Below are 56,032 nucleotides of genomic sequence, written 5' to 3'. Positions count from 1 at the left end.
GTAGGTGACGGCCAGGGCGCTGTCGATGGCGAGCTTTTCAGCCAGGCGACTCTTGCCGGAGCGGGCGCCGCCGAGGATCAGTTGGAGCATGGTTGTTTCCTTGAAATCTTCGGTGAGGCGACTGGCCCCTTCGCGGGCAAGCCCGCTCCCACAGGGTTACGAGGTTTACTCAAATTTCCTGATCAACCCAAATCTCTGTGGGAGCGGGCTTGCCCGCGATGAGGCCATGGCAGGCGCCTTATATCCCACAGAGCTGCCGCAACAACCCGGTATCCAGATGCTTCTCCACCAGATCCGCCAGTCGCTCGATATCACGCTCGCGCAAGCCGTGATAATCCACGTCCTGCACCTCCTGCAAACCCGCCCAGCGCAGCAGCGCACTGCACGCCGCCGGCGATTCGAACAGCCCGTGCAGGTAAGTGCCGAAAATCTGCCCGTCAGCACTTTGCGCACCATCACAGCGGCCGTCATCCAGTTGCACGGCGGCGTTTTCCAGAGCGGGTCCGGTGGTTACTCCGGCATGAATTTCATAACCCGCCACCGGCGCGTCTTCCAGCGCCAGGCGACCACGCACATTGCGCAACTGCTTCTCTTGTTCGAGCTCGGTCTGGAACGCCAGCAGCCCCAAACCGGCACTGGAACCCGGCGCACCTTCGAGGCCCAGCGGGTCATGTACCTGTTCACCAAGCATCTGCAGGCCGCCACAAATCCCCAGCAGTTTCCCGCCGTAACGCAGATGCCGGGCAATGGCGGTGTCCCAGCCGTTGGCCCGCAGGTACGCGAGGTCGCTGCGCACACTTTTCGAGCCGGGAAGGATGATCAGGTCGGCGGACGGAATCGCCTGGCCGGGGCCAATGAATTGCAGGTCCACTTGCGGGTGCAGGCGCAGCGGATCGAAATCGGTGTGATTGCTGATGCGCGGCAGAACCGGCACCACCACCTTCAGCACCTGTTCGGCTTTATCGGCCTGGCGTTGATCGATGCCGTCCTCGGCCTCCAGGTGCAGGTCCATCACGTACGGCAGCACGCCGATCACCGGTTTGCCGGTGCGCTCTTCGAGCCAGTCGAGACCGGGTTGCAGCAACGCGATGTCGCCACGAAAACGATTGATGACGAAGCCTTTGACCCGCGCCTGTTCGCTCGGCGACAGCAGTTCGAGGGTGCCCACCAGATGGGCGAAAACCCCGCCGCGATTGATATCGGCGATCAGCAGCACCGGGCAATCCACCGCTTCGGCAAAGCCCATGTTGGCAATGTCACCGGCGCGCAGATTGATTTCCGCCGGCGAGCCCGCGCCCTCGACCATCACCAGCGGATACGCCGCACTCAAGCGCCCGTGGGAGACCAGCACCGCTTGCATGGCGATGGATTTGTAGTCGTGATAGGCGACGGCATTCATGGTCGTGACGGCGCGGCCATGGATGATCACCTGGGCACCGGTGTCACTGTTGGGCTTGAGCAACACCGGGTTCATGTCGGTGTGCGGCTTAAGGTTCGCGGCCTGGGCCTGTACCGCCTGGGCGCGGCCGATCTCGCCACCGTCGGCGGTCACCGCACTGTTGAGGGCCATGTTCTGCGGCTTGAACGGCACCACCCTGACGCCTTGGCGGGTGGCCCAACGGCACAGCGCGGTGACCAGCGTGCTTTTACCGGCATCCGATGTGGTGCCCTGCACCATCAGCGTGGTCATTGGTTTTCCTTGGCGAAATCTTCGAACGCCTGTGCCAGTCGTACCCAGGCGATTTCGTCACCGGGCAAGCCGAATCGCAGGCTGCTGTTGTGCGTGAACAACCGCAGGAGAATGCCGCGCCGGGCCATGAACTCATGCAGTGCTTCGGCGCGCTCGGTGATCAACCACTGGAACAGCGCACAGCCGCCCTCGGGCTCGAAGCCGTACTGCTCCAGCAACGACGCAAGGCGCTCACTGGCCTCTTCGGTGCGCACCCGTTGCCGCGTATGCCCCTCGGTATCGCGCAGGCAGGCCTGGCCCACTACCCGGGTTGCCCCGCTCACGGCCCAGGGCCCCACTTGTTCAGCCAGCAACTTGAGTAACTTGCGCTCGGCCAGTACAAACCCCAGGCGCACACCGGCCAGGCCGAAAAACTTGCCAAAGGAGCGCAAGACGATCAGCCCGACTTGATGGGCAAACGGCGCCAGGCTCAGTTGCGGCGTGTTATCCATGAACGCTTCGTCTACCACCAGCCAGCCACCGCGCTGGGCCAGCCGCGCGTGCCAGTCGAGCAGGCGACTGGGGGTGAGGCTCAGGCCTGTGGGGTTATTCGGATTGACCACCACCAGCACATCGAAACTGTCGATAAAGAAGTCGACTTCCTGCTCCAGCACTTCACGCACGATGTAGCCGTTGCGACGCCACGCCTCGGCGTGCTCGGCATAACAGGGTGACAGCACGCCGACCTTGCCCGCCCGACGCAATCGCGGCAGCAGTTGAATCGCCATTTGCGAGCCGGCCACCGGCAATACCTGCAAGGTGCCGTAGTAATCGCAGGCGGCCTGCTCCAGACCGTCGTCCGTCTCCGGCAAACGGGCCCAGGCCCGCAGCGGAATATCCGGCACCGGGAACGGCCAGGGCGCAAGGCCCGTGGACAGGTCCAGCCAGTCGGCTTCATCTATGCCGTATTCGAGCGCCGCCTTGCGCAATCGCCCACCGTGCTCAAGCATAAAATTCGGCCCCCAGGCAGAGAATCAGCAGCCACAACCATACCCCGCGCTGGACCAATTGCCAGCCCCGGTCAATGGAGTCGGCATCCGCCGGCACGCCTTCGCCCAACTGTGGACGCTGATGCAGTTCGCCGTGATAAATCGCCGCCCCGCCCAATTCGACGCCAAGGGCACCCGCCCCTGCCGCCATCACCGGACCGGCGTTCGGGCTGTCCCAGGTCGGACCCTGGGTGCGCCAGCATTTCAACGCCAACCGGGTTTTGCCCAGCAACGCGTAAGTCAGTGCCACCAGGCGCGCAGGAATGTAATTGAGCACGTCGTCGACCTTCGCCGCCGCCCAGCCGAACCGTTCGAAGCGCTCATTGCGATAGCCCCACATCGCATCCAGCGTATTGCTCAGACGATAGAGCACCACGCCCGGCGCGCCCGCCACGGCAAACCAGAACAACGCCGCAAATACTGCATCGCTACCGTTCTCCAGTACCGACTCGGTAGCGGCCCGGGCGACTTCGGTCTCATCCAGATCACTGGTTTTACGGCTGACCAGATAGCTCACGCGTTTGCGTGCTTCATCAAGATCACCGCCACGCAGGGCCTTGGCCACAGGCGTGACATGCTCACCGAGGCTGCGCATGCCGAGGGCGCAATAGAGCGCGAGGATCTCGACGATCCAGCCGACATAGGGCGCCCAGGAGAATGCCGTGGCCAACAGCGTCAGCGGCAACACGGCGATCACCCACGCGGTGACGCCATGACTGCGCCAGCCGCGACCGCCGCCGTTGAAACGTTGCTCGATGCGCTCGGCAAAACGGCCGAACGCCACCAGCGGATGCCAGCGTTTGGGTTCACCCAGCAGCGCATCCAGCGCAACCGCGGCGACACTCAACAACGCCACACTCATTGACTCACTCCCCAATAGTTTTCATACAGCAATTCATGTAGCGGACGCGCCTGTGCCCAGCCTTCGAGCACCAGCATCGGCGCCGGGTAGAACTCCCTCACCGGTCCCAGGCACAGCACCGCCAGTGGCTTGGCTCCCGGTGGCAGCCTCAACAGGTCCGCCAGTGCCTGTGGTTCGAACAGCGACACCCAGCCCATGCCCAGCCCTTCGGCGCGGGACGCCAGCCACAGGTTCTGGATCGCACAGGACAAAGAAGCCATGTCCATTTCCGGTAAGGTGCGGCGACCGAAGATATGCTGCTCGCGGTCGTCCATCAGTGCCGCGACCAGAACCTCGGCGCAATCATTGATGCCTTCGACCTTGAGCTTCATGAACTCATCGCTGCGCTCGCCGAGGGCTTCGGCGGTGCGGATGCGTTCTTCTTCCACCAGGGCCTGGATTTGCCCGCGCAAGGCGCGATCACTGATGCGGATGAAGCGCCAGGGTTGCATCAGGCCGACACTGGGAGCCTGGTGTGCGGCTTCGAGCAGGCGCCGCAGCAATTCGGGCTCGACGGTGCCGCCGCTGAAGTGGCGCATGTCGCGGCGCTCGGCGATGGCGCGATAGACCGCTGCGCGTTCGGCTTCGGAAAATGCGTTGTCGCTCATGGCCGCTTCGCGAGCAGGCTCGCTCCCACAGGGGATTCCGTTTCTTCAGGCAACTCACCATCAAATGTGGGAGCGACGGTGCGGCGATCCGACCTGCTCGCGAAAGCGGTCCCACGATCTGGCGCAAACAGCGCGGCTATCGCCGAAGGGTTCGACGGAAAATAAAAGTGCACATAGGAGGCAGTCATCCGCCCATCACGGTAGACCGCCTCCGCTCCGCGCCCGCCGTTAGGGCTCAAGCCACGGGCAATCGGCGCCAGTTCAGTGGTGGTCAACGAATGGTGATAGGTGTGCCCGCGCAGCAAACCTTCCGGCAATTCCACCGCTTGCAACGCCAGCGCTGCCAGACGCTTTTGCATCACCGCATCACCGGCCAGCAAGCCAACCAGTTCGGCGCGAGTGCCCTCGACATCAGTCAGGGAGTCGAGCAGATACAGCATGCCGCCACACTCGGCGAGCAAGGGTTTGCCTGCCCGGTGGTGGGCGCGGATCGCGTCGAGCATCGCGGTGTTTTGCGCCAGCGCGACATGGTGCAGCTCCGGGTAACCGCCCGGCAGATACAGGCTGTCCGCTTCCGGCAACGCTCGGTCGCGGATCGGCGAGAAGAACGACAACTCGGCACCCATCGCCCGCAGCAGATCCAGGCTCGCGCCGTAGGTGAACGCAAAGGCTTCATCACGGGCGACCGCAATGCGCACACCCGCCAGCAGCGGCTCGACCGCGATGACATCAGGGGCGGCGAACTCGACCGTCGGCGGCAGCGCGACCTCGCAACTGCTGGCCAGGGCATCGGCTGCCGCATCGAGGCGCAGGTCGAGATCGTTCAACTCACTGGCCTGCACCAGCCCCAGGTGCCGGCTCGGCAATTCGATCCCGGTTTCCCGGGACAGCGCGCCGTACCAGCGCAAGCCTTCTGTCAGGCTGCCTTCGAGCAGTTGCGCGTGGCGCAGCGTGCCGACACGATTGGCCAGCACGCCGGCGAATGGCAAGTCCGGCTGATAACGCGCCAGCCCCAGAGCCAATGCGCCGAAGGTCTGGGCCATGGCGGTGCCATCGATCACCCCCAGCACCGGCACACCGAAATGCCGCGCCAGATCGGCGCTCGACGGCGTACCGTCGAACAGCCCCATGACGCCTTCGATCAGGATCAGATCCGCTTCAGCAGCGGCTTCCCACAGCAACCGGCGACTCTCCTGCTCGCCGACCATCCACATGTCCAGCTGATACACCGGCGCACCACTGGCGCGTTCGAGAATCATCGGATCGAGAAAGTCGGGGCCGCACTTGAACACACGGACCTTGCGCCCCTGATTGCGATGCAATCGGGCCAGTGCCGCGGTGACGGTGGTCTTGCCCTGGCCGGAAGCCGGCGCGGCAATCAGTACCGCCGGACAGTGCCGAGGCTGACTCACAATTCGACGCCTTTCTGCGCTTTGATCCCGGCTTGAAAGGCGTGTTTGATCACGCCCATTTCGGTGACGGTGTCAGCCATCTCGATCATTTCCGGCTTGGCGGCACGACCGGTGACCACCACGTGTTGCATCGGTGGTCGGGCCTGCAAGTCGCTGAGCACTTGATCGAGATCGAGGTAGCCGTGCTTGAGGGCGATGTTCAGTTCATCCAGCACCACCAGACCGATGGATGGATCGCGCAGCAGTTCCCGGGACACCGCCCAGGCGGCTTCGGCGGCGGCGATGTCGCGCTGGCGGTCCTGGGTTTCCCAGGTAAAACCTTCACCCATCACATGAAAACGCACCTGCTCGGGAAAGCGCCGGAAGAACAACTCTTCGCCCGTGCTGTTGCGGCCCTTGATGAACTGCACTACGCCGCACTGCATGCCGTGCCCCATGGCGCGGGCAAGCATGCCGAAGGCCGAACTGCTCTTGCCCTTGCCGTTGCCGGTCAGCACCAGCAGCAGGCCACACTCGTTCGGGGAATTGGCGATGCGCTCGTCGATCACGGCTTTTTTGCGCTGCATGCGCGCCAGGTGGCGTTCGTCACGATCGGGGGTATCAGTCATGGGGGAGCTCTCCGTTGAGGCAGGAATAACGGCGGGCAGGCACAAGAATAGAAGGCAAAAAGCCTGGCATCGCCCACCGTGATGCCGCTGGATGAATCAGGCCGGTCTCCGGGCTCATGAGTGGCGCGGGGCCGGACCGTGCGCCTTCCCGCATCAAATCGACACAGTGGCATCACACACAGTTTTCACTCATTTACCGTTGCGGGGGCAGCGCCGGAATTGCGGGCCTTCGACCAACAGAAGGACTCACTCACCGGCTTCCCTGTTTCACTCTGTCGACCCAAGCCACAGAGCACCTGAAACAAGCCGCGAAGGTTAGAGGGTTGGGGGTGGAGCGTCAATTAAAGCCGGGAGGCGATCGACCGAATAGCTGCCGTCAATCAATAAACTGACGTCAATCTTGTGCCACGCTCTCAGCAGTGATATCAAAGAGCCACAACCTCACAACACAACAACAAGGGTGAGCCCATGCAAGGCATGATCATCAGCAATCCAAAGCTGGAATTCCTGCGCCCGGTGCTCGAGCGCTGGTTCGAATGCATCGACCGTTACAACGCCGTCCGCGGTGATGGCGACACACCGTACTGGCACGACGAAAAGGCCAATCTCGGACTGCTGTCTGCCGCCGCCTGGATGGCCGAGATGGTCACGCTGCAACAAACGCCCACCCGTAAGCAGACCGAAGAAGGCGAACGCAACAGCCGCGCCGACCTGCTCCTGGCCTCGCCCGAAACCCGCGCCTACATCCAGACCAGCCAGCGCTGGCCACGGGTCAACAGCCTCAACCTGTCCCAGGCCTTGCTCGACATCGCCAGCGATGCGAAGCGCCTGAGCCACGCCAGCGACCTGAAACTCGGCTGCCTGTTCGTCGCCCCGCAAAAAGCCCAGCAGGGCGCCACACCGGAAGAACTCCAGGACATGGTCGACGACCTGCAAAAGGAACACAGCTGCGCTGTCGCCTGGTATTTCCCTTATGCCTACCGCAAGTTGCGCAACGAAGCCGGCAGCTATCACCCCGGCATTGCGGTGCTGTTCAAGGAAGCCCGCGGCTGAGGGTTGAACCATCGCACGACAACCCTTCTCTATGATTAGAACAAGGCACTCATAGGGAAGACCAGCATGCGCACGCCCCCGCTCGTTCTCGTTATCGCGCTTGGCGCAGGACTCGCCGCTTGTGGCGAGACCTCCCGCCTGCAAGTCTCCGACGGTACCGGCCCGTCACCCCGACTACCAGAACCCAACAAGACACTGGTTCCGACCGTAAACATCGCCCCGGCCATCGGCTGGCCACAGGGGGCGAAACCCATCGCCGCCAGGGGCACGCAAGTGGCCGCTTTTGCCGAAGACCTGGATCACCCCCGCTGGCTTTATGTGCTGCCCAATGGCGACGTGTTGGTAGCGGAAACCAGTGCACCACCCAAACCCGAAGACGGTAAAGGCATTCGCGGCTGGGTCATGAAGAAAGTCATGGGCCGCGCCGGGGCCGGTGTGCCCAGCGCCAACCGCATCACCTTGCTGCGCGACAAGGACCACGACGGCGTCGCGGAAACCCGCACGGTGTTTCTGCAAAACCTCAACTCGCCCTTTGGCATGACCCTGGTCGGCAATGACCTGTATGTGGCCGACACTGATCGCCTGCTGCGCTTTCACTATGAAAGTGGCGATACGCAGATCAAGTCGCCGCCGGTTAAAGTGGTCGACTTGCCGGGTGGCCCGCTGAACCATCACTGGACCAAAAACGTCATCGCCAGCAAGGACGGCAGCAAGCTGTACGTCACCGTAGGTTCCAACAGCAACGTCGCCGAAAACGGCATGGACAAGGAAGAAGGTCGCGCGGCGATCTGGGAAGTGGATCGCGCTACGGGCCAGCAGCGGATATTTGCCTCAGGCCTGCGCAACCCCAACGGCATGGCCTGGGAACCGCACAGTGGCGCGTTGTGGACCGCGGTCAACGAACGGGATGAAATCGGCAGTGACCTGGTACCGGACTACATCACCTCGGTGAAAGACGGCGCTTTTTATGGCTGGCCGTACAGTTACTACGGCCAGCATGTCGATATTCGCGTCGAGCCGCAAAACCCGGACCTGGTGGCCAAGGCTATCACCCCGGACTACGCTGTCGGCCCGCACACGGCATCACTGGGCCTGACCTTCGCCGAAAACAGCAAGCTGCCGCCGCCGTTCACCCAAGGGGCATTCATCGGGCAGCACGGCTCATGGAACCGCAACCCCCACAGTGGCTACAAAGTGATTTTCGTGCCATTCAGTGCAGGCAAACCTGTCGGAAAGCCCGTTGAAGTGCTCACAGGTTTTCTCAACGACAAGGAACAGGCCATGGGCCGCCCGGTGGGCGTGGTGATCGACCGGCAGGGCGACCTGTTGGTGGCCGATGATGTGGGGAACAAGGTGTGGCGGGTTTCGGCAGTCAAGTAAGTCACTTGACCTGTGGGAGCGGGCTTGCTCGCGAAGGCGGTGCTTCAGTCAGAATATTAGTCGACTGACAGCCAGCATTCGCGAGCAAGCCCGCTCCCACAGGGGCTCAGTTTTTGCGGCACAGAGTTAAACCATCACCCAACGGCAACAACGACAGATCCAGCCGCACATCATCCTTCAACGCCCGGTTGAGTGCCTGGATCGCCCGGGTGTCCGCGCTCTCGGGGCTGGCCTCAAGCACGCGCCCGCTCCACAGGGTGTTATCGAACACCGCCAGCCCACCGACCCGCAGCAAACGCAGGGCGTGCTCCAGATAAGCCGGGTAGTTGGCCTTGTCGGCATCGATGAACACCAGGTCGTACTGCCCGCCCTGCCCTTGTCGCTCAAGCTCGGCGAGGGTTTCCAGCGCCGGGGCCAGCCGCAGGTCAATCTGCCCGGCCAGCCCCGCTTCTTGCCAGTAGCGCCGTGCGGTGGCGTTGTAGTCGCCGGGGATGTCACAGCAAATCAGCGAACCGTCAGCGGGCAACGCCGCCGCCATGCACAGCGCGCTGTAGCCGGTAAAGGTACCGACCTCGAGCAAACGCCTGGCCCCCGTCAGTTTCACCAGCAAAGCAAGAAACTGCCCCTGCTCAGGCGCCACCTGCCAGCGTGCCATTGGCAGCGCCTGGGTCTCATCGCGCAAGCGCTTGAGCAGTGGCGTTTCGCGCAGGGAAACATCGAGCAGGTATTGGTACAGGTCGTCGTCGAGATTGAGCGTGCGAGCAGTCATGAGCACCAACTCCGGACGTTACGGATTGCGCGCCAGGTGTTCAGGCTGCAGAACACGCTTGGCGCTCAGATAAGCCTTTTGCCAATACGCCTTGGACAGGCTGTCGAGCTTCACGGTGCCGCCGGTGGCCGGCGCGTGGACGAAGCGCCCTTCTCCCACATAGATGCCGGCATGACTGACCTGGGAACCGCCATTGGTGGCGAAGAAAATCAGGTCACCGGTTTGCAGGCCTTCCTTGCCCACATTCGCCGCTTGCATGGAGATCATCTCGCGCGTGGTGCGCGGCAAGGCAATGCCGGTGACATCGCGGTACACGTAGGCGATCAGGCCACTGCAATCAAACCCGGAATCCGGCGTGTTACCACCCCAGCGATAAGGCGTGCCCACCAGACCGAGCGCGCGAAACAGCACGTCTTCCGCTTCGGGTGAAAAAGCTTGTGAGGAGCCAAATACGATGGGAGCGCGAACCACCGGCGCAGGAGGCGGTGTGCGGCTGGCGCAGGCACTGAGCAGCGCTGCGAAGAACATGATTGCGAGGCGGGCCGACGTCGTCATAAGCAGAGCATCCTGATCTGGCTGCGGCTTTTTCTGCGGGGAGCGCAGAAAAGAAAACCGCCTGCGTGGGACGCAGGCGGTTTGCCATCATTCGTAGATCAAGATTCTAGCGGCTACGGGACAAACTTCAAGTAAGACTTTAAGTTCGCCTTACAAAATGTCCGCTTATTTACGTGCAGTGACAATTGGCGACGCATTCGGTGCCATCGCCAGGGCGCGCTTGGCTTCGATGAAGGTCTTGCTCCAGTAGCTGTCACCCAGGCTATCGATCCGTACGCCACCGCTGCGGCGGCTGCTGGAGTGGATGAACTGGTTGTCACCCAGGTAGATCCCGGCATGACTGACGCGACCGCGACGACCGTTGGTCGCGAAGAACAGCAGGTCACCCGGCTCAAGCTTGCTGCGCGAGACCAGCGGAGCGTCCACGTTGATCATTTCGCGGGTGGAGCGAGGCAGGTTCATGCCCGCTTCTTCGCGGAACAGGTAACCGATGAAACCACTGCAATCGAAGCCGGCTTCAGAAGTACCGCCGAAACGGTAACGGGTACCGATCAGGGACATGCCACGTTCGAGGATGCTGTCGGCCAGGACCGGAAGCTGGTAGGACTTGCCGCCAGCGAAGTCTGCGAGTTCTTTTTCGGTAGCCAGTTCTTCCTGAAAGAGAGCGGAAGACTGGGCAGTAACGGAGTTTTGAACCTGTTGTTGCGGAGCTTGCTGAGCCACCGGAGTGTGGGCGGCGCAACCGAACAACAGGGTGACGAGTGCGAGAGGCACGAGGGGTGCGAAGCGATTTAGCATGGGCACGACCGTGGCTGAAAGTTGTAAAGAAGCCGAGACTATGCCCGCTATCAACCTCATTTGCAAATTCTATCGATCTTTTTGTGACTTATCCGTTTCTTGTTTACATCTAAGCGCTTAAGCCTATTTTAAACATACACGCGGCCTGCAACCTTGCAGGAAAGCGGGGTTTCTGGCGTCTGAAATATGCCTGACCGGCTAAAAGCCCCGGATTCAGCAGGGTTACCAGCCGAGGGTTTCTTTCAAAAACGGGATTGTCAGCTTGCGCTGAGCCTGGAGGGAGGCCTGATCGAGACGCTCGAGCAACTCGAACAGCGCACTCATGCTGCGGGTACCGCGAGTCAGAATGAAATGCCCGACTTCATCGGTCAGATGCAGGCCGCGACGGGATGCGCGCAATTGCAAGGCACGCAATTTGTCCTCATCGGACAGCGGGCGCATCTGGAAGATCAAGGCCAGGGTCAGGCGGGATTTGAGATCCGCCAGCTTCACCGGCAACTCCCGAGGGGATGTCGACGCGGCAATCAGCAAGCGCCGGCCGCTGTCGCGCAAGCGATTGAACAGATGGAACAGCGCCTCTTCCCAATCCGCTCGCCCGGCAACCACTTGCAAATCATCCAGGCAGACCAGTTCGTACTGTTCGAGGTTGTCGAGGATTTCGATACCACGATCGAGCAGCTCGGCCAGCGGCAGATACACCGCCGGCTCACCCAATTGCTCGAAGCGCAGGCAGGCGGCCTGCAACAGGTGCGTACGCCCTACCCCGTCCTTGCCCCAAAGGTAGATCAGGCTTTCGGTCCAGCCGGCGTCGGCTTCGCACAGCCGCTCGACATAGCCGAGTGCAGCGGCATTGGCGCCTGGGTAGTAGTTGATAAAGGTGGCGTCGTCACGCAGACGCACACCTAGGGGCAGCTGAATCGGTTTCATGCTGACTGAACAGTTCCAAAGGAACCGTTAGTGGCCTCTGTGTAAAGTTTGCGAAGTTTATACCCGTGAAGCGGACCGCACAATGCGACAGACCACAAGCAAAATCAAAGGTTTGCGTTAATGCACCGGTTTTGTGGCAGATTCTTTGGCGGCGCATGTGACTGTCGCATGAAGCAAGCAGGCTGACCTGGCACGAACCCGGGCAGCCTGCCAACGCCCATCGACACCCCTTACACCTGCGGCTCGTCGACTCCTCCGTAGATTTCCGAATCCTTATACAAATCATGCACATGCCGCACCAGCACCATAATCACCGCGGCGACCGGCAATGCCAGTAGTACACCGGTAAAGCCAAACAGCTCACCACCGGCCAGGATCGAGAAAATCACCGCCACCGGGTGCAGGCCAATCCGGTCACCGACCAGCAAGGGGGTCAGCACCATCCCCTCCAGCGCCTGGCCGACCATGAACACCACGACAATGCCGAGCATCGGGTAAAGATCACCACCGAACTGAAACAACCCCGCAAGCAGCGCCGCACCAATGCCGATGATAAACCCCATGTACGGCACAATCGCCGCCAGGCCGGCAATCAGGCCAATCAGCAAGCCCAATTCCAACCCGACCAGCATCAGGCCTGCCGCGTAGATCACACCCAAGGCCACCATTACCAGCAACTGTCCGCGAACGAACGCTCCGAGTACTTCATGGCATTCACCCGCCAAAGATACCGCGCGCGCTTCACGATCACGGGGCAGCATGCTGCGGACCTTGGCCATCATCAGGTCCCAATCCCGCAACAGGTAGAAGCTCACCACCGGAATCAGCACCAGGTTCGCCAGCCAGCCGATCAGCGCCAGCCCCGAGGCCGTGGCATGACTCAGCACCACGCCGACAACATCAGTGGTCTGACTCATATGCTCGCTGATGGCGGCCTTGAGCTTGTCGAACTTCCAGAAACCGTCCGACAGGCCGAACTTCGATTGCGCCCAGGGCAACGCCGTGTGCTGTAGCCAGTCGAGCATCTGCGGGGCCAGTTCATACAAACGAAACAACTGCCTGGCGAGCAACGGCACCAAGACCAACAGCAGCGCGGTGAAGATCAATGTAAACAGGGTGAACACCGCCACGACGCCCCAGGTTCGAGACAGCCCCGCTTTCTCCAGCCGATCCACCAGCGGGTCGAACAGGTAGGCCAACAGCAGCGCCACCAGGAACGGCGTCAGGATCGAATGCAACAACCAGACAAACGCACACAGCAGGACCACCCCACCGAGCCAGAACCAACGCCGCGTATCGGCCATGAACCACTCCATCGCTTCTATATAAAGAAAGAAAAACTACCAGCGATAACGCAGTTGCGGGATTGGGGCCGGCGCTGCGGCAGGCACCGAACCGCCGATGGCAGGCTGAACAGGCACTACCGGGGCCGGGGCTTGACCCGCCGGTGCTTCCTGGAGCCTCGCCAGCGACAGTTGTGCACGCAACTGATCGACGCTGCCGTTGACCCGATAGAGAATCCGGTCGCCTTCGACACTTTGCACGCGTCCGCCAAATGGTTCCAGCAGACGCCCGAGCGACGCGTAGTGCTCCAGATTCATGCCTTGCACTTCCAGCAGTTGCTCGCTCGAAGCACCGGGTTTGGCGACAAACCGTGGCGCCAGGCGCTCGTTGACCGCCAGCATCACCGCATCGGCCACGGCGGCCTGATCGGCGCCCTGCACACTGCCGGCCTCTTTTTTATCCCCCAGCCACAATTGCCACTTGGCTTGCCACTGTCCGCCCTCTTCCTTGGCGTGTACCGCGAGCAGGGCGTCGGCGTTGTAGCGTTCCGATGCCTCATGCAATGGCGCGGGATCTGCGCCCTCCAGATTCGGCGCGGTCGCGACGATCTGCTCATTCAAATCCGCCAACGGCAAGCGCAATGGCAAGCCCCGGTGCTGGGCAGCCCGACGCAGCGGCGCCGCGCTGGCCTGGCCGTCGCCCACCAGGCTTGAACCCTCGGTGGAATCATTCAACCACCAGCCGAGGATCGACGGCCGATTGGCCCCCCACATGGCCAGGCCGGCGCGGCGCAAGGCCTGCTCAGTGGTGCCCGGGTCGAAATCGACCTTCAGGACTTCCGGCGGCCCGGCCTCAAAGCCGTATTGGCTGATGATCTGTTGCGGGTCTTTGCGAATCGCTGCCAACCCCGGACTTTGAGCAGCCTTGGGGTCGCCGGTCAGGCGCAACACCAATGTGTCCAACGCACGCTGAGTCGCCTGGTCGCGCTCCCCGGGCGACTGGCCATTCACCGGCTCGCGCACCAGGTAAAGGCCTTTGACGGTTTCGGCTTGACTGACCAGGCTGACCACTGACAAACAACTCACAAGCAAGAATTTACAAAAACGCATGGAAGATTCCTGACGACAAGAGCGGCTGGAACAGACCGCATGAAGACGATCGAGCAAGACTGTGACCGTTGCCCGACGCAAAACATTCACACGCTCCGGGTAAGTTTTCGCACTGTCATAACGATAGACGGTTAATCGCGATACCTTATACAGCCATGCAGGATGCCACCGACACCGCGCATTAACGGTTTTTTTTGAACGGATATGGCCCTGCTGTCGGCCTGAGGATGGCCGCTGCGGCTCAAGCCTGATAAAATCGCGCGCCTTCGCAGACCGGCAACAGCCGGGCAGTGTCCGAATAGCGCGCATGGCTCTCGCCTACGCAGTTTCGGCGCTCCCGACGGACTCGGTCGTTACCCAGAAATCCCCCCCTAAAGGCCTGGATCATGAGCAAGCAACCCTCCCTGAGCTACAAGGACGCCGGTGTAGACATCGACGCCGGTGAAGCATTGGTCGAACGCATCAAGAGCGTCGCCAAGCGCACTGCGCGCCCGGAAGTCATGGGCGGCCTGGGCGGTTTCGGCGCCCTCTGCGAAATCCCGGCCGGCTACAAGCAGCCTGTGCTGGTTTCCGGTACTGACGGCGTCGGCACCAAGCTGCGCCTGGCACTGAACCTGAACAAGCACGACAGCATCGGCATCGACCTGGTTGCCATGTGCGTCAACGACCTGGTGGTGTGCGGCGCCGAGCCGCTGTTCTTCCTCGACTACTACGCCACCGGCAAACTGAACGTCGACACCGCTGCCCAGGTTGTGACCGGCATCGGCGCTGGCTGCGAACTGTCGGGCTGCTCGCTGGTTGGCGGCGAAACCGCTGAAATGCCGGGCATGTACGAAGGCGAAGACTACGACCTGGCCGGTTTCTGCGTCGGCGTCGTGGAAAAATCCGAAATCATCGACGGTTCCAAGGTTGCTGCAGGTGATGCCCTGCTCGCCCTGCCGTCTTCCGGCCCGCACTCCAACGGCTACTCGCTGATCCGCAAGATCATCGAAGTGTCCGGCGCCGACATCGAAAACACCCAGCTCGACGGCAAGCCGCTGACCGACCTGCTGATGGCCCCGACCCGCATCTACGTGAAGCCGCTGCTCAAGCTGATCAAGGAAACCGGCGCGGTCAAAGCCATGGCCCACATCACCGGTGGCGGCCTGCTGGACAACATCCCGCGCGTTCTGCCAAAAGGTGCACAAGCCGTGGTTGACGTAGCGAGCTGGACCCGCCCGGCGGTGTTCGACTGGCTGCAAGAGAAAGGCAACGTCGACGAGAACGAAATGCACCGCGTGCTGAACTGCGGCGTGGGCATGGTCATCTGCGTGGCTCAGGAGCACGTTGAAGCCGCCCTGAACGTTCTGCGCGAAGCGGGCGAGCAGCCTTGGGTCATCGGCCAGATCTCCACCGCTGCCGAAGGCGCGGCCCAGGTTGAACTGAAGAACCTCAAGGCTCATTGATGTCTCAGACCTGTGATGTGGTGGTGCTGTTGTCCGGCACCGGCAGTAACTTGCAGGCCCTGATCGACAGCACGCGGACCGGCGACAGCCCGGCCCGCATCGCTGCGGTGATCTCCAACCGCGCCGACGCCTACGGCCTGCAACGCGCCAGGGACGCGGGTATCGACACCCGCTCCCTGGATCACAAGGCTTTCGAAGGTCGCGAGGCCTTCGACGCCGCGCTGATCGAACTGATCGACGCCTTCAATCCCAAACTCGTGGTACTGGCCGGATTCATGCGCATTCTCAGCGCTGGTTTCGTACGCCACTATCAGGGTCGCCTGCTCAATATCCACCCCTCGCTGCTACCCAAATACAAAGGGTTACACACTCATGAGCGCGCGCTGGAGGCGGGCGACACCGAGCACGGCTGCTCCGTGCACTTCGTCACCGAGGAACTCGATGGCGGACCACTGGTCGTACAGGCTGTAATACCGGTAGAGTTACAGGATTCGCCGCAGAGTCTGGCGCAACGGATCCATGTTCAGGAACACCTGATCTACCCGATGGCCGTACGTTGGTTTGCCGAAGGTCGTCTGGCCCTCGGCGAGCAAGGTGCTTTACTGGATGGACAGTTACTCGCGGCCAGCGGCCACTTGATTCGAAACTAGGAGATTTTATGCGTCGCGCCCTGCTCTTCGCTTGCGCTCTGCTCGCCTTGCCCCTCGCCCAGGCGACAGACCTTCAACCTTTCTCCGCCAGCTACACCGCCGATTGGAAACAGCTGCCCATGAGTGGCACTGCCGAGCGCAGCCTCGAAAAAACCAGCGACGGCAAATGGAAACTGAGTTTCAAGGCATCGATGATGATCGCCAGCCTGTCCGAGGAAAGCACCCTGACGGTGGACAAGGACACGCTTCTTCCAGAGTCCTATCACTTTGAACGTGGTGGTTTGGGCAAGGCCAAGAAAGCGGATCTGGATTTCGACTGGAACACCAAGATGATCACCGGCACCGATCGCGGTGACGCCGTCAAGCTCCCCCTCAACCGCGGCATGGTCGACAAATCCACCTATCAGTTGGCGCTGCAACACGATGTCGCCGCTGGCAAAAAGACCATGAGCTATCAAGTGGTCGATGGCGGTGAAGTCGACACCTACGACTTCCGCGTGCTGGGCTCGGAAAAAGTCGACACCAAGGCCGGTCAGATCGAAGCGATCAAGGTTGAGCGCGTGCGCGACCCGACGCAAAGCAAACGCATCACCGTGATGTGGTTCGCCAAGGACTGGGATTACCTGCTGGTCCGCCTGCAACAAGTCGAAACTGACGGCAAGGAGTACAACATCATGCTCCTGAACGGCACGGTCAACGGCAAGGAAGTCAAAGGCAGCTGATCCGGATCGATACCATGAAGCCCCGCCATTGCGGGGCTTTTTTGTGGGCTCGAAAATTGGAACACCCGACAAGCGCGACAGCTCTATACCTTCAAGGTCTTTTTTGATCGAATGAGTTTTCCTGTCGCCTGCGAGGTTTGCCATGACCGTTACCGTCAACACCGTTTCAGCTGAAGGTTATCGCCACAGCGTACAAATCGATGACCATGAACTCTTCGCCGACGTGCCCGTCACGGCGGGTGGAGAAGGTTCGGCGCCAGAGCCGCACGATTATTTCGATGCCGCGCTGGGTGCCTGCAAAGCCCTGACCCTGAAGCTGTATGCCAGGAAGAAGGACATCCCGCTGACCGGTGTCGGCGTCGAGGTCAAGCGCGACAACAGCCTGGAACAGAAAGGCCAGTACGCGCTGCACGTCAAACTGACCCTCAAGGGCGTACTCACCGACGCCCAGCGCGATGAACTGCACCGCGTGGCCGATCGCTGCCCGATCCACAAGCTGATGACCACCTCTGAAGTCAGCATCGAAACGCATTTGTCCGAAGGCGCGTTCTGCCAATAGCGGCAAGGGCTGCGCAAGCGGGTTATGCTCGAACGCATCACCCGCTCAGCCTGGAACGCACCATGAACACTCCGCTCGTGATCCGCCCCCGCACCGAAGATGTCGAAGGCCAGCCGATTCTCCGCCCGCTGCCATCCGCCAAGTGCCGCAGCGTCGGGCCATTCGTGTTTTTCGACCACATGCTGGAGACCCGTTATCCACCGGGCAAAGGCATGAACATCCGCCAACATCCGCACATTGGCCTGTCCACCCTCACCTACTTGTTCCAGGGGCAGATCCAGCACAAGGACAGCCTCGGTTCCGATCAAGTGGTCGGGACTGGCGACGCCAGCTGGATGACGGCCGGCAGTGCCATTGCCCACGTCGAACGCACGCCAGAGGCCCTGAGAGAAAGCGGCTTCACCATGCACGGCTTGCAGATCTGGTTGGCCTCACCCAAGGATAAAGAACAAGGTCCAGGGCATTACAGCCACCATCCGGCGTCCACATTGCCGGTCAGCGAAAACCTGGGGGTGAAGATTCGCATGATTGCCGGGTCTGGCTTTTGCCTGGAATCACCCGTGCCGGTGCTTTCTCCTACGCTGTACGCGGAACTGCACCTGCAAACGGCGACGACATTGCTCATCCCCACCGAGTATGAAGAACGTGCGCTGTATGTGTTGAGCGGCGAAGTGCAACTGGATGGCGAGCCGATAGAGCCGTACTCGCTGGTGGTACTGCCTGCCGGGGAAGAGATGACCCTGTTTGCTGAAAGCGACAGTCACGCCGTGTTGTTCGGCGGTGCTCCGCTGGACGGGCCACGGCGAATCAACTGGAACTTTGTCGCGAGCGATCCGGCGGCGATTGATGAAGCGCGGCGGCGCTGGGCGGCCGGGGACTGGCCGACGGTGCCGGGGGAAGTTGAGAGGATCGAATTGCCTTGAATTCTTCGGTGTCCGCTATACCGCCATCGCGAGCAGGCTCGCTCCCACAGGGGAAAAGCATTCCAATGTGGGAGCGAGCCTGCTCGCGAAGAGGCCCTATCAGACACCTGATCAGTCAGTGTCTGAAACAGGATCAACCCTTGAACACTTCATCCAGCAAGTTATGCATCGACGTGAAGGCCCGAGCAGCGACCTTGGCGTCATACATCATCATGCCCGGCACCTTGGCATGCGGGTCGGTGAACGAGTGGAACGCACCGCCGTAGCTCAGCAACTGCCAATCCACACCCGCCGCGTTCATTTCATCTTCGAACGCCGGCAACTGCTCTTTCGGCACCAATGGATCGGAAGCACCGTGCAGCACCAGGACCTTACCCTTGATGTTTTTCGCATCGGCCGGATTCGGTGTGTCCAGCGTGCCGTGGAACGATACCGCCGCTTTCACTGGTGCGCCGGTACGGGCGAACTCCAGGGCGCAGCAACCGCCGAAGCAGAAACCGAAAGTGGCCAGTTTCGAAGTATCGACAGCTACTTCACCCTGGCTTTGCAGCTGTTCGAATGCCACCTGCATGCGCTTGCGCAACAGTGGGCGGTCATTCTTCAACGGCATCATTGCCGCGCCGGCCTCGTCATTGTTCGTCGGACGAACCGATTGACCATAAAGGTCTGCGATCAACACCACATAACCCTTGGAGGCCACCGACCTGGCGATCTCCTCGGCACCGGCGCTGACGCCCATCCAGTTCGGCGCCATCAACAAACCCGGGCGCGGGCCTTTATGGTCGGCATCGAAGGCCAGACGGCTTTCGTAAGCCTGGCCGTCAATCTGATAGGCAACGGAACGTACAGTGATTTGACTCATTTCTGACTCCTGATGGTTAAACCCGAGAAAGAAAAAACCCGCCGAAGCGGGTTTTCTGCAACTTAGTTAAGCCGACAACTCAACCAATAGCTTGTTCAGACGGCGCACATAGGCCGCCGGATCTTTCAAGCTGTCGCCGGCCGCCAGGGCCGCCTGATCGAAGAGGATGTGCGACAGGTCGCCGAAGCGCTCGTCGCTCTGCTCGTTGTCGAGCTTCTCGATCAGCGGGTGAGCCGGGTTGAATTCGAAAATCGGCTTCGAATCCGGAACCTTCTGGCCGCTGGCTTCCAGGATCTGGCGCATCTGCAAGCCCAGGTCCTGCTCGCCGATGGCCAGGATCGCCGGCGAATCGGTCAGGCGATGGGACACCCGAACTTCTGCAACGGATTCGCCCAGCGCGGTCTTCAGACGCTCGACCAGACCTTCTTTGGCCTTGGCGACTTCTTCCGCGGCCTTCTTGTCCTCTTCCGAGTCCAGGTTGCCCAGGTCCAGATCACCGCGCGCCACGTCGACGAAGCTTTTGCCGTCGAAGTCGCTGAGGTAGCTCATCAACCACTCGTCGATGCGGTCGGTCAGCAGCAGCACTTCGATGCCTTTCTTGCGGAAGACTTCCAGGTGCGGGCTGTTTTTGACCTGCGCGTAGGTTTCGCCGGTCAGGTAGTAAATCCTGTCCTGACCTTCCTTGGCGCGCGCCAGGTACTCGGCCAGGCCAACAACCTGCTCGCCATCGTCGCCGTGGGTCGATGCGAAACGCAGCAGGCCGGCGATTTTTTCCTTGTTGGCGAAATCCTCTGCCGGGCCTTCTTTCATGACCTGACCGAAGTTTTTCCAGAAGCCCTTGTATTGCTCAGGCTCGTTCTTCGCCAGTTTTTCCAGCATGTCCAGGACGCGCTTGGTCAACGCCGACTTCATCGAGTCGATGATCGGGTCTTTCTGCAGGATTTCCCGCGACACGTTCAGCGACAGGTCGTTGGAGTCGACCACGCCCTTGATGAAGCGCAGGTACAGCGGCAGGAACGACTCGGCCTGGTCCATGACGAACACGCGCTGCACGTACAGTTTCAGGCCTTTCGGCGCTTCACGCTGGTACAGGTCGAACGGCGCACGGGTCGGCACGTACAGCAGCGAGCTGTATTCGAGCTTGCCTTCGACCTTGTTGTGGCTCCAGCTCAGCGGGTTTTCGAAATCGTGAGCGATGTGCTTGTAGAACTCCTGGTATTCCTCGTCCTTGATCTCGGTACGCGGACGGGTCCACAGGGCGCTGGCGCGGTTGACGGTTTCCCACTCAACGGCCGGCTGCTCTTCGCCTTCGGTAGCGACCACTTCTTTCGGCAGCTCGATCGGCAAGGCGATGTGGTCGGAGTACTTCTTGATGATGTTGCGCAGGCGCCAGCCATCGGCGAACTCGTCTTCACCGGATTTGAGGTGCAGGACGATGCGAGTGCCGCGCTCGGCCTTGTCGATGGTCGCCACTTCGAAGTCACCTTCGCCCTTGGACGACCAGTGCACGCCTTCGCTGGCAGCGCTGCCGGCACGACGACTGAACACATCGACTTTGTCAGCGACGATGAATGCGGAGTAGAAACCGACACCGAACTGACCGATCAGGTGCGAGTCTTTCTTCTGGTCGCCGCTCAGGTGCTTCATGAAATCGGCGGTGCCGGACTTGGCGATGGTACCCAGGTGGGTGATCGCGTCTTCGCGGCTCATGCCGATACCGTTGTCTTCGAGGGTGACGGTTTTAGCGTCCTTGTCGAAGCTCACGCGGATTTTCAGTTCGGCGCCACCTTCCAGCAACTCTGGCTTGGCCAGGGCTTCGAAACGTAATTTGTCGACAGCGTCAGAGGCGTTCGAGATCAATTCGCGAAGGAAAATTTCCTTGTTGGAATACAGCGAATGGATCATGAGATGCAGCAGCTGCTTCACCTCGGTCTGGAAGCCCAGGGTTTCCTTTTGAGTTTCCACACTCATGGTCATCAAACTCCAATCAGATGGCATAAGCCGCGACCTTGAGGGTCGACGGCGGGTTGTCCTCAGAGTTTGGGGCACCGTTCAGGATTTCAAGGGCTCTTCGAGTTTGAAATGTGCACGAGCCGTGGCAATGGGTTCGGATTCAGTACTTTGCCAGGCGGTAATCGCCACATTGGCGACCCGGCGACCCTGGCGCCAGACCTGGCATCGGGCCCAGGTATCGCGAAACTGCCCGGCTCGCAGGTAATCCAGGGAGAAGTCGATGATCTTCGGCACCCCGGGCGATCCGGTAAACACCAACAGGTGCAGCGCCGCGGCCAATTCCATGAAACCGGCGATCACACCGCCATGAATCGCTGGCAACAAAGGGTTACCAATGTTGTCCTTGTTCGCTGGCAGCTTGAACAGCAACTCATCTCCCACCCGTGAACATTCGACGCCGATCAGCCGGGCATAGGGAATCAAATCCAGCAGTGAGGCGTAATCGCCCTGCTCGTGGGCCTTTTGCAATTGATCCTTCAGCGACTCGCTCATTGCGCACCTCCGGCAACCGCGCCACCAAAGCCCTTGGTGCCTTTGATGCCCTTGCCCATGCGCATGAAAGTACCCATCACATGGGCAATGGGTTGCCCGGGGTCATCCTGATAGGCGAAGCCACGGGCAAAAATCACGTCGGTGGTGACCCGATAGCACTGGGCAAAGCCGTAGACATCCTTATGTGGCTCGGCGGCGTGCATGTAGTCGATGCGCAGGTCGAGGGTCGGGCAGACTTCGAATTCCGGGAGCACACAGAGGGTCGCCATGCCACAGGCGGTGTCCATCAGCGAGGTCAGCGCCCCGCCATGAATCACGCCGGTTTCGGGATTGCCGACAATCTGCGGGCTATACGGCAGCACAATCGTCAGTCCTTCGTTGCTGGCGCTGTGAACGCTTAGTCCAAGTACCTGACAATGTCGCAGCGCCGACAGAAAACGCATCGCACGCTCAAAAACGGGGTTTTCAGCCATTTGATAAAAGCTCTTGTTTATGTCCGAACAGTGCAGTGGCGGTACAGGTAAAAGTTCCGCACTAGAACAAACTTATATATCTGAAAGAATTAAGGAACTTAACCCTGATGCCTGGGCTCTTAATGCCAGTAGATGCTTTTCATCAGGAGAAACACCCCATGCGTAAGACTTTAGCTATTGCCTTGATGTTGACCGCTTCCCTCGGTCTCGCTGCCTGCGATAAAAAATCCGAGGACAAAGCTCAAGATGCTAACCAAAATGCTGAGCAAGCCCAGCAAAAAATGAACGAAGCTCAGGATAAAGTGAACGACGCAGCGAAAGAAAACGCCGAAGCCGCCAAAGATCAGGCCGCTCCGGCCGCTCCGGCTGCTCCAGCTGCTCCGGCTGCTCCGGCTGCTCCGGCGGCTCCGGAAGCACCTAAGAACTAAGATTTTTAGAGTGGCAAAAGAAAACCCGCCAAGTGCGGGTTTTCTTTTGCCTTGAAAAAAGCGGTTAGAGCAAAAACGTTCGAAAAGTCGGACTAATCATCAACAACAGCGAACAGATTAATCCCACCAGCCAAACCAGACTGCGCTACCGAGCCAGCCCCTTCCAGTAACACACCGGATAGCCAGCGCGCGGGCGCCCGATCAGGCTGCCTCTTTACTCGCTTCGGGCAATGGCGCCTCTGTTGGGGTATAGACCATCACGTCGAGAACGTCGGAGTGAAACTCGCGGCGATACAATACGAACACCACACCGGCACTCATCAACATGAACAGCCATGGGCTGACGAACCAGGCCAGCATGGTCATGCCGAAGTAATAAGAGCGCAGGCCAAAGTTGAACTGGTTGGCGGCCATGGAGATGACACGGGCTGCACGGGCGGCAAAGGCCTTGCGCTCCTGCTCGGACACATGGCGTTCACCAACCATCGGCGCCGAGCCGACCAGAATGGCGGCGAAGTTGTACTGGCGCATGCACCAACTGAACGTGAAGAACGCATAGACAAACACCAGCGCCAGGCACAGCAACTTGATTTCCGACATGCCCTGGGACGCCTGTTGCACCATCGGGATATCCGCCAGCAACGATACCGCCCGTTCCGAAGCCCCCAATACCGTGAGAATACCCGCCAGGATAATCAACGTACTCGAGGCGAAGAACGAAGCATTGCGCTCCAGGTTGCCGATCACGCTGGCATCGGCGATGCGGTTGTCGCGCAGCAGCATGCGGCGCATCCAGTCCTCACGATACAGGTGCAATACACTGGCCAGACACGCAGTGTCACGGCCTTTCCAGGTGGCATAGCGGGTGTACCCGCCCCAGCAGATAACGAACCAGATGGCGGCAAGAATGTGGATCAGGTTGGCTTGGATGAACGACATGCAGGTCCTTGTGAAGTAGTAACGGAACACGAAACCTTGTGGGAGCGAGCCTGCTCGCGAAAGCGGTAGATCAATCAACATTTGCGTTGAATGAAGCGACGCCTTCGCGAGCAGGCTCGCTCCCACAAGGGTGTTGCAGTGCTTCGACGTTAGCTCAACGGAAAAGACACCGCATCCCTCACAAAAAAAATGCCCCGTATCGATTGATACGGGGCATTTCTGTTTTTGCTCAAAACCCACTTGTGGCGGGTCGTGAAGCGACTTAAGCCAAGGCTTCGGCGCGCTTGCCCAGCAGGCGATCGCAAACCACCGCGACCACCAGTGTCATCACCGATGGCACCAGCCAAGCCAAGCCCTGCTCGCTCAGCGGCAGGTGTGCCATTTGCGTCGGCATCCAGTCCGCCAGGCCGGCCCCCTTGAGGGCGTCGATCAGACCGAAGATGAACGACACCAGCATGACCGGGCCGAGGATACGACCCTGCTCATGCCAGAAGTCTTTGCAGAAGCTCAACGCCACCAGGACGATGCACGGTGGGTAGATCGCGGTAAGCACCGGGATCGAGAACGCAATCAGCTTGGTCAGGCCCAGGTTGGACACCAGCAGCGAGAACGCAGCGAGGATGATCACCAGTGTCTTGTAGGACAGCGGCACCACACGGCTGAAGTACTCGGCGCAGGCACAGGTCAAGCCGACCGCGGTCACCAGGCACGCCAGGGAAATCAGCACGGCAAGGAAACCACTGCCCAGCGAACCGAAGGTGTGCTGTACGTAAGCGTGCAATACCGCCGCGCCATTGGTCGCGCCAGCGGCCACTTCATGGCTGCCCGAACCGAGACGGAACAGGCTGACATACACCAGCGCCAGGCCGACACCGGCGATCAGGCCAGCGATGATCGCGTAGCGGGTGATCAGTGCCGGCGACTCGACGCCACGGGAACGGATGGCGTTGACGATAACGATGCCGAACACCAGAGCGCCCAGGGTATCCATGGTCAGGTAACCATTGATGAAGCCTTGGGAAAACGGCGCCGCCACGTATTCAGGCGTGGCCTGGCCAATGTCACCGGCCGGCAAGGCGAATGCTGCAATGCCCAGCGCGGCCAGGGCGATGATCTTCAGCGGCGCGAGGAAGCGCCCTACGGTATCCAGCAATCGGCCCGGATACAGCGAGATGAAGAACACCAGCAGGAAGTACACCGAGCTGTACAGGAACAACGCCAGCGGGCTCTCGCCGGTCAGCGGCGCCAGGCCCACCTCGAAGGATACCGTCGCGGTACGTGGCGTCGCGAACAGCGGACCCACGGCCAGGTAGCAGGCCGCCGCCAGCAGGCCACCGGCGACTTTACCGATCGGGCTGCTCAAGGCATCCATGGCACCGCCGACCTTGGCCAGCGCCACAACGGTGATCACCGGCAGACCGACCGCGGTGACCAGGAAACCCAGCGCCGCCATCCAGACATTGGGCCCGGACTGCAAACCGACGATAGGCGGGAAGATGATGTTGCCAGCCCCGACGAACAGGGCAAACGTCATAAAACCAAGTGCCAGGATGTCCTGGCCTTTCAACACTTTCATTAAGGAAATACCACACTACTGAATCGGAATTTAGAGAGGGATTTCCCTATGGGTGAGGGAAATGCTGTCAGTCCGTATAAGACCGACCCTTTTAGCGCGTTGCTGCCTTGTGGGCCGCAGACGCAAAAATGGCGCGTAGCCTAACGAATTTAGACCAGAAACGCACTGTTAGAGGGCGAACATTCCGATCTACGACATTTTCGTGTCGCGTTTATGCATATAAATGGTTGGTGTCTGTAAGTCCGTCTTCGCGGGCAAGCCCGCTCCCACATTGGAACGCGGTCAACTGTGGGAGCGGGCTTGCCCGCGAAGGGGACAGCACAGCCAACACAAATGCCAGAAACGACAAAGGCCACCCGAAGGTGGCCTTTGTTTGGTGAAGCGTCAGCTAAGCGCGAGGCTTACTTGACAGCCCAACCGGTCAGCTCGGCCAGGGCCTTGCCGATGTCTGCCAGCGAACGCACGGTTTTAACGCCTGCGTCTTGCAGAGCAGCGAATTTCTCGTCTGCAGTGCCTTTGCCGCCAGAGATGATTGCGCCAGCATGGCCCATGCGCTTGCCCGGAGGAGCAGTCACACCAGCGATGTAGGAAACAACCGGCTTGGTCACGTGTGCCTTGATGTAGGCAGCCGCTTCTTCTTCAGCCGAACCGCCGATCTCACCGATCATCACGATCGCTTCGGTCTTCGGGTCTTCCTGGAACAGCTTCAGGATGTCGATGAAGTTCGAACCCGGGATCGGGTCACCACCGATGCCGACGCAAGTCGACTGACCGAAACCGGCGTCAGTAGTCTGCTTCACAGCTTCGTAGGTCAGGGTGCCGGAACGGGAAACGATACCGACCTTGCCTGGCAAGTGAATGTGACCTGGCATGATGCCGATCTTGCATTCGCCTGGGGTGATCACGCCTGGGCAGTTAGGGCCGATCAGGACTACGCCCAGCTCGTCGCACTTAACTTTAGCGTCCAGCATGTCCAGGGTAGGAATGCCTTCGGTGATGCACACGATCAGCTTGATGCCGCCGAAAGCAGCTTCCAGGATCGAGTCCTTGCAGAAAGGAGCCGGAACGTAGATCACGCTGGCGGTGGCGCCAGTGGCAGCTACAGCGTCTTTCACGGTGTTGAACACTGGCAGGCCCAGGTGCTCGGTGCCGCCTTTGCCTGGAGTTACACCACCAACCATCTTGGTGCCGTACTCGATGGCTTGCTGGGTGTGGAAACTACCTTGCGAACCGGTAATACCCTGGCAGATAACTTTGGTGTCTTTATTGATCAGGACGCTCATTATTTGCCCTCCGCAGCTTTGACAACTTGTTGAGCAGCGTCGGTCAGGCTGGTAGCAGCGATGATGTTCAAACCGCTTTCTGCCAGTACTTTAGCGCCCAGCTCAGCGTTGTTGCCTTCAAGGCGAACAACAACCGGGATTTTCACGCCGACTTCTTTCACAGCGCCGATGATGCCTTCGGCAATCATGTCGCAACGAACGATGCCGCCGAAGATGTTGACCAGTACTGCAGCGACGTTAGTGTCGGACAGGATGATCTTGAACGCTTCGGTAACGCGTTCCTTGGTAGCACCGCCGCCCACGTCGAGGAAGTTGGCTGGCTTGCCGCCATGCAGGTTGACGATGTCCATGGTACCCATGGCCAGGCCAGCACCGTTGACCATGCAACCGATGTTGCCTTCCAGCGCTACGTAGTTCAGTTCGAACTTGGCAGCGTGCGCTTCGCGCGGATCGTCCTGCGACGGATCGTGGAAAGTCTTCAGCTTAGGCTGACGGTACATGGCGTTGGCGTCGATGTTGATCTTGGCGTCCAGGCAGTGCAGATCGCCGTCAGCCTTGATCACCAGCGGGTTCACTTCCAACAGGGCCAGGTCGTGATCCTTGAACAGTTTGGCCAGACCTACGAAGATCTTGGCGAACTGGGCAACTTGCTTGCCTTCCAGACCCAGCTGAAAAGCCAATTCGCGACCCTGGAATGGCTGAGCGCCAACCAGTGGATCGATAGTGGCTTTCAGAATTTTTTCTGGAGTGTCGTGAGCGATTTTCTCGATGTCCACGCCACCTTCGGTGGAAGCCATGAACACGATACGACGGCTCGAACGGTCAACGACAGCGCCCAGGTACAGCTCTTTAGCGATATCAGTGCACGATTCAACCAGGATCTTGGTGACTGGCTGACCGTTGGCGTCAGTCTGGTAAGTCACCAGACGCTTGCCCAGCCACTGCTGTGCGAAGGCTTTGGCGTCTTCTTTGCTGCGAACCAGCTTTACGCCGCCCGCTTTACCGCGACCACCGGCGTGGACCTGGGCTTTGACAACCCACTCACTGCCACCGATTTTGTCGCAAGCTTCTGCTGCTGCTTCCGGGGTGTCTACCGCATAACCGGTGGAAACTGGCAGGCCGTACTCAGCGAACAGCTGCTTACCCTGATACTCGTGAAGATTCATGCTTATTACCGTCTTCGTTAGGTACTGCGCATTCGGTGCTGCACTCATTCAAGTGCCGCACCACCTGTGACTGCTGCTTGCATAGCCTTTCCGGATACCCGGTGCAGCTATGCAAGACTGCGTCCAGCGGATATTCCGCGGTGAGTCTTGCATGCAAGGCTCACGACGGGCCAAACCGCCGTGGTTTCTTATTATGTCTTAACGCTTCTTGCGGTTGGCGATGTGGATGGCGCCGCCATTCACTGCCAAAGCAGCTTCGTGCAAGGCTTCAGACAGGGTCGGATGGGAGAAAACCATCATGCCCAGGTCTTCAGCGCTGGTGCCGAATTCCATACCGATCGCGCCCTGCTGAACCAGTTCTGCAGCGCTTGGGCCAATCACGTGGACGCCCAGTACGCGGTCTGTCTTGGCATCAGCGATGACCTTGACGAAACCACCGGTATCGTTGGCAGCCATGGCACGGCCAGAGGCTGCGAACGGGAAGGTGCCGACGTTAACTTCAACGCCTTCAGCTTTCAAGGCCTGCTCGGTTTTACCGACCCATGCGATTTCCGGGTGAGTATAAATAACCGACGGGATCAGATCATAGTTCATCTGGGCCTTGTGGCCCTTGATGCGCTCGACAACCATGATGCCCTCTTCCGAGGCCTTGTGCGCCAGCATCATGCCGCGAACCACGTCGCCGATGGCGTAAACGCCCGGTACGGTGGTGGCGCAGTGATCGTCAACGTGCACGAAACCGCGCTCGTCCAGGGTCACGCCGCAGTCGGCAGCCAACAGATCAGTGGTCACCGGACGGCGACCAACGGCTACGATCAGCTTGTCGAAAGTGATGTTCTGTTCGCCCTTGGCATCGGTGTAGTTAACCACGACTTCGTCGCCGTTCACTTTGGAACCGGTTACGCGAGCGCCCAGCTTGATGTCCAGGCCCTGTTTGGTCAGGGTTTTCAGCGCTTCCTTGGAAACAGCGGTGTCCGCTGCCATCAGGAAGGTGTCCAGGGCTTCCAGGACAGTCACTTCCGCGCCCAGACGCGACCAGACCGAACCCAGTTCCAGACCGATCACGCCAGCGCCGATCACGCCCAGACGCTTAGGCACGGATTGGAATTCCAGGGCGCCAGTCGAATCGACGATCACATTCTGGTCAACCGGAGCTGGCGGAATGTCGATCGGACGCGAACCTGGAGCCAGGATGACGTTTTCGGCTTCGATGATTTCAACCGAGCCGTCTGGCTTGGTGACTTCGACTTTCTTGCCGGCCAGCAGCTTGCCGTGACCCTGGATCGAGGTCACACCGTTGGCCTTGAACAGGGTCGCAACGCCGGAGGTCAGGCCTTTGACGATGTTGGCCTTGCGGCCGACCATCGCTGGCACGTCCATGGTCACGCCAGCGTGATTGATACCGTGGATCGCAAAACCGTCCTGGGCTTCGTGGAATTTCCACGAGCTGTCCAGCAGGGCCTTGGATGGAATGCAGCCGACGTTCAGGCAAGTACCGCCCAGAGCCAGTTTGCCTTCCTTGTCGGTGTACTTCTCGATGCAGGCAGTGCTGAGGCCCAGCTGAGCGGCCTTGATGGCAGCCACGTAACCGCCAGGGCCCGCGCCGATCACTACTACGTCAAATTTCTGCGACATTCAAAAAATCCTCTTTAGCGAAAAGCTTCAAGCCGCGAGCGGCAAGCCAGGCTGCGGGTTTTCCGACAGCCCGGGCTTGCAGCTCATGGCTGCTTCTATCAGATATCCAGCAACAGACGAGCCGGATCTTCCAGCAGGTTCTTGATGGTCACCAGGAAGGTCACAGCTTCTTTGCCATCGATCAGACGGTGATCGTAGGACAGTGCCAGGTACATCATCGGACGGATAACGACTTGGCCGTTGATGGCCATAGGACGCTGGATGATGTTGTGCATGCCCAGGATGGCTGCTTGTGGCGGGTTGACGATCGGAGTCGACATCATCGAACCGAAAGTACCACCGTTGGTGATGGTGAAAGTACCACCGGTCATTTCGTCCATCGACAGTTTGCCGTCACGGGCTTTCTTGCCGAAGGTGGCGATGCCGCCTTCGATTTCAGCCAGGCTCATCAGTTCGGCGTTACGCAGAACCGGTACAACCAGACCGCGATCGCTGGAAACTGCAACGCCGACGTCAGCGTAGCCGTGGTAAACGATGTCGCCGCCGTCGATCGACGCGTTGACAGCCGGGAAGCGTTTCAGCGCTTCGGTAGCTGCTTTTACGAAGAACGACATGAAGCCCAGGCGCACGCCGTTGTGGGACTTCTCGAACAGATCCTTGTACTTCGAACGCAGGGCCATGACTTCGGTCATGTCGACTTCGTTGAAAGTGGTCAGCATCGCCATGTTCGATTGAGCTTCAACCAGACGCTTGGCCACGGTGGCACGAACGCGGGTCATCGGTACGCGCTTCTCGATGCGGTCGCCAGCGGCAAACACAGGAGCAGCGGCAGCCGGAGCAGCAGCCTTGGCAGGTGCGGCAGCAGGAGCAGCTTTCTTGGCTTCGACAGCGGCAACCACGTCTTCCTTGGTTACACGACCATCTTTGCCGGTGCCTTTGACGGAAGCCAGGTTGATGCCGTTTTCTTCGGCCAGCTTGCGAGCAGCCGGAGCTGCGATAGCGTCCTCGTCAGCGCTGGCAGCAGGAGCAGCAGGAGCAGCGGCAGCAGCGGCCGGAGCAGCAGCGGCAGCCGGTGCGGCAGCAGCAGCGCCGCCTTCAACGATGGAGCCCAGGACTTCGTCGGACAGAACGGTTTCGCCTTCGTTCTTGACGATAGCGCCCAGCACGCCGTCAGCGGTAGCCAGCACTTCCAGCACGACTTTGTCGGTTTCGATGTCGACGATCAGTTCGTCGCGCTTGACCGCGTCGCCCGGTTGTTTGTGCCAGGTGGCAACGGTGCCATCGGCAACCGATTCCGGGAAAGTGGGGGCTTTGATCTCGATAGCCATTGTCTGTGGTTCCTTAAATTCGGTTTCAGGTGCGCGAAGGCGTTAAACAGTAAAGGCGTCTTGCAGCAGTTTTTCCTGCTGTTCGGCGTGCATCGATGCGTAACCGCATGCTGGTGCAGCAGAAGCCTCACGGCCCGCGTACTCGAGTACGAGAGACTTGTTGAGGTTGCTGATGCTGCGACGCATGTGGTGTTGGCTGCAGTACCACGCACCCTGGTTCATCGGCTCTTCCTGACACCACACGGCATGCTTGACGTTGGTGTAAGGCGCCAGGACTTCCTTCAAGTCGTCCTCAGGGAATGGGTACAGCTGCTCGATACGCACGACAGCGATGTCGTCACGACCTTCGGCACGGCGTTTTTCCAGCAGGTCGTAGTAGACCTTGCCGCTACACAGAACAACGCGCTCGACCTTTTTCGGGTCTTGGGCATCGATTTCCGGGATGACGGTCTGGAACGAACCTTCGGCCAGATCTTCCAGCGTCGAGATGGCCAGCTTGTGGCGCAACAGCGACTTCGGAGTCAGAACGATCAAAGGCTTGCGCAGCGGGCGAATCACCTGACGACGCAGCAAATGATAGATCTGTGCCGGCGTAGTCGGCACGGCTACCTGAATGTTGTGCTCGGCGCACAGCTGCAGGTAACGTTCCAGACGAGCCGAGGAGTGCTCCGGCCCCTGACCCTCATAACCGTGCGGCAGCAGCATGGTCAGACCGCACAGACGGCCCCACTTGTGCTCGCCACTGGTGATGAACTGGTCGATAACCACCTGGGCTCCGTTGGCGAAGTCGCCGAACTGGGCTTCCCAGATCACCAGCGCATCAGGCGTGGTGGTCGAGTAACCGTATTCGAACGCCAGTACGGCTTCTTCGGACAGGAACGAATCGTACAGGTCGAAACGTGGCTGGCCGTTGTACAGGTTCTGCAACGGGATGTAGGTGCCCGCGTCTTTCTGGTTGTGCAAGACAGCATGACGGTGCGAGAACGTACCGCGGCCGATGTCCTGGCCGGTCATGCGGATCGGGTGACCTTCGAACGCCAGGGTCGCGTACGCCATGGTTTCGGCGTAACCCCAGTTGATCGGCAGGCCGCCGGCTTGCATCTTCTGACGGTCTTCGTAGATTTTCGCGACCTGGCGCTGAACCACGAAGCCTTCCGGAATTTCCAGCAGCTTGGCGGACAGTTCCTGCAGGGTCTTCAGATCGAAGCGAGTGTCGTGACGTGCGGTCCAGGCGTGGCCCAGATACGGACGCCAATCCACGAACAACTCTTTGTTCGGCTCTTTGACCAGGCTCTTCACCACGTGCAGACCGTTGTCCAGCGCGTTGCGGTATTCGTCGACTTTCGCCTGAACACGCTCTGCGTCCAGCACACCGCCCTGGGTCAGACGATCGGCATACAGCTCACGGGTGGTGCGCTGCTTGGTGATCTGCTGATACATGATCGGCTGGGTGCCGCTTGGCTCGTCGGCCTCGTTGTGGCCGCGACGACGGTAGCAGACCAGGTCGATCACCACGTCACGCTTGAACTGCATGCGGTAGTCGATGGCCAGCTGGGTCACGAACAATACGGCTTCCGGATCATCACCATTCACATGGAGGATCGGCGCCTGGATCATTTTCGCAACGTCGGTCGCGTACTCGGTGGAACGCGAGTCCAGCGGGTTGCTGATGGTGAAACCGACCTGGTTGTTGATCACGATGTGCACGGTACCGCCGGTCTTGAAACCGCGGGTCTGCGACATCTGGAAGGTTTCCATGACCACGCCCTGACCTGCGAAAGCAGCGTCACCGTGGATGGAGATCGGCAGAACCTTCTCACCGGTCGGATCGTTACGACGGTCCTGACGGGCGCGAACCGAACCCTCGACCACCGGGGAAACGATTTCCAGGTGGGACGGGTTGAACGCCATGGCCAGGTGAACTTCACCACCGGAGGTCATCACGTTGGACGAGAAGCCCTGGTGGTATTTCACGTCACCGGAACCCAGCTCGACCTTCTTCTTGCCTTCGAACTCGTCGAACAGCTCGCGCGGGTTCTTGCCGAAGGTGTTGACCAGCACGTTCAGACGGCCACGGTGGGCCATGCCGATGACGATTTCCTTGGTGCCGTAGGAACCGGAACGCTGGATCAGCTCGTCGAGCATCGGAATCAGGCTTTCGCCGCCTTCCAGACCGAAACGCTTGGTACCCGGGTATTTGGTGCCCAGGTATTTTTCCAGGCCTTCGCCGGCGGTCACGCGCTCGAGCAGGTGGCTCTTGATGTCGGCGGAATACGTCGGACGACCGCGCACGCTTTCCAGACGCTGCTGGAACCACTGGCGCTGCTCGGAATCGGTGATGTGCGTGAACTCAGCGCCGATGGTGCGGCAATATGTCTGCTGCAACGCTTCGTGAATTTCGCGTAGGCTCGCTTCCTCTTTGCCGATGAACAGGTCGCCGGCACGGAAGGTCGTATCAAGATCGGCATTGGTCAAGCCGTAATGATTGATCGACAGGTCTGCAGGTGCAGGACGCTGCCACAGTCCCAGCGGGTCAAGCTGGGCTGCCTGGTGGCCACGCATACGGTAGGCCTGGATCAATCGCAGCACTTCAACTTGCTTCTTCTCGTGCTCACTGCTCACGCTGCCGGCGGAAACCGGTTGGGCGCGGCGCTGGTTCTTTGCCAGCAAGACGAAATGATCGCGAATTGTGGAGTGCGAAACATCGGTGGCAGAGTTGCCGTCAGCAGGCAACTTCTGGAAGTAGGTGCGCCACTCTTCTGGCACAGCGTTAGGGTCGTGCAGGTAGAGCTCGTAAAGCTCTTCCACATAGGCAGCGTTACTACCGGATAGGTAGGCACTGTTCCACATGCGCTGCATCACGCTTTCTTGCATGCTTGGTCACCCTCGGTTAGGGGAACACCATCGGTGTCGACACCGAGCAAACTTGCAGAAGTCCGAATGCAGCGACCAAAACAAGCCACTAGGATCACACTGATAGTCCGGGTACCAGCCCGGATGCCCCTGCTTGTCTCATTTCTTCAAAATAAGAGCCGCAGCCTTTTAAGCTGCTGCTCAGGTTAAAACTACGGCGCCGGTTGAAGCCTGCGCCGTAGCATCTACGGGTACAGCGGGTACAGCAGCTGAATCACACGCCGCTCGAGAGCAACATGTTACGGATGTGACCGATGGCCTTAGTCGGGTTCAGGCCTTTCGGACATACGCTGACGCAGTTCATGATGCTCCGGCAGCGGAATACGCTGAACGGGTCATCCAGCGCAGCCAGACGCTCGGCCGTCTTGGTGTCGCGGCTGTCTGCCAGGAAGCGGTACGCTTGCAGCAGGGCAGCTGGACCCAGGAACTTGTCCGGGTTCCACCAGAAGGACGGGCAGGAAGTCGAGCAGCAAGCGCACAGGATGCACTCGTACAGACCGTCGAGCTTTTCACGTTCTTCAGGGGACTGCAGGCGCTCGATGGCCGGAGCCGGCGTGTCGTTCTGCAGGTATGGCTTAACCTTTTCGTATTGCTTGTAGAAGATGCTCATATCGACGACCAGGTCACGGATAACCGGCAAACCTGGCAGAGGACGAACGATCAACTTGTTACCTTTTACGACAGCAGACAGCGGCGTGACGCAGGCCAGGCCGTTTTTGCCGTTGATGTTCATGCCGTCGGAACCGCAAACACCTTCACGGCAAGAGCGACGATAGGAGAAACCCTCGTCCTGCTCTTTGATCAGGGCCAGCACGTCCAGCACCATCAGGTCTTTACCACCGGTATCGACCTGGAATTCCTGCATGAACGGCGCGGCGTCCTGATCAGGGTTGTAACGATAAACGCTGACTTGCAACATGGCGGCCACCCTTAATAAGTCCGAATCTTAGGTTCAAAAGTCGGAACAGTCTTCGGCGAGAAGTTCACGGCACGCTTGGTCACGCGCTTGTCACCCGGGAAGTACAGGGTGTGGCACAGCCAGTTTTCATCGTCGCGATCTTCGAAGTCTTCACGGGCGTGAGCACCACGGGACTCTTTACGTACTTCGGCAGCGATGGCGGTGGCTTCGGCCACTTCCAGCAGGTTCTGCAGTTCCAGCGCTTCGATACGTGCAGTGTTGAACGCCTGCGACTTATCGTTGATCTTCACGTTGGCGATGCGTTTGCGCAGATCAGCCAGCTGGGCAATACCCTTCTGCATGTATTCGCCGGTACGGAATACACCGAAGTAGTTCTGCATGCAGTTTTGCAGCTCGCGACGCAGGGTAGCCACGTCTTCGCCTTCGGTACGCTCGTTCAGGGCGGACAGACGCGCCAGGGCAGCCTGGATGTCGGCGTCGGTGGCGTCGTCGTATTCGATACCATCGGTCAGCGCCTTTTCCAGGTGCAGGCCGGCAGCGCGGCCGAATACCACCAGGTCGAGCAGCGAGTTGCCGCCCAGACGGTTGGCACCGTGAACCGATACGCAAGCCACTTCACCCACTGCGAACAGGCCAGGGATGATTTCGTCGACGCCTTCGCCGTTCTGGGTGATCGCCTGGCCGTGAATGTTGGTGGCAACGCCGCCCATCATATAGTGGCAAGTCGGAACAACCGGAACCGGAGCAACAACCGGGTCAACGTGCGCAAAAGTCTTCGACAGTTCGCAGATGCCTGGCAGACGGCTGTGCAGCACTTCCTCGCCCAGGTGGTCGAGCTTGAGCATCACGTGGTCGCCATTCGGACCGCAACCGTTGCCGGCGATGATCTCTTTAACCATCGAGCGGGCAACAACGTCACGACCGGCAAGGTCTTTGGCGTTCGGAGCATAACGCTCCATGAAACGCTCGCCGTGCTTGTTGATCAGGTATCCACCTTCACCACGGCAACCTTCTGTAACCAGTACACCAGCGCCGGCGATACCGGTCGGGTGGAACTGCCACATTTCAATGTCTTGTACCGGCACGCCAGCACGCAGCGCCATGCCAACGCCGTCACCGGTGTTGATCAGGGCGTTGGTGGTCGAAGCGTAGATACGACCTGCACCGCCGGTAGCCAGTACGGTGGCCTTGGCACGGATGTAGGTGGTTTCGCCGGTTTCGATGCAGATGGCGATCACGCCGACGAACTCGCCTTCGCCGTTCTTCACCAGATCGACAGCGTAGTACTCGTTCAGGAACACGGTACCGGCTTTCAGGTTGCCCTGATAAAGGGTGTGCAGCAGTGCGTGACCGGTACGGTCGGACGCAGCGCAAGTACGCGCAGCCTGGCCGCCTTTACCGTAGTCCTTGGACTGACCGCCGAATGGACGCTGGTAGATACGACCTTGCTCGGTACGCGAGAATGGCATACCCATGTGGTCCAGCTCGTAAACGGCAGCCGGGCCTTCCTGACACATGTATTCGATAGCGTCCTGGTCACCGATGTAGTCGGAACCCTTGACGGTATCGTACATGTGCCAGCGCCAGTCATCGTTCGGGTCAGCGGACGCGATTGCGCAGGTGATGCCGCCCTGGGCGGATACAGTATGCGAACGGGTCGGGAAAACCTTGGTGATCACGGCAGTCTTGTGACCGCCCTGTGCCAGTTGCAGCGCTGCGCGCATGCCGGCACCGCCACCACCAATAATGATGGCGTCGAAAGAAATCGTTGGAATGTTAGCCATGACTCAGATACCCCAGAGAATCTGCACGCCCCAGACGAAGTAAGCGAACATCGCAACGCCGCATACTGCCTGGAAAAGGAAACGTATAGCCGTCGCGGACTTGCCGAACGCCATTGGCGTCAGGTAGTCGGTCGCGATGGTCCACATGCCGACCCAGGCGTGAGCGCCGAGGGCAACGAGGGCCAGGAGGCTGAAGATACGCATTCCGTTGTGGGCGAACAGTTCATGCCACTGGGCGTACTCGAGGCCAGGGTTGGCCACGATGTATCCGATCAGGAAGATGAAGTAAGCCGCGAGAACGACCGCAGACACACGTTGCGCCATCCAGTCATAGAGGCCCGAACGCGACAGGTTCGTGACGTTAGTTACCATATCCAAACTCCTGCCAGAACGATTACCACCACGGAAACGGCGATAACGATTTTCGAGCCCAGCTTGCCGCCTTCCAGCGTCTCACCGATGCCCATGTCCATGATCAAATGGCGCACACCGGCTACCAGGTGATACAGCAGAGCGGACAGGATGCCCCATGTCACTAGCTTGGCTAGCGGACTGGTCAGACACGCTTTCACCTGACCGAAGCCTTCCTCGGAACTCAGCGACTTGTCCAATGCGTAAAGCATGATGGCAAGGCACACGAAGAGGATGACACCGGAGATTCGGTGAAGGATGGACGTGTAAGCAGTGACTGGGAGTTTGATGGTCCTTAGGTCTAGGTTTACAGGTCGTTGGCTTTTCACGGCTTTTTTTTCACACTGAAGAGCCCCTAACAATCAGGGCAAAGTTGTTGGGGAGTGCACTGGTCAGGTAACCACCACCCAGGGATGCGACCCCCAATGAAAGCAAGCCCAAAAGCCCTTGGCGGTCGGTGGCCGAGTATAGACAGTTAGGCTACTAATGACAACGCAAACACCTAACCCGAACAGCTGATTGCGCAACTGACATAAAAGGCGTAAATGGCAGCCAATTTCGAGAAAAAAGTCCGGTTAAAGCCTTCTGGAGCAAGACTTTAGGCAAATTGACATTCGAATTTATCTCACTATAGTGGTGCGGGCCCTGCGTGGGGGGTCTGTCTGATGATTTCAAGCATAAATAGGAGGCCACATGGCTGACAAAAAAGCGCAGTTGATCATCGAGGGCGCAGCCCCCGTCGAGCTGCCCATTTTAACCGGCACCGTTGGTCCCGATGTTATCGATGTTCGGGGCCTGACGGCCACGGGCCGTTTCACCTTTGACCCAGGCTTCATGTCGACCGCCTCGTGCGAGTCGAAGATCACCTATATCGACGGCGACAACGGCATTCTGCTGCACCGCGGCTACCCGATCGAACAGCTGGCTGAAAAGTCGGACTACCTGGAAACCTGCTATCTGCTGCTCAACGGCGAACTGCCGACCGCAGAACAGAAGGCCCAGTTCGTCAGCACCGTGAAGAACCACACCATGGTTCACGAGCAGCTGAAGACCTTCTTCAACGGCTTCCGTCGCGACGCCCACCCGATGGCCGTCATGTGCGGCGTAGTCGGCGCCCTCTCGGCGTTCTACCACGACTCCCTGGACATCAATAACCCGCAGCATCGCGAAATCTCCGCGATCCGCCTGGTTGCCAAGATGCCGACCCTGGCAGCGATGGTTTACAAGTACTCCATGGGCCAACCCATGATGTACCCGCGCAACGATCTGTCGTACGCGGAAAACTTCCTGCACATGATGTTCAACACCCCGTGCGAGATCAAACCGATCAGCCCGGTACTCGCCAAGGCCATGGACCGGATCTTCATCCTCCATGCCGACCACGAGCAGAACGCTTCGACCTCCACCGTGCGCCTGGCCGGCTCTTCGGGTGCCAACCCGTTCGCCTGCATCGCCGCCGGCATCGCTGCACTGTGGGGCCCTGCCCACGGCGGTGCCAACGAAGCCGTACTGACCATGCTCGATGAAATCGGCGATGTTTCGAACATCGACAAGTACATCGCCAAGGCCAAGGACAAGAACGATCCGTTCAAACTGATGGGCTTCGGTCACCGCGTTTACAAAAACCGCGACCCGCGCGCCACCGTGATGAAGCAGACCTGCGACGAAGTGTTGAAGGAACTGGGCATCCAGAACGATCCGCAACTCGAACTGGCCATGCGCCTGGAAGAGATCGCCCTGACCGACCCGTACTTCATCGAGCGCTCGCTGTACCCGAACGTCGACTTCTACTCGGGGATCATCCTCAAGGCGATCGGCATTCCAACCAGCATGTTCACCGTGATCTTCGCCCTGGCGCGGACCGTCGGCTGGATCTCCCACTGGAAGGAAATGCTCTCCAGCCCGTACAAGATCGGCCGCCCGCGCCAGCTGTACACCGGCTACGAGTCGCGTGACATCACCAAGCTGGAAGACCGCAAGTAAGATTCATGCTGTAGCGTGTTGAGTTGTACCGGAGACGGCCTCTATTTATATAGGGGCCGTTTTTGTTTGCCTCTTTTAATTGTGTACATTTCCGTTATTTAGGTAGCGGCGACTTACGGTTCCGCTTTTACAGCGGGTTACTTTGGAAAAGCCCCAAAGTAACCAAAGGGCTCTTGCCCCTTACGTTCGGTGCCTCGCCAAGGCTCGGCATTCCCTCGCTCCGGTCCTGCTCCGTGGACCCGCCGCCATCGGCCATCCATGGCCGGCGGCGGCTAACCCGGCATCCATGCCGGGTTGCCCACTGCGCAGAACCTCCACTCGGCCTCTCGAGGGGGCAAGAAGATCAAAAGCAAAAGCAAAAGCGGCGTACACCCTCTGCGCTTCACCACTCAACAGGCCGAGCGTTAGCTCGCCTGCAGCTTTTGATCTTGATCCACCCGCCCCCTCGGGAGGCTGAGTGGAGGTGTTCATCCGGGGATTGGCGCGCAGCGCCGTTCGACGCAGTCGAACCCATTGCATGTAGGTCGAAGCGAAGCCGACCGGAGGGCAATGCCCCCGGATGAATACCGGAGCGAAGGAACGCCGAGCCTTAGCGAGGGGCCGTACGTAAGGGGCGAGACCTTTGGTTACTTTGGGGCGTTTGCCAAAGTGACCCGCTGTAAGAGCGGAACCATAAGTCGTCGTTACCGCAGGAATGGATACGTACGCGGTCAACAAGAGACAGGTCGGCTGTCAGGCCGCCTTCGCGAGCAGGCTCGCTCCCACAGTAAATCGGGCACATCCAAAAAAATTCAGGTCGATTACCGCCCAATAAAAAATGCCCCGATCTCTCGACCAGGGCATTTCCATTCAACACAACTTAAACAGTCAAACCCAAATGCTTAGTGCGAAACAGCACCACTTGCACCCAGGCCAGTCTGCGAACGAACAAACTGCGGGAAGAACAGCGCCCGCTCATTGTCAGCCGCAGTCGACTTGTCGGTAACCGAGAAGAACCAGATCCCGACAAAGGCAATCATCATCGAGAACAGCGCCGGGTACTCATACGGGAAGATGGCCTTCTCGTGATGCAGGATCTGCACCCAGATGGTCGGACCAAGCACCATCAGGCCCACGGCACTGACCAGCCCCATCCAGCCGCCGATCATCGCACCGCGGGTGGTCAGCTTTTTCCAGTACATGGAAAGCAGCAGCACCGGGAAGTTGCAGCTCGCCGCGATGGAGAATGCCAGGCCGACCATGAACGCAATGTTCTGGCTCTCGAACAGAATACCCAGACCAATGGCCAGCACCGCCAAGGCGATAGTGGTGATTTTCGAAACGCGAATCTCGTCCTTCTCGTTAGCCTTGCCCTTCTTGATCACGCTGGCGTACAGGTCGTGGGACACCGCCGAAGCACCGGCCAGGGTCAGACCGGCAACCACTGCCAGAATGGTCGCGAACGCCACCGCCGAGATGAAGCCCAGGAAGATACTGCCACCCACCGCGTTGGCCAGGTGCACCGCCGCCATGTTGTTACCGCCCAGCAAGGCACCAGCTGCGTCTTTGAAAGCCGGGTTGGTGCTGACCAGCAGGATCGCGCCGAAGCCGATGATAAAGGTCAGGATGTAGAAGTAGCCAATGAAGCCGGTTGCGTACAACACGCTCTTGCGAGCTTCCTTTGCATCGCTCACGGTGAAGAAGCGCATCAGGATGTGCGGCAGGCCAGCGGTACCGAACATCAGCGCCAGACCGAGGGAGAACGCCGAGATCGGATCTTTCACCAGGCCGCCTGGGCTCATGATCGCTTCAGCTTTCGGGTGAACCTTGATCGCCTCGGAGAACAGCATGTTGAAGTCGAAGTTGACGTGCTTCATCACCATCAGTGCCATGAAGGAAGCACCGGACAGCAGCAGGACTGCCTTGATGATCTGCACCCAGGTGGTCGCCAGCATGCCGCCGAACAACACGTACATGCACATCAGGATACCGACCAGGATCACCGCAACGTGGTAATCGAGACCGAACAGCAGCTGGATCAGCTTGCCGGCACCGACCATTTGCGCGATCAGGTAGAACGCCACCACCACCAGCGAACCACAAGCGGACAGCGAGCGGATCTGGGTTTGCCCAAGGCGATAGGACGCCACGTCGGCAAAGGTATATTTGCCCAGGTTACGCAGGCGCTCGGCGATCAGGAACAGAATGATCGGCCAGCCCACCAGGAAGCCGATCGAATAGATCAGGCCGTCGTAGCCGGAGGTGAACACCAGCGCAGAAATACCCAGGAAGGATGCTGCCGACATGTAGTCACCGGCAATCGCCAGACCGTTCTGGAAACCAGTGATCTTGCCGCCAGCTGCGTAGTAGTCGGAGGCCGAGTTGTTTTTCTTGGACGCCCAGTAAGTGATGTACAACGTTGCGCCGACAAACGCCACGAACATAAGGATCGCAGCGACGTTCAGCGGTTGTTTCTGCACGGCACCGGTCAGGGCGTCAGCCGCCCAGGCGCCAGGCGCGAAAGCTGCGATGCTCAAAAGAGCCATTAGACGGCGGATCATTGCTGAGCCTCCTTGAGAATCGCATTGTTCAGGTCGTCGAACTCGCCGTTGGCGCGTCGTACGTAGATACCGGTCAGGATGAAGGCCGAGACAATCAGCCCGACACCGATCGGTATGCCCCAGGTAATCGAGGACTCAGGGCTGATTTTCGCCCCCAACACCTGCGGCCCGTAAGCAATCAGAAGGATGAATCCGGAGTAAAGCCCTAGCATGATCGCCGAAAGAATCCAGGCGAATCGTTCCCTCTTGCTAACCAGCTCCTTGAAGCGCGGGCTGTTTTGAATCGAGAGGTAAATGCTGTCGTTCATTGTTTTTATCCTCGCAGCACAGATTTAGTTGGAACGGTATCCACTCTATGCGGCTGCGGGGCAGGTTCCAGACGACCTTAGTCTTAGAACCCCATGACGGATTCGCCAAACTCCAGCATGCACCAAACAACTGTGGGAGCGAGCCTGCTCGCGAAGGCGTCATGCCAGTCGACATATCAGTCAACTGACAGAACGCTTCGCGAGCAAGCCCGCTCCCACAGGGTCAAGCGTGCTCTTTGTTATTACTTGATCCAGGCAGCCACACGCTCAGGGTTTTTGGCGATCCAATCCTTCGCCGCGGCTTCAGGTTTGGCACCATCCTGAATCGCCAACATCACCTGGCCGATTTCATCCTTGGATTCCCACTGGAAGTTCTTCAGGAACTTGGCCACTTCCGGCGCCTTGGCCTCCAGGCCCTTGCTGCCGATGCTGTTCACGGTCTCAGCCGCGCCATACACGCCTTTCGGGTCTTCGAGGAAGCGCAGTTTCCACTTGGCGAACATCCAGTGCGGCACCCAACCGGTCACGGCAATGGATTCGTTCTTCTTCTCGGCACGGGTCAGCTCGGCGATCATCCCGGCGCCGGAACTGGCCTTGAGTTGATAGCCGGTCAGGTCGTAGTCCTTGATCGCCTGATCGGTCTTGAGCATCACGCCTGAACCGGCGTCGATGCCGACGATGCGGTTCTTGAAGGTGTCGTCGGTCTTGAGGTCGTCAATGGACTTGGCCTTGACGTACTCCGGCACGATCAGGCCGATTTTCGCGTCCTTGAAGTTCGGGCCGTAGTCGACGACCTGATCCTTGTTCTTCGTCCAGTACTCACCGTGGGTCACCGGCAGCCAGGCCGACAGCATGGCGTCGAGTTTACCGGTGGCCACGCCCTGCCACATGATCCCGGTAGCGACGGCTTGCAGCTTCACGTCATAACCGAGTTTCTGCCTGATCACTTCAGCCGCCACGTTGGTCGTGGCGACACTGTCCGACCAGCCATCGACATAACCAAGCGTCACGTCCTTGCCGGCGGCGCTCGCCACGGTCGAACTGATCGCCAGCACCAAAGCCGCACCTGCGCCCAAGAGTCGTCGCATCTTCATCGTTACTTCCCCGAAAGTGCTGCGCTCGACGGATGCCGAGTCGCTTAAACGTATTGTTATGGTGCACAGCGCCCCCATCACGCCCACCGCAAACTCGTTCGAACATCAGCGGAGTACTGACACTTGCGATAATCAACCTGACGCTCATGGCGACCTGCTCTGCCAGCGACCTCAAGGCATCGAGAAACGACATCAGAAAGCCATTAATCTTCGGCGCAACAAACACCCCCGCCACTCCGCCCGAACTTTGCATGTCAAAATCATGCAAGCCACCAAGCACGCGGTAAATGCAGGTAACATGCGCCGCTTTGTTCCCACACGGCCTGACCATGTCCGCGACCTCCCGCTTCCCTTTTGCTGCTTATCTATTCGCTTGCCTGCTCGGGCTGTTTGCCCTTGGCGGCTTCTGGTACGGCCTCGGCAAACCGGTGATCCTGCCGGATGTGGCCAGCGCGACGCACAAGCTGCAATGCGCCTCCTACACCCCGTTCGACAAGGATCAATCGCCGTTTGACGTGCCATTCAACTTGCGCCCCGAGCGTATGGATGCCGACCTCGCGCTGCTGTCCAAAAGTTTCGAGTGCATTCGCACCTATTCCATGACCGGCCTCGAAGCCCTGCCGGACCTTGCGCGCAAGCATGGCTTGAAGCTGATGATCGGCGCCTGGGTCAACAGCAACCCGGTGGACACCGAGAAAGAAGTCGACCTGCTGATCGCCTCGGCCAACGCCAACCCGGATGTGGTGAGCGCGGTGATCGTCGGCAACGAAACCCTGCTGCGCAAGGAAGTCACTGGTGCGCAGTTGGTGAAGCTGATCAACAAGGTCAAGAGTCAGGTCAAACAGCCTGTCACCTACGCCGACGTCTGGGAGTTCTGGCTCAAGCATCCGCAAATCGCCCCCGCCGTGGACTTCCTGACCATTCACTTGCTGCCGTACTGGGAAGATGATCCATCGAACATCGACGCTGCCCTGCAACATGTGGCCGAAGTACGCCAGGTGTTCGGCAACAAGTTCGCGCCCAAGGATGTGCTGATCGGCGAAACCGGCTGGCCAAGCGAAGGTCGCCAGCGCGAAACGGCCCTGCCGAGCCGGGTCAACGAAGCCAAATTCATTCGCGGCTTTGTCGCCATGGCCGAGCAACAGGGTTGGCACTACAACCTGATCGAAGCCTTCGACCAGCCCTGGAAACGCGCCAGTGAAGGTGCGGTCGGTGGTTACTGGGGGCTGTTCGACGCCGATCGCCAGGACAAGGGTGTGCTGGCCGGGCCAGTGACAAACGTACCGTACTGGTCGCAGTGGCTGGCGGTGGGCGGATTGATCTTCATCGGCACGTTGCTGCTCGGTGGCCGGGTCCGCACCACGCGTTCGGCACTGGTGCTACCCCTGCTCGGTGCCTTGGCGGCGTGTTCGATTGGCGCCTGGGGCGACCTGGCACGGGTGACCACGCGCTTTACCAGTGAATGGCTATGGGTCGGATTGCTGACCGCTCTGAATCTGCTGGTGCTGATCCATGCTGCGCTGGCATTGAGCCCTCGTGGCGGTTGGCGTGGACGGGCGTTCAACCTGCTGGAACGCCGTGCTGGCTGGCTGGTTGCAATGACAGGGTTCGCGGCAGCCGTGATGATGCTGGAACTGGTGCTCGATCCACGTTATCGCAGCTTCCCGAGTGTCGCGTTCATCGTGCCTGCGCTGGTTTATCTGTGCCGCCCGGTGAACGTGCCGCGCCGCGAGATTGCGTTGCTGACCTTCATCATCGGTGCCGGCATTGCGCCGCAGTTGTTTCGTGAAGGTTTGCAGAATCAGCAGGCCTGGGGCTGGGCGCTGGTGAGTGTGTTGATGGTGGCTGCGTTGTGGCGTTGCCTGCGGGTTCGCACAGCTTGATTTTGCATTGACCTGACTGGCCTCATCGTCGGAACGCCGCCCGGAGCAAGCTCGCTCCCACAGTAGATCTTCAGTGAGCACAAAATTTGTGTGCGACCAAGATCAATTGTGGGAGCGAGCTTGCTCCGGGCGGCGTTCCGACGATGGCGACCTGTCAGGCGACGTGGGCCGCCCTGACCAACCGCAACCCGGCAATCACCACCGCAAACACCGCAAGCGTCGTGTTGTACAACGCCAACGCCGGAAACCCGAACACCAGCGCCAGCACCGCCAGCCACCAGCCTGCCCGCCCCGGCACAACGAAGCCGACGATCGCAGCCGCCAACGCAGCCCATCCCAGGACTGCGAAGTGGATCATCAGCCCCAGGTTCGATCGCACCTGGCATTCCCAACGATTCGCCTCATCCACGCAAATGCCGACCCACTGCGCATCCTCCATGAAGCCATAACGCGCGCCATAACTGGCGGCCAGCCAGACAGGCAGCAAAACAAGCAGCAGGATCACGGGCAGGCGGCGAGACATGAAACACTCCAATTGGCGAAAAACGGCGGCCAGCTTAATCGCCCTCAAGGGTTTCGCAAGTGATAACAACTGTTAACTGGTCATTCAATCACTGCAAAGTGTATCGTCCAGCTACTATTACTTCGAAATTAAGCCTGCTTGGTGCCGAGGGTTGGCACTTTGGCGCACATCCGGTGGTCATAGCCTGCGAAATTCATTCGGCACCTTCTTCTAAGGGATTTAGTCATGCTCCGTTCCTTGCACTTCGCTGCCCTGTTTGGCGGCCTTATATTGAGTGCGTCCGCACTGGCGGTCGACATTGACGCCGCCAGTTACGGCTACCCCCTGACCAACCCGTTCGAGGCGACCATCGCGACCACGCCGCCGGACCTGCGTCCGGAGTTACCCCTGGACGACGATATCGATCAGGAGGTGCGCAGCGTCACCTTGCGTCCGGAACGGGCGTTCGAATTACCGGACAATTTCTGGGCGGTCAAGAAACTCGACTACCGCATTGCCACGCAAGATCACGCCGCACCGCTGATGTTCCTGATCGCCGGAACCGGCGCGCGCTATGACAGCACCCTGAACGAATACCTGAAGAAGCTCTATTACAAAGCCGGCTACCACGTGGTGCAGTTGTCATCGCCCACCAGCTATGACTTCATGAGCGCCGCATCACGCTTCGCCACGCCGGGTGTTTCCAAGGAAGACGCCGAAGATCTGTACCGGGTGATGCAGGCCGTACGGGCACAGAACCCGAAAATGCCGGTTACCGATTACTACCTGACCGGGTACAGCCTGGGGGCACTGGATGCCGCTTTCGTCTCGCACCTGGACGAAACCCGCCGCAGCTTCAACTTCAAGAAAGTCCTGCTGCTCAACCCGCCGGTCAACCTCTACACCTCGATCACCAACCTCGACAAGCTGGTCCAGACCGAGGTCAGGGGCATCAACACCAGCACCACGTTCTATGAACTGGTACTGGACAAGCTGACCCGCTACTTCCAGCAGAAGGGCTACATCGACCTCAATGATGCCCTGCTCTACGACTTCCAGCAGTCCAAGCAGCACCTGACCAACGAGCAGATGGCCATGCTGATCGGCACCTCGTTCCGCTTTTCGGCGGCCGACATTGCCTTCACTTCGGACCTGGTCAACCGTCGCGGCCTGATCACCCCACCCAAGTTCCCGATCACCGAGGGCACCAGCCTCACGCCATTCCTCAAGCGTGCTCTGCAATGCGACTTCGACTGCTACATCACCGAACAAGTGATCCCGATGTGGCGCGCCCGCACCGACGGCGGCAGCCTGTTGCAACTGATTGACCAGGTGAGCCTGTATGCGCTGAAGGACTACCTGCACGAAAGCCCGAAAATCGCGGTCATGCACAACGCCGATGACGTGATCCTCGGCCCTGGCGACCTGGGCTTCCTGCGCAGGACCTTCGGTGATCGCCTGACCGTTTACCCGTACGGCGGCCACTGCGGCAACATTAACTACCGCGTCAACAGCGACGCCATGCTGGAGTTCTTCCGTGGCTAAATACCTCCTGCTTTTCGCAGCGTTACTCTGTGCAGGCGTCGCCAATGCCGACAACAGCAAAGCCAACGCCCCCGTGGTCGTCGACAGTGATGGTTTCAAGGAACCGCTGAGCAAACTCAAATTCAACCCGGGTCTGGACCAGCGTGAGTTCGAGCGTTCAACCCTCAGCGCGCTGACCGTCTACGATCCGCTGGAAGAGTGGAACCGGCGCGTCTATCACTTCAACTACCGCTTCGATCAATGGGTGTTCCTGCCGGTGGTCAATGGTTACCGCTACGTCACCCCGAGCTTCCTGCGCACCGGCGTCAGCAACTTCTTCAACAACCTCGGCGACGTGCCGAACCTGATGAACAGCCTGTTGCAACTCAAGGGCCAGCGCTCGCTGGAAACCACCGGGCGCCTGCTGCTCAACACCACCATCGGCATCGCCGGCCTGTGGGACCCGGCCACCGCCATGGGCCTGCCGCGCCAGAGCGAAGACTTCGGCCAGACCCTGGGCTTCTACGGCGTGCCGGGCGGCGCTTATTTAGTCCTGCCGATCCTCGGTCCGTCGAACCTGCGTGATACCGGTGGCCTGCTGGTGGATTACTCGGCCGAGAGTGCGATCAACTTCCTGAACGTGGCCGAAGTCAGCTCCAACCATCCGGAAGTGTTGATCCTGCGCGGCATCGACAAGCGCTACCAGACCAGCTTCCGCTATGGCCAGATGAACTCGCCGTTCGAGTACGACAAAGTGCGTTACGTGTACACCGAAGCGCGCAAGTTGCAGGTCGCCGAGTAAACCCGGCTGCTGTAAATCAATGTGGGAGCGGGCTTGCTCGCGAAAGCGGTGTGTCAGACAACCTTTTTGGTGACTGACACAACCACTTCGCGAGCAAGCCCGCTCCCACAATTGTTATGTGTTGTCTTCAGCCTTTCAGGGCTTTCCAGATCTTGCTGACGGCCATCACGCCAACCAACACCACCGCCCCTGCGATAATCCCCGCCACGCCATTGAGCAACACCGGCACGATAAACCCGCCACTTCCCGCCGCTGCACCGATACTTTCGATCCAGTGATGCACCACCGGCACACCGTGTGTGAGAATCCCGCCGCCCACCAGAAACATCGCCGCCGTACCAATCACCGACAGGCTTTTCATCATGTACGGTGCCGCACGCAGAATCCCGCCGCCAATGCTTTTCGCCATCTGCCCGGGTTTCTGGGTCAGCCACAGGCCCAGGTCGTCGAGCTTGACGATACCCGCCACCAATCCGTACACGCCGACGGTCATGACAATGGCAATGCCCGAAAGCACGATGATTTGCTGAGTCAATGGAGCGCCGGCCACCGTGCCGAGGGTGATCGCGATGATTTCCGCCGAAAGAATGAAGTCGGTGCGGATCGCGCCTTTGATCTTGTCCTTCTCGAACGCCACCAGGTCGATGGCAGGATCGGCCACAGCCTCGACCAACTGCGCATGCTCGGCGACATCTTCAGCCTTGCTGTGCAAAAACTTGTGGGCGAGCTTCTCAAACCCTTCGAAGCACAGATAGGCGCCACCGACCATCAACAACGGCGTGACCAGCCACGGAATGAATGCACTGATCGCCAGCGCCGACGGCACCAGGATCAGTTTATTGATGAACGAACCCTTGGCGACCGCCCAGACCACCGGGATTTCCCGTTCGGCACGCACGCCGCTGACTTGCTGGGCATTGAGTGCCAGGTCGTCGCCGAGTACGCCGGCCGTTTTCTTGGCGGCCATTTGGGTCATCAAAGACACGTCGTCCAGCACGGTCGCGATGTCGTCGATCAGCACCAGCAAACTGCTTCCTGCCATGAATCGGGTTTCCTTCTGCAATGAATGCGCAGCAGCATAGCGCGACATCACGGGCTGCGGTGCATTCTTGAGCGCCGCGCGAGGCCGGTGATACCATGCGCAACCGCCAGAACAGGCAAGGAATCACCCGGTTTATGAGCACTATCCGCGAGCGCAACAAACAACTGATCCTGCGTGCCGCCAGTGAGGAATTCGCCGATAAAGGCTTCGCTGCGACCAAAACCAGCGACATCGCAGCCAAGGCGGGATTGCCCAAGCCCAACGTCTACTACTACTTCAAATCCAAGGAGAACCTCTACCGCGAGGTTCTGGAAAGCATCATCGAGCCCATCCTGCAGGCTTCGACTCCGTTCAATCCGGACGGCGAGCCCGGTGAAGTGCTCAGTGGCTACATTCGCTCGAAGATCCGCATCTCCCGCGACCTGCCTTTCGCCTCCAAGGTGTTCGCCAGCGAAATCATGCATGGCGCCCCCCACCTGAGCAGCGATCTGGTCGAACAGCTCAATGGCCAGGCCAAACACAACATCGAGTGCATCCAGACCTGGATCGACCGCGGGCAAATCGCCCCCATCGACCCCAACCACCTGATGTTCAGCATCTGGGCCGCGACCCAGACCTACGCCGACTTCGACTGGCAAATCACCGCCATCACCGGCAAAGCCAGGCTGGATGAAGAAGATTATGAAGCGGCGGCGCAGACGATTATCCGGTTGGTGTTGAAGGGGTGTGAGCCTGAGCGGTAGACCGTATCAAGGCCATTCGCGAGCAGGCTCGCTCCAACAATTTTCAGTGTTGAATTCAAATTCTGTGAACGACACATATCCCTGTGGGAGCGGGCTTGCCCGCGATGGCGGCAACTCGGGAGTGGATCAGACCCAAATCGCATCCCACAACGGATAGTTGCCAAGACGCTCTACAAGCCCAGCCCGCAACGGGTTGGCCACAACATATCGCGCCATCTTCACCAAATCCTCATCTCGCCTCAGTGCTCGGTCGTGATATCCCTGTTGCCAGAGTGGCCCGTGCCTGGCACTGGAAAGGTTCACCTCCCGCGTTGTCAGTGACTTGGTTTGCCGCATCAAACTACTGAGTGAGCATTTCTCCAATTCCACCAACCAGTGGAAATGGTCAGGCATGACAACCCAAGCCAATGAATTTGCCAATCCCAGGCTTTGTGCCTGCCGAAACTGATGCACCACCAATCTGCCCAAAGCGTAATCGGCAAAAACCGGCTCACGGCCAAGCGTATTGGTCGTCAGTAAATAGATTCGATTGGGTTCGGCATAGCGCCCCGTACGCAGGCGATGTGAAGCAGGTGAATCGGACATTCCTTTGCCACTCTCATGATGAAGTCATGAGAAGGCTAGCCCCGGAAATACTGGATGGTCGTGCAGACTTTTAGCTGGATGTGTCCTGTCGATAGCCATCGCGGGCAAGCCCGCTCCCACAGGGTCTGATGGTGTACATAAAATATGTGAGCACCTTCGATCATGGTAGGAGCGGGCTTGCTCGCGAAAGCGGTAGTTCAGTCAGCGAAAATCAAGCCGCCACCCCCGCATCCGCCACCAACCCCAACGCCTCGATCGCATTGATCGCGCACTGCTCGTCGACATCCGACAAATCGCCGCTGATCCCCACCGCCCCCAGCACGTTCCCGTCCTGATCGCGAACCAGCACACCACCCGGTGCCGGCACGACGCTGCCCTGCCCCAGGCTGTTCAACGCGGCGATAAACGCCGGGCGTTGCTGGGCGTCGAGCGCCAGCAGGCGTGAACCCTTGCCCAGCGCGATGGCGCCCCAGGCTTTGCCGATGGCGACGTGTGGGCGCAGCAGGCTGGCGCCGTCTTCGCGTTGCAGGGCGATCAGATGCCCGCCGGCATCCAGTACCGCAATGGTCAAGGGTGCCGCAGAGATTGCACGCCCTGCGGTGATGGCCTCATTGACCAGGTTGACTGCGACTTTCAAGGTTAAAGCGCTCATGGTGCCGTCCTCATTTTGTTTTTCGGAAAGTCGGTGGGCTGCGCCGTTGTGCTGCGCGCTTGCGTCGCAGCCCGATGCAACAAATAGAACACAATGAATTATTTTTTTGTATACAATAATTCTCGAAAGGCGCCACATGCGACGAAAAGCCACAGTAGAACGGGCTTCCGACGAATGAAACAAGCGCTTGAGAAAATGGATTGACCTGCGCCGTCCGCCGTGAATACACTCTGCGCAAAGCCACTTGTATACAATTACAAAACGTAAAGAGGCACAAAACCATGAGCAAAATGAGAGCAATCGAAGCCGCCGTTCTGGTGATGCGCCGTGAAGGGGTCGATACCGCTTTTGGCATCCCGGGTGCCGCCATCAACCCGCTGTACTCCGCCTTGCAAAAGGTCGGCGGCATCGATCACGTACTCGCTCGCCACGTTGAAGGCGCCTCGCACATGGCCGAGGGCTACACCCGCACCAAGGCCGGCAACATCGGCGTGTGCATCGGGACTTCCGGCCCTGCCGGCACCGACATGGTCACCGGGCTCTACAGCGCCTCGGCCGACTCGATTCCAATCCTCTGCATTACCGGCCAGGCACCCCGCGCCCGTATGCACAAGGAAGACTTCCAGGCTGTCGATATCACCACCATCGTCAAGCCAGTCACCAAGTGGTCGACCACCGTCATGGAACCGGGCCAGGTGCCTTATGCGTTCCAGAAGGCCTTCTATGAAATGCGCTCAGGCCGTCCAGGCCCGGTGCTGATCGACCTGCCGTTCGACGTGCAGATGGCCGAAATCGAATTCGACATCGACGCCTACCAGCCACTGCCATTGGCCAAGCCGAGCGCTACCCGCGTCCAGGTTGAAAAAGCCTTGGCCATGCTGGATCAGGCCGAGCGTCCATTGCTGGTCGCCGGTGGTGGCATCATCAACGCCGATGCCAGCGATCTGCTGGTCGAGTTCGCTGAGCTGACCGGCATCCCGGTCATCCCGACCCTGATGGGCTGGGGCACCATCCCGGACGATCACCCGCTGATGGTGGGTATGGTTGGCTTGCAAACTTCGCACCGCTACGGCAACGCAACCATGCTCAAGTCCGACGTGGTTCTGGGCGTGGGTAACCGTTGGGCTAACCGTCACACCGGTTCCGTTGACGTCTACACCGAAGGCCGCAAGTTCATTCACGTTGATATCGAACCGACCCAGATCGGCCGCGTGTTCACCCCGGACCTGGGCATCGTTTCCGACGCCGCTGCCGCGCTGACCGTGTTCATCGAAGTCGCTCGCGAATGGCAAGCCGCCGGCAAGCTGAAGAACCGCAGTGCCTGGCTGCAAGACTGCCAGCAGCGTAAAGCCAGCCTGCAGCGCAAGACTCACTTCGACAACGTGCCGGTCAAGCCGCAACGCGTTTACGAAGAAATGAACCAGGTGTTCGGCAAAGACACCTGCTACGTCAGCACCATCGGTCTGTCGCAGATTGCCGGCGCACAGTTCCTGCACGTCTACAAGCCGCGCCACTGGATCAACTGCGGCCAGGCTGGCCCGTTGGGCTGGACCATTCCGGCAGCGCTGGGCGTGGTCAAGGCCGATCCGAACCGTAAAGTCGTGGCCCTGTCGGGGGACTATGACTTCCAGTTCATGATCGAAGAATTGGCGGTGGGCGCGCAGTTCAAGCTGCCGTACATCCACGTTGTCGTGAACAACTCGTACCTGGGTCTGATCCGTCAGGCGCAGCGCGGTTTCGACATGGACTACTGCGTGCAGCTGTCCTTCGACAACCTGAACGCGCCGGAACTCAACGGCTACGGTGTCGACCACGTCGCAGTTGCCGAAGGCCTCGGCTGCAAGGCACTGCGTGTGTTCGAACCGTCCCAGATCCAGCCTGCCCTGCGCAAGGCCCAGGAGCTGATCGAAGAGTTCAAGGTTCCGGTGATCGTCGAGATCATCCTGGAGCGCGTGACCAACATTTCCATGGGTACCGAGATCAACGCCGTCAACGAATTCGAAGACCTGGCGCTGGTCGGCGACGACGCACCGACTGCGATTTCGTTGCTGGATTAACTGCTGACCGCTCCCCCTGTGGGAGCGGGCTTGCTCGCGAAGACTGCTTCACATCCAACAGAGATGTTGACTGACTCACCGCTTTCGCGAGCAAGCTCGCTCCTACAAGGGGCCTTCACACATTTACGGGAGACCACCATGCCGCGTTTCGCAGCCAACCTGTCCATGCTGTTCACCGAACAGGACTTTCTCGCCCGTTTCGAAGCGGCCGCCAAGGCCGGCTTCACTGGTGTCGAATACCTGTTCCCGTACGACTTCAGCTCCGCCGAAATCAAGACCCAGCTCGACGCGCACGGCCTGACCCAGGTGCTGTTCAACCTGCCGGCCGGTGACTGGGCCAAGGGCGAGCGTGGTATCGCGTGCCTGCCGGATCGGGTCGAAGAGTTCCGTGCCGGTGTCGACCTGGCCATCGCTTACGCGCAAGTGCTGGGCAACACCCAGGTCAACTGCCTGGCCGGTATTCGTCCGCAGGGCTTTGACGATGCCACCGTGGAGAAAACCTTCGTCGCCAACCTCAAGTACGCGGCCGACAAGCTGCAAGCGGCGGGCATCAAGCTGGTGATGGAAGCGATCAACACCCGTGACATCCCAGGCTTCTACCTGAACAACACGGCGCAAGCCCTGTCGATTCGCGAGCAGGTCGGCAGCGCCAACCTGTTCCTGCAATACGACATCTACCACATGCAAATCATGGAAGGCGATCTGGCCCGCACCCTGCAATCGCACCTGGGCGAGATCAACCACGTGCAGCTCGCGGACAACCCGGGGCGCAACGAACCTGGTACCGGTGAAATCAACTACCGCTTCCTGTTCGAACACCTGGATCGCATCGGTTATCAGGGCTGGGTCGGTTGCGAATACAAGCCGCTGACCACCACTGAAGCGGGCCTGGGCTGGTTGAAGACCCATAACGCGATCTAACACATATCCCTGTAGGAGCGAGCCTGCTCGCGAAGAACGATCAGGCGCCGCGTTTACTCAGGCAGCACGCGTTTTCGTTGAGTTTTTTCGCGAGCAGGCTCGCTCCTACAGAAAGCACAAAACAAGAGGATTTTCTCATGGCTAAAATCGGATTTATCGGCACCGGCATCATGGGCCACCCAATGGCGGCGAACCTGCAGAAAGCCGGTCACAGCCTGTTCCTGTCGGCGCACCACGACCCTGCGCCTGCCGACCTGGTCGCCGCTGGCGCCGTTGCCCTGGCGAACCCGAAAGAAGTTGCCCAGGAAGCCGAGTTCATCATCGTCATGGTGCCCGATACCCCGCAGGTCGACGACGTGCTGTTCCGTGCCGACGGCATCGCTGCCGGCGTGGGCAAAGGCAAAGTCGTCATCGACATGAGCTCGATCTCGCCGACCGCCACCAAGGCTTTCGCGGCCAAGATCAACGAAAAAGGCGCGCAATACCTCGACGCCCCGGTGTCCGGTGGTGAAGTCGGCGCCAAGGCTGCGACCCTGAGCATCATGGTCGGCGGCGATGCCGACGCCTTCGAACGTGCCCTGCCGCTGTTCCAGGCCATGGGCAAGAACATCACCCTGGTCGGTGGCAACGGCGACGGTCAAACCGCCAAGGTGGCCAACCAGATCATCGTGGCCCTGAACATCCAGGCCGTGGCTGAAGCCCTGCTGTTCGCTTCGAAAAACGGTGCCGATCCAGCCAAGGTGCGTGAAGCACTGATGGGCGGTTTCGCGTCCTCGAAGATCCTCGAAGTGCACGGCGAGCGCATGATCAAGGGCACCTTCGATCCAGGCTTCCGCATCAGCCTGCACCAGAAGGACCTGAACCTGGCCCTGCAAGGCGCCAAGGAGCTGAACATCAACCTGCCGAACACCGCCAACACCCAGCAAGTGTTCAGCACCTGCGCGGCCATCGGTGGCAGCAACTGGGACCACTCGGCGCTGATCAAGGGTCTGGAACACATGGCGAACTTCTCGATTCGCGACAAGAAGTAAGCCCCTGCCCCACACCGCTTCAAACCTGTAGGAGTGAGCCCGCTCGCGATGAAATCACCGCGGTGTACCTGATACACCGCGGTGCCTGGATCGCGAGCAGGCTCACTCCTACAGAGATCAGAGTTGCCCTTTCGAATAACAAGAATTCCGGGAGCCCGCCATGTCGGTCGATCCGCAACAATTGCTGCGCGAGCTGTTTGCCACAGCCATCGACGCGGCGCATCCGCAACAAGTCCTCGAAGCCCATTTGCCTGCCGACCGTAGCGGCCGCGTGATCGTCATTGGCGCCGGCAAAGCCGCAGCCGCCATGGCCCAGGTGGTCGAGCGCTGCTGGCAGGGTGAAATCTGCGGCCTGGTGGTGACCCGTTACGGTCACGGCGCACCTTGCGAAAAAATCGAAGTGGTCGAAGCCGCGCATCCGGTGCCTGATGCCGCTGGCCTGGCCGTGGCCAAGCGTGTGCTGGAACTGGTCAGCGACCTGAGCGAAAACGACCGCGTGATCTTCCTGCTCTCCGGTGGTGGTTCTGCCCTGCTGGCACTGCCGGCCGAAGGCATCACCCTGGCCGACAAGCAGTCGATCAACAAAGCCCTGCTCAAGTCCGGCGCCACCATCGGCGAGATGAACTGCGTGCGCAAGCACCTCTCGGCGATCAAGGGCGGCCGCCTGGGCAAAGCCTGCTGGCCTGCCACGGTCTACACCTATGCAATTTCCGATGTGCCGGGCGACCTCGCCACGGTCATCGCCTCCGGCCCTACCGTGGCCGACCCGAGCACGTCGGCCGAAGCGCTGGCGATCCTCAAGCGCTACGCCATCGAGGTTCCGGCTTCGGTGCGCACCTGGCTGCAAAGCCCCGAGTCGGAAACCGTCAAACCCGGCGACCCGAGCCTGGCCCGCAGTCATTTCCAGTTGATCGCCCGCCCGCAGCAATCCCTTGAAGCGGCCGCGGTGAAATGCCGTCAGGCCGGGTTCAGCCCGCTGATCCTCGGCGACCTCGAAGGCGAATCCCGCGAGGTGGCGAAAGTCCACGCCGGCATCGCACGACAGATCGTCCTGCATGGCCAGCCGCTGGCGGCGCCCTGCGTGATTCTCTCTGGCGGTGAAACCACCGTCACCGTACGCGGCAATGGCCGTGGCGGACGCAATGCCGAGTTCCTGCTGAGCCTGACCGACAGCCTCAAGGGCCTGCCCGGCGTCTACGCGCTGGCCGGTGACACCGACGGCATCGACGGTTCCGAAGACAACGCCGGCGCGATCATGACCCCGGACAGCTACGCCCGCGCCGCGGCAAAGGGCCTGAGCGCCAGCGACGAGTTGGACAACAACAACGGTTACGGCTACTTCGAGGCGCTGGACGCCCTGATCGTCACCGAGCCGACCCGTACCAACGTCAACGACTTCCGCGCCATTCTGATCCTTGAGAGCACTAAACATGACGCCTGATAAAAAGGTCAAAATCCTCGCCACGCTCGGCCCGGCCACTGACGGCATCGACGCCATCCGTGAGCTGGTGCTGGCCGGGGTCAACATCTTCCGCCTGAACTTCAGCCATGGCGATCACGCCGACCACGCCCAGCGTTTTCAGTGGATTCGTGAAGTCGAGCGCCAGCTCAATTATCCATTGGGCATCCTGATGGACCTGCAAGGCCCGAAACTGCGGGTCGGCAAGTTCGCCGAAGGTAAGGTGCAGCTGGTGCGCGGCCAGGCCTTGCGCCTGGACCTCG

53 protein-coding genes, 1 pseudogene and 1 riboswitch (2 of these 55 cut by a window edge) are annotated in these 56,032 nt (G+C 59.8%); of the genes and pseudogenes, 18 read left to right on the top strand and 36 right to left on the bottom strand.

Translation table 11 applies throughout. The features are described from left to right. The 7 genes from cobU to cobO all read right to left on the bottom strand — a co-directional run. Window positions 1–90: the 5' portion of a bifunctional adenosylcobinamide kinase/adenosylcobinamide-phosphate guanylyltransferase gene (gene cobU, locus WHX55_RS08110; protein WP_353742376.1), read on the bottom strand. Its footprint begins 432 nt before the window's first position; 90 of the gene's 522 nt are visible here — the first part of the coding sequence; it begins with the start codon at window positions 88–90; its stop codon lies beyond the left edge, outside the window. A gap of 148 nt (window positions 91–238) precedes the next feature. Next, a complete protein-coding gene (locus WHX55_RS08105; RefSeq protein WP_353742375.1) occupies window positions 239–1,690 on the bottom strand; it encodes a cobyric acid synthase in 1,452 nt (483 codons plus the stop codon). After that, window positions 1,687–2,679: a threonine-phosphate decarboxylase CobD gene (gene cobD, locus WHX55_RS08100; protein ID WP_353742374.1), complete on the bottom strand. Its 993-nt coding sequence runs from the start codon at window positions 2,677–2,679 to the stop codon at window positions 1,687–1,689. The genes WHX55_RS08105 and cobD overlap by 4 nt, the downstream gene beginning before the upstream one ends. After that, window positions 2,672–3,580, bottom strand: coding sequence for an adenosylcobinamide-phosphate synthase CbiB (gene cbiB, locus WHX55_RS08095; RefSeq protein WP_150724550.1), 909 nt, complete (start codon window positions 3,578–3,580; stop codon window positions 2,672–2,674). The genes cobD and cbiB overlap by 8 nt, the downstream gene beginning before the upstream one ends. After that, window positions 3,577–4,227: a 5,6-dimethylbenzimidazole synthase gene (bluB, locus tag WHX55_RS08090; RefSeq protein ID WP_150724549.1), complete on the bottom strand. Its 651-nt coding sequence runs from the start codon at window positions 4,225–4,227 to the stop codon at window positions 3,577–3,579. The genes cbiB and bluB overlap by 4 nt, the downstream gene beginning before the upstream one ends. After that, the gene (locus WHX55_RS08085) at window positions 4,224–5,639 is read right to left on the bottom strand and encodes a cobyrinate a,c-diamide synthase (protein ID WP_353742373.1); all 1,416 of its coding nucleotides are present in this window, start codon (window positions 5,637–5,639) and stop codon (window positions 4,224–4,226) included. Before WHX55_RS08085 ends, bluB begins: the two co-directional genes overlap by 4 nt. Next, window positions 5,636–6,247, bottom strand: coding sequence for a cob(I)yrinic acid a,c-diamide adenosyltransferase (gene cobO, locus WHX55_RS08080; RefSeq protein WP_008049722.1), 612 nt, complete (start codon window positions 6,245–6,247; stop codon window positions 5,636–5,638). Before cobO ends, WHX55_RS08085 begins: the two co-directional genes overlap by 4 nt. An 81-nt stretch (window positions 6,248–6,328) precedes the next feature. Continuing rightward, window positions 6,329–6,562: riboswitch (cobalamin riboswitch) on the bottom strand. A gap of 153 nt (window positions 6,563–6,715) precedes the next feature. Between cobO and WHX55_RS08075 the strand changes: the two genes are divergently transcribed. Together WHX55_RS08075 and WHX55_RS08070 are read left to right on the top strand one after the other, a co-directional pair. Then, window positions 6,716–7,300, top strand: a complete 585-nt coding sequence (locus WHX55_RS08075; protein WP_353742372.1) for a hypothetical protein — start codon at window positions 6,716–6,718, stop codon at window positions 7,298–7,300. Between the two features lie 66 nt (window positions 7,301–7,366). Then, window positions 7,367–8,680 carry a sorbosone dehydrogenase family protein gene (locus WHX55_RS08070; protein ID WP_353742371.1) on the top strand — a complete coding sequence of 438 codons (1,314 nt, stop codon included), beginning with the start codon at window positions 7,367–7,369 and terminating at the stop codon, window positions 8,678–8,680. Window positions 8,681–8,786: 106 nt separating this feature from the next. Here WHX55_RS08070 and WHX55_RS08065 read toward each other — a convergent pair whose 3' ends face one another. The 6 genes from WHX55_RS08065 to WHX55_RS08040 form a co-directional block, all read right to left on the bottom strand. Then, window positions 8,787–9,449: a class I SAM-dependent methyltransferase gene (locus WHX55_RS08065; protein WP_353742370.1), complete on the bottom strand. Its 663-nt coding sequence runs from the start codon at window positions 9,447–9,449 to the stop codon at window positions 8,787–8,789. Window positions 9,450–9,467: 18 nt separating this feature from the next. After that, window positions 9,468–10,004, bottom strand: coding sequence for a C40 family peptidase (locus tag WHX55_RS08060; RefSeq protein WP_150753377.1), 537 nt, complete (start codon window positions 10,002–10,004; stop codon window positions 9,468–9,470). A gap of 165 nt (window positions 10,005–10,169) precedes the next feature. Then, entirely contained in the window at window positions 10,170–10,802 is a 633-nt protein-coding gene (locus WHX55_RS08055) for an NlpC/P60 family protein (RefSeq protein WP_008017885.1), read from the bottom strand. Between the two features lie 222 nt (window positions 10,803–11,024). Further along, a complete protein-coding gene (gene hda / locus WHX55_RS08050; RefSeq protein ID WP_007984552.1) occupies window positions 11,025–11,729 on the bottom strand; it encodes a DnaA regulatory inactivator Hda in 705 nt (234 codons plus the stop codon). A 230-nt stretch (window positions 11,730–11,959) separates the two neighbouring features. Next, on the bottom strand, window positions 11,960–13,033 hold the full coding sequence (locus WHX55_RS08045; protein WP_353742369.1) for an AI-2E family transporter: 1,074 nt from the start codon (window positions 13,031–13,033) through the stop codon (window positions 11,960–11,962). A 36-nt stretch (window positions 13,034–13,069) separates the two neighbouring features. Beyond that, complete coding sequence (locus tag WHX55_RS08040) at window positions 13,070–14,122, bottom strand: DUF2066 domain-containing protein (protein ID WP_150724542.1); 1,053 nt, start codon at window positions 14,120–14,122, stop codon at window positions 13,070–13,072. Window positions 14,123–14,508: 386 nt separating this feature from the next. On the opposite strand from WHX55_RS08040, the gene purM reads away from it, so the two are divergent. The 5 genes from purM to WHX55_RS08015 all read left to right on the top strand — a co-directional run bounded on the left by purM (window position 14,509) and on the right by WHX55_RS08015 (window position 18,421). Continuing rightward, window positions 14,509–15,567: a phosphoribosylformylglycinamidine cyclo-ligase gene (gene purM, locus WHX55_RS08035; RefSeq protein ID WP_007977543.1), complete on the top strand. Its 1,059-nt coding sequence runs from the start codon at window positions 14,509–14,511 to the stop codon at window positions 15,565–15,567. Continuing rightward, window positions 15,567–16,217, top strand: a complete 651-nt coding sequence (gene purN / locus WHX55_RS08030; protein ID WP_150724541.1) for a phosphoribosylglycinamide formyltransferase — start codon at window positions 15,567–15,569, stop codon at window positions 16,215–16,217. The genes purM and purN overlap by 1 nt, the downstream gene beginning before the upstream one ends. Window positions 16,218–16,225: 8 nt before the next feature. Then, on the top strand, window positions 16,226–16,939 hold the full coding sequence (locus WHX55_RS08025) for a DUF3108 domain-containing protein (RefSeq protein ID WP_150724540.1): 714 nt from the start codon (window positions 16,226–16,228) through the stop codon (window positions 16,937–16,939). A 142-nt stretch (window positions 16,940–17,081) separates the two neighbouring features. Continuing rightward, a complete protein-coding gene (locus WHX55_RS08020) occupies window positions 17,082–17,498 on the top strand; it encodes an OsmC family protein (protein ID WP_353742368.1) in 417 nt (138 codons plus the stop codon). A gap of 62 nt (window positions 17,499–17,560) precedes the next feature. Beyond that, window positions 17,561–18,421 (top strand): pirin family protein, encoded by an 861-nt coding sequence (locus WHX55_RS08015; RefSeq protein ID WP_353742367.1) that lies wholly within the window; start codon window positions 17,561–17,563, stop codon window positions 18,419–18,421. A gap of 133 nt (window positions 18,422–18,554) precedes the next feature. Here the strand turns inward: WHX55_RS08015 and WHX55_RS08010 are convergent, their stop codons facing one another. The 4 genes from WHX55_RS08010 to WHX55_RS07995 all read right to left on the bottom strand — a co-directional run bounded on the left by WHX55_RS08010 (window position 18,555) and on the right by WHX55_RS07995 (window position 22,261). After that, window positions 18,555–19,283 (bottom strand): dienelactone hydrolase family protein, encoded by a 729-nt coding sequence (locus WHX55_RS08010; protein WP_353742366.1) that lies wholly within the window; start codon window positions 19,281–19,283, stop codon window positions 18,555–18,557. Between the two features lie 66 nt (window positions 19,284–19,349). Next, the gene (htpG, locus tag WHX55_RS08005; RefSeq protein WP_353742365.1) at window positions 19,350–21,254 is read right to left on the bottom strand and encodes a molecular chaperone HtpG; all 1,905 of its coding nucleotides are present in this window, start codon (window positions 21,252–21,254) and stop codon (window positions 19,350–19,352) included. An 81-nt stretch (window positions 21,255–21,335) separates the two neighbouring features. Beyond that, window positions 21,336–21,788, bottom strand: a complete 453-nt coding sequence (locus WHX55_RS08000) for a PaaI family thioesterase (RefSeq protein ID WP_150724535.1) — start codon at window positions 21,786–21,788, stop codon at window positions 21,336–21,338. Then, window positions 21,785–22,261 carry a PaaI family thioesterase gene (locus WHX55_RS07995; RefSeq protein ID WP_150724534.1) on the bottom strand — a complete coding sequence of 159 codons (477 nt, stop codon included), beginning with the start codon at window positions 22,259–22,261 and terminating at the stop codon, window positions 21,785–21,787. The genes WHX55_RS08000 and WHX55_RS07995 overlap by 4 nt, the downstream gene beginning before the upstream one ends. A 158-nt stretch (window positions 22,262–22,419) precedes the next feature. On the opposite strand from WHX55_RS07995, the gene WHX55_RS07990 reads away from it, so the two are divergent. After that, complete coding sequence (locus WHX55_RS07990) at window positions 22,420–22,689, top strand: hypothetical protein (protein WP_223447833.1); 270 nt, start codon at window positions 22,420–22,422, stop codon at window positions 22,687–22,689. Between the two features lie 64 nt (window positions 22,690–22,753). On the opposite strand, the pseudogene WHX55_RS07985 reads toward WHX55_RS07990, so the two are convergent. The 12 genes and pseudogenes from WHX55_RS07985 to sdhC form a co-directional block, all read right to left on the bottom strand. Continuing rightward, window positions 22,754–22,870 (bottom strand): annotated as a pseudogene (locus tag WHX55_RS07985) (MAPEG family protein); the annotation flags it as partial. A 20-nt stretch (window positions 22,871–22,890) separates the two neighbouring features. Further along, window positions 22,891–23,628 carry a DUF599 family protein gene (locus tag WHX55_RS07980; protein ID WP_353742364.1) on the bottom strand — a complete coding sequence of 246 codons (738 nt, stop codon included), beginning with the start codon at window positions 23,626–23,628 and terminating at the stop codon, window positions 22,891–22,893. A 262-nt stretch (window positions 23,629–23,890) separates the two neighbouring features. Next, on the bottom strand, window positions 23,891–25,204 hold the full coding sequence (gene brnQ, locus WHX55_RS07975; protein WP_150724530.1) for a branched-chain amino acid transport system II carrier protein: 1,314 nt from the start codon (window positions 25,202–25,204) through the stop codon (window positions 23,891–23,893). A 401-nt stretch (window positions 25,205–25,605) separates the two neighbouring features. Next, on the bottom strand, window positions 25,606–26,487 hold the full coding sequence (gene sucD / locus WHX55_RS07970) for a succinate--CoA ligase subunit alpha (protein WP_007919877.1): 882 nt from the start codon (window positions 26,485–26,487) through the stop codon (window positions 25,606–25,608). Continuing rightward, the gene (gene sucC, locus WHX55_RS07965) at window positions 26,487–27,653 is read right to left on the bottom strand and encodes an ADP-forming succinate--CoA ligase subunit beta (protein WP_007919879.1); all 1,167 of its coding nucleotides are present in this window, start codon (window positions 27,651–27,653) and stop codon (window positions 26,487–26,489) included. Before sucC ends, sucD begins: the two co-directional genes overlap by 1 nt. A 198-nt stretch (window positions 27,654–27,851) precedes the next feature. Continuing rightward, the gene (lpdA, locus tag WHX55_RS07960) at window positions 27,852–29,288 is read right to left on the bottom strand and encodes a dihydrolipoyl dehydrogenase (RefSeq protein WP_007998079.1); all 1,437 of its coding nucleotides are present in this window, start codon (window positions 29,286–29,288) and stop codon (window positions 27,852–27,854) included. Window positions 29,289–29,386: 98 nt separating this feature from the next. Beyond that, window positions 29,387–30,616, bottom strand: coding sequence for a 2-oxoglutarate dehydrogenase complex dihydrolipoyllysine-residue succinyltransferase (odhB, locus tag WHX55_RS07955; RefSeq protein ID WP_353742363.1), 1,230 nt, complete (start codon window positions 30,614–30,616; stop codon window positions 29,387–29,389). A gap of 42 nt (window positions 30,617–30,658) precedes the next feature. After that, window positions 30,659–33,490: a 2-oxoglutarate dehydrogenase E1 component gene (locus WHX55_RS07950; protein WP_150724528.1), complete on the bottom strand. Its 2,832-nt coding sequence runs from the start codon at window positions 33,488–33,490 to the stop codon at window positions 30,659–30,661. 253 nt (window positions 33,491–33,743) lie between these two features. After that, window positions 33,744–34,448 (bottom strand): succinate dehydrogenase iron-sulfur subunit, encoded by a 705-nt coding sequence (locus WHX55_RS07945; protein ID WP_150724527.1) that lies wholly within the window; start codon window positions 34,446–34,448, stop codon window positions 33,744–33,746. An 11-nt stretch (window positions 34,449–34,459) separates the two neighbouring features. Continuing rightward, window positions 34,460–36,232 (bottom strand): succinate dehydrogenase flavoprotein subunit, encoded by a 1,773-nt coding sequence (gene sdhA, locus WHX55_RS07940; RefSeq protein ID WP_150724526.1) that lies wholly within the window; start codon window positions 36,230–36,232, stop codon window positions 34,460–34,462. Window positions 36,233–36,235: 3 nt separating this feature from the next. After that, complete coding sequence (gene sdhD / locus WHX55_RS07935; protein ID WP_008049683.1) at window positions 36,236–36,604, bottom strand: succinate dehydrogenase, hydrophobic membrane anchor protein; 369 nt, start codon at window positions 36,602–36,604, stop codon at window positions 36,236–36,238. Next, on the bottom strand, window positions 36,598–36,972 hold the full coding sequence (gene sdhC, locus WHX55_RS07930) for a succinate dehydrogenase, cytochrome b556 subunit (protein WP_032829628.1): 375 nt from the start codon (window positions 36,970–36,972) through the stop codon (window positions 36,598–36,600). Before sdhC ends, sdhD begins: the two co-directional genes overlap by 7 nt. Window positions 36,973–37,336: 364 nt before the next feature. Here sdhC and gltA point away from each other — a divergent pair, with 364 nt between their 5' ends. Continuing rightward, a complete protein-coding gene (gene gltA / locus WHX55_RS07925; RefSeq protein WP_056721677.1) occupies window positions 37,337–38,626 on the top strand; it encodes a citrate synthase in 1,290 nt (429 codons plus the stop codon). An 881-nt stretch (window positions 38,627–39,507) separates the two neighbouring features. Here the strand turns inward: gltA and WHX55_RS07920 are convergent. The 3 genes from WHX55_RS07920 to WHX55_RS07910 all read right to left on the bottom strand — a co-directional run bounded on the left by WHX55_RS07920 (window position 39,508) and on the right by WHX55_RS07910 (window position 42,568). Next, window positions 39,508–41,166 carry a cation acetate symporter gene (locus WHX55_RS07920; protein WP_150724525.1) on the bottom strand — a complete coding sequence of 553 codons (1,659 nt, stop codon included), beginning with the start codon at window positions 41,164–41,166 and terminating at the stop codon, window positions 39,508–39,510. Continuing rightward, entirely contained in the window at window positions 41,163–41,474 is a 312-nt protein-coding gene (locus WHX55_RS07915) for a DUF485 domain-containing protein (RefSeq protein WP_008052644.1), read from the bottom strand. Before WHX55_RS07915 ends, WHX55_RS07920 begins: the two co-directional genes overlap by 4 nt. Window positions 41,475–41,716: 242 nt before the next feature. Continuing rightward, window positions 41,717–42,568, bottom strand: coding sequence for a glycine betaine ABC transporter substrate-binding protein (locus WHX55_RS07910; protein ID WP_150724524.1), 852 nt, complete (start codon window positions 42,566–42,568; stop codon window positions 41,717–41,719). A gap of 287 nt (window positions 42,569–42,855) precedes the next feature. On the opposite strand from WHX55_RS07910, the gene WHX55_RS07905 reads away from it, so the two are divergent. Further along, window positions 42,856–44,451, top strand: coding sequence for a beta (1-6) glucans synthase (locus WHX55_RS07905; protein WP_353742362.1), 1,596 nt, complete (start codon window positions 42,856–42,858; stop codon window positions 44,449–44,451). 154 nt (window positions 44,452–44,605) lie between these two features. Here the strand turns inward: WHX55_RS07905 and WHX55_RS07900 are convergent, their stop codons facing one another. Further along, window positions 44,606–44,974 (bottom strand): hypothetical protein, encoded by a 369-nt coding sequence (locus tag WHX55_RS07900; protein WP_150724522.1) that lies wholly within the window; start codon window positions 44,972–44,974, stop codon window positions 44,606–44,608. Between the two features lie 225 nt (window positions 44,975–45,199). On the opposite strand from WHX55_RS07900, the gene WHX55_RS07895 reads away from it, so the two are divergent. Together WHX55_RS07895 and WHX55_RS07890 are read left to right on the top strand one after the other, a co-directional pair. Further along, a complete protein-coding gene (locus tag WHX55_RS07895; RefSeq protein WP_150724521.1) occupies window positions 45,200–46,498 on the top strand; it encodes a serine/threonine protein kinase in 1,299 nt (432 codons plus the stop codon). Continuing rightward, entirely contained in the window at window positions 46,491–47,279 is a 789-nt protein-coding gene (locus tag WHX55_RS07890; protein ID WP_150724520.1) for a VacJ family lipoprotein, read from the top strand. The genes WHX55_RS07895 and WHX55_RS07890 overlap by 8 nt, the downstream gene beginning before the upstream one ends. A 127-nt stretch (window positions 47,280–47,406) precedes the next feature. Here WHX55_RS07890 and WHX55_RS07885 read toward each other — a convergent pair whose 3' ends face one another. Beyond that, complete coding sequence (locus WHX55_RS07885) at window positions 47,407–48,321, bottom strand: DUF808 domain-containing protein (RefSeq protein WP_353742361.1); 915 nt, start codon at window positions 48,319–48,321, stop codon at window positions 47,407–47,409. A 134-nt stretch (window positions 48,322–48,455) separates the two neighbouring features. Between WHX55_RS07885 and WHX55_RS07880 the strand changes: the two genes are divergently transcribed. Then, a complete protein-coding gene (locus WHX55_RS07880; protein WP_015096199.1) occupies window positions 48,456–49,064 on the top strand; it encodes a TetR/AcrR family transcriptional regulator in 609 nt (202 codons plus the stop codon). 126 nt (window positions 49,065–49,190) lie between these two features. Here the strand turns inward: WHX55_RS07880 and WHX55_RS07875 are convergent, their stop codons facing one another. Both WHX55_RS07875 and WHX55_RS07870 read right to left on the bottom strand, forming a co-directional pair. After that, on the bottom strand, window positions 49,191–49,649 hold the full coding sequence (locus tag WHX55_RS07875; protein WP_082562889.1) for a transposase: 459 nt from the start codon (window positions 49,647–49,649) through the stop codon (window positions 49,191–49,193). Between the two features lie 211 nt (window positions 49,650–49,860). Beyond that, window positions 49,861–50,301 carry a heme-binding protein gene (locus WHX55_RS07870; protein WP_046037662.1) on the bottom strand — a complete coding sequence of 147 codons (441 nt, stop codon included), beginning with the start codon at window positions 50,299–50,301 and terminating at the stop codon, window positions 49,861–49,863. Between the two features lie 281 nt (window positions 50,302–50,582). On the opposite strand from WHX55_RS07870, the gene gcl reads away from it, so the two are divergent. The 5 genes from gcl to pyk all read left to right on the top strand — a co-directional run. Further along, entirely contained in the window at window positions 50,583–52,358 is a 1,776-nt protein-coding gene (gcl, locus tag WHX55_RS07865) for a glyoxylate carboligase (RefSeq protein ID WP_046037663.1), read from the top strand. 138 nt (window positions 52,359–52,496) lie between these two features. Continuing rightward, entirely contained in the window at window positions 52,497–53,279 is a 783-nt protein-coding gene (gene hyi, locus WHX55_RS07860; protein WP_150724517.1) for a hydroxypyruvate isomerase, read from the top strand. A gap of 137 nt (window positions 53,280–53,416) precedes the next feature. Beyond that, window positions 53,417–54,310, top strand: a complete 894-nt coding sequence (locus tag WHX55_RS07855) for a 2-hydroxy-3-oxopropionate reductase (RefSeq protein WP_151213349.1) — start codon at window positions 53,417–53,419, stop codon at window positions 54,308–54,310. A gap of 160 nt (window positions 54,311–54,470) precedes the next feature. Next, window positions 54,471–55,751 (top strand): glycerate kinase, encoded by a 1,281-nt coding sequence (locus tag WHX55_RS07850; RefSeq protein WP_150724515.1) that lies wholly within the window; start codon window positions 54,471–54,473, stop codon window positions 55,749–55,751. After that, window positions 55,741–56,032: the start of a pyruvate kinase gene (gene pyk / locus WHX55_RS07845; RefSeq protein WP_150716449.1), read on the top strand. It continues 1,124 nt past the right edge of the window; 292 of the gene's 1,416 nt are visible here — the first part of the coding sequence; the start codon lies at window positions 55,741–55,743; the stop codon falls past the right edge of the window. Before WHX55_RS07850 ends, pyk begins: the two co-directional genes overlap by 11 nt.

The organism is Pseudomonas fluorescens (assembly GCF_040448305.1).
GTDB classification, from domain to species: Bacteria; Pseudomonadota; Gammaproteobacteria; order Pseudomonadales; family Pseudomonadaceae; genus Aquipseudomonas; species Aquipseudomonas fluorescens_BH.
Note: the sequence above shows the minus strand (reverse complement) of the source record. Positions and strands in the feature narration are given on the sequence as shown.

What these genes read in the sequence shown, in the direction of transcription:
- WHX55_RS08105 (WP_353742375.1), bottom strand. Translation starts at nt 1,690, where the DNA reads ATGACCACGCTGATGGTGCAGGGCACCACATCGGATGCCGGTAAAAGC.
- cobD (WP_353742374.1), bottom strand. Translation starts at nt 2,679, where the DNA reads ATGCTTGAGCACGGTGGGCGATTGCGCAAGGCGGCGCTCGAATACGGC.
- cbiB (WP_150724550.1), bottom strand. Translation starts at nt 3,580, where the DNA reads ATGAGTGTGGCGTTGTTGAGTGTCGCCGCGGTTGCGCTGGATGCGCTG.
- bluB (WP_150724549.1), bottom strand. Translation starts at nt 4,227, where the DNA reads ATGAGCGACAACGCATTTTCCGAAGCCGAACGCGCAGCGGTCTATCGC.
- cobO (WP_008049722.1), bottom strand. Translation starts at nt 6,247, where the DNA reads ATGACTGATACCCCCGATCGTGACGAACGCCACCTGGCGCGCATGCAG.
- WHX55_RS08075 (WP_353742372.1), top strand. Translation starts at nt 6,716, where the DNA reads ATGCAAGGCATGATCATCAGCAATCCAAAGCTGGAATTCCTGCGCCCG.
- WHX55_RS08070 (WP_353742371.1), top strand. Translation starts at nt 7,367, where the DNA reads ATGCGCACGCCCCCGCTCGTTCTCGTTATCGCGCTTGGCGCAGGACTC.
- WHX55_RS08065 (WP_353742370.1), bottom strand. Translation starts at nt 9,449, where the DNA reads ATGACTGCTCGCACGCTCAATCTCGACGACGACCTGTACCAATACCTG.
- WHX55_RS08060 (WP_150753377.1), bottom strand. Translation starts at nt 10,004, where the DNA reads ATGACGACGTCGGCCCGCCTCGCAATCATGTTCTTCGCAGCGCTGCTC.
- WHX55_RS08055 (WP_008017885.1), bottom strand. Translation starts at nt 10,802, where the DNA reads ATGCTAAATCGCTTCGCACCCCTCGTGCCTCTCGCACTCGTCACCCTG.
- hda (WP_007984552.1), bottom strand. Translation starts at nt 11,729, where the DNA reads ATGAAACCGATTCAGCTGCCCCTAGGTGTGCGTCTGCGTGACGACGCC.
- WHX55_RS08045 (WP_353742369.1), bottom strand. Translation starts at nt 13,033, where the DNA reads ATGGCCGATACGCGGCGTTGGTTCTGGCTCGGTGGGGTGGTCCTGCTG.
- WHX55_RS08040 (WP_150724542.1), bottom strand. Translation starts at nt 14,122, where the DNA reads ATGCGTTTTTGTAAATTCTTGCTTGTGAGTTGTTTGTCAGTGGTCAGC.
- purM (WP_007977543.1), top strand. Translation starts at nt 14,509, where the DNA reads ATGAGCAAGCAACCCTCCCTGAGCTACAAGGACGCCGGTGTAGACATC.
- purN (WP_150724541.1), top strand. Translation starts at nt 15,567, where the DNA reads ATGTCTCAGACCTGTGATGTGGTGGTGCTGTTGTCCGGCACCGGCAGT.
- WHX55_RS08025 (WP_150724540.1), top strand. Translation starts at nt 16,226, where the DNA reads ATGCGTCGCGCCCTGCTCTTCGCTTGCGCTCTGCTCGCCTTGCCCCTC.
- WHX55_RS08020 (WP_353742368.1), top strand. Translation starts at nt 17,082, where the DNA reads ATGACCGTTACCGTCAACACCGTTTCAGCTGAAGGTTATCGCCACAGC.
- WHX55_RS08015 (WP_353742367.1), top strand. Translation starts at nt 17,561, where the DNA reads ATGAACACTCCGCTCGTGATCCGCCCCCGCACCGAAGATGTCGAAGGC.
- WHX55_RS08010 (WP_353742366.1), bottom strand. Translation starts at nt 19,283, where the DNA reads ATGAGTCAAATCACTGTACGTTCCGTTGCCTATCAGATTGACGGCCAG.
- htpG (WP_353742365.1), bottom strand. Translation starts at nt 21,254, where the DNA reads ATGAGTGTGGAAACTCAAAAGGAAACCCTGGGCTTCCAGACCGAGGTG.
- WHX55_RS08000 (WP_150724535.1), bottom strand. Translation starts at nt 21,788, where the DNA reads ATGAGCGAGTCGCTGAAGGATCAATTGCAAAAGGCCCACGAGCAGGGC.
- WHX55_RS07995 (WP_150724534.1), bottom strand. Translation starts at nt 22,261, where the DNA reads ATGGCTGAAAACCCCGTTTTTGAGCGTGCGATGCGTTTTCTGTCGGCG.
- WHX55_RS07990 (WP_223447833.1), top strand. Translation starts at nt 22,420, where the DNA reads ATGCGTAAGACTTTAGCTATTGCCTTGATGTTGACCGCTTCCCTCGGT.
- WHX55_RS07980 (WP_353742364.1), bottom strand. Translation starts at nt 23,628, where the DNA reads ATGTCGTTCATCCAAGCCAACCTGATCCACATTCTTGCCGCCATCTGG.
- brnQ (WP_150724530.1), bottom strand. Translation starts at nt 25,204, where the DNA reads ATGAAAGTGTTGAAAGGCCAGGACATCCTGGCACTTGGTTTTATGACG.
- sucD (WP_007919877.1), bottom strand. Translation starts at nt 26,487, where the DNA reads ATGAGCGTCCTGATCAATAAAGACACCAAAGTTATCTGCCAGGGTATT.
- sucC (WP_007919879.1), bottom strand. Translation starts at nt 27,653, where the DNA reads ATGAATCTTCACGAGTATCAGGGTAAGCAGCTGTTCGCTGAGTACGGC.
- lpdA (WP_007998079.1), bottom strand. Translation starts at nt 29,288, where the DNA reads ATGTCGCAGAAATTTGACGTAGTAGTGATCGGCGCGGGCCCTGGCGGT.
- odhB (WP_353742363.1), bottom strand. Translation starts at nt 30,616, where the DNA reads ATGGCTATCGAGATCAAAGCCCCCACTTTCCCGGAATCGGTTGCCGAT.
- WHX55_RS07950 (WP_150724528.1), bottom strand. Translation starts at nt 33,490, where the DNA reads ATGCAAGAAAGCGTGATGCAGCGCATGTGGAACAGTGCCTACCTATCC.
- WHX55_RS07945 (WP_150724527.1), bottom strand. Translation starts at nt 34,448, where the DNA reads ATGTTGCAAGTCAGCGTTTATCGTTACAACCCTGATCAGGACGCCGCG.
- sdhA (WP_150724526.1), bottom strand. Translation starts at nt 36,232, where the DNA reads ATGGCTAACATTCCAACGATTTCTTTCGACGCCATCATTATTGGTGGT.
- sdhD (WP_008049683.1), bottom strand. Translation starts at nt 36,604, where the DNA reads ATGGTAACTAACGTCACGAACCTGTCGCGTTCGGGCCTCTATGACTGG.
- gltA (WP_056721677.1), top strand. Translation starts at nt 37,337, where the DNA reads ATGGCTGACAAAAAAGCGCAGTTGATCATCGAGGGCGCAGCCCCCGTC.
- WHX55_RS07920 (WP_150724525.1), bottom strand. Translation starts at nt 41,166, where the DNA reads ATGATCCGCCGTCTAATGGCTCTTTTGAGCATCGCAGCTTTCGCGCCT.
- WHX55_RS07915 (WP_008052644.1), bottom strand. Translation starts at nt 41,474, where the DNA reads ATGAACGACAGCATTTACCTCTCGATTCAAAACAGCCCGCGCTTCAAG.
- WHX55_RS07910 (WP_150724524.1), bottom strand. Translation starts at nt 42,568, where the DNA reads ATGAAGATGCGACGACTCTTGGGCGCAGGTGCGGCTTTGGTGCTGGCG.
- WHX55_RS07905 (WP_353742362.1), top strand. Translation starts at nt 42,856, where the DNA reads ATGCAGGTAACATGCGCCGCTTTGTTCCCACACGGCCTGACCATGTCC.
- WHX55_RS07900 (WP_150724522.1), bottom strand. Translation starts at nt 44,974, where the DNA reads ATGTCTCGCCGCCTGCCCGTGATCCTGCTGCTTGTTTTGCTGCCTGTC.
- WHX55_RS07895 (WP_150724521.1), top strand. Translation starts at nt 45,200, where the DNA reads ATGCTCCGTTCCTTGCACTTCGCTGCCCTGTTTGGCGGCCTTATATTG.
- WHX55_RS07885 (WP_353742361.1), bottom strand. Translation starts at nt 48,321, where the DNA reads ATGGCAGGAAGCAGTTTGCTGGTGCTGATCGACGACATCGCGACCGTG.
- WHX55_RS07880 (WP_015096199.1), top strand. Translation starts at nt 48,456, where the DNA reads ATGAGCACTATCCGCGAGCGCAACAAACAACTGATCCTGCGTGCCGCC.
- WHX55_RS07875 (WP_082562889.1), bottom strand. Translation starts at nt 49,649, where the DNA reads ATGTCCGATTCACCTGCTTCACATCGCCTGCGTACGGGGCGCTATGCC.
- WHX55_RS07870 (WP_046037662.1), bottom strand. Translation starts at nt 50,301, where the DNA reads ATGAGCGCTTTAACCTTGAAAGTCGCAGTCAACCTGGTCAATGAGGCC.
- gcl (WP_046037663.1), top strand. Translation starts at nt 50,583, where the DNA reads ATGAGCAAAATGAGAGCAATCGAAGCCGCCGTTCTGGTGATGCGCCGT.
- hyi (WP_150724517.1), top strand. Translation starts at nt 52,497, where the DNA reads ATGCCGCGTTTCGCAGCCAACCTGTCCATGCTGTTCACCGAACAGGAC.
- WHX55_RS07855 (WP_151213349.1), top strand. Translation starts at nt 53,417, where the DNA reads ATGGCTAAAATCGGATTTATCGGCACCGGCATCATGGGCCACCCAATG.
- WHX55_RS07850 (WP_150724515.1), top strand. Translation starts at nt 54,471, where the DNA reads ATGTCGGTCGATCCGCAACAATTGCTGCGCGAGCTGTTTGCCACAGCC.